This is a genomic window from Xenorhabdus anantnagensis (assembly GCF_028598555.1).
Classification (GTDB): Bacteria; Pseudomonadota; Gammaproteobacteria; order Enterobacterales; family Enterobacteriaceae; genus Xenorhabdus; species Xenorhabdus anantnagensis.
Genome location: NZ_JAQRFN010000018.1, coordinates 1 through 57,671, shown reverse-complemented (window position 1 = coordinate 57,671; position 57,671 = coordinate 1). Strand labels below are relative to the sequence as shown.

The following is a 57,671-nucleotide window of genomic DNA, read 5'->3' as shown; positions in this document are numbered from 1 at the left end:
AATTTATCTTCAAGCCATTTTCCCAGGCATTGATCCTTGGATCTTTGTGGCTGGTTTGGCAGTATTGATGACAGTGTTCAACCTGAGTGGTATTAACGTTGTAGCAAACCTTAATGGCCTGATTGTGGTTGTGCAAGTTGCTGTCATAGTGGCATTTGTCGGTTTCTTAATGTATGGCGTACATAGCGGGGAAGGTGCTGGCACTTTGTTCAGTATGCGACCGTTTACGTCGGAAGAAGCAAAATTGATTCCAATGATAACCGGAGCGACGATACTTTGTTTCTCTTTCCTCGGGTTTGATGGTATTAGTTCTTTATCTGAAGAAACACCTAATGCAGAAAAGGTTATTCCGAAAGCGATTTTCCTGACTGCATTAATTGGTGGTGTTATCTTCATTGCTGTATCTTATTTCTTACAGCTCTATTTCCCTGATATTTCTCGGTTTAAAAACCCTGATGAATCTCAGCCAGAAATTATGCTGTATGTTGCAGGAGCACTATTTCAATCGATTATTTTGGTGTTTTCCTGTGTAACTGTGATGGCTTCTGGTATGGCTGCACATGCAGGTGTATCTCGTCTGCTCTATGTAATGGGGCGTGATGGTGTATTACCTGAAAAAGTATTTGCTTATATTCACCCTAAATGGCGTACTCCATCAATTAACGTGATATTGGTTGGCATTATTGCTTTATCCGCAGGTTGGTTGAATCTGGTGACTGCAACGGCACTGATTAATTTTGGTGCATTGGTTGCATTTACGTTTGTGAACTTATCGGTGATTTCTCAATTCTATATTCGTGAACGTCGCAATAATACATTGAAAGACACCTTGAACTTCTTGATATTACCACTTCTTGGTGCTGCGACAGTGGGTGTTTTGTGGATGAATTTGGAAGTAAACTCTATGGAATTAGGTTTGATTTGGGGAAGTATTGGTCTTCTTTACATGTTTTTCCTGACTCGTAGCTTCCGTCAACCACTGCCACAGTTTACTGAATCATAGTCAGAAAGCGGTTCAGATTATTGCTAAAAATCAGCAAATCAAAATTGAAAGTTTGGTTTTAAAACAGCACCTTCGGGTGCTATTTTATTTTATGTTTTACCTGAGTTGAAATACATCTCAGGGTTTTTAGTTTTTTACGCGTCCGTTTGGGGCACAATCAATATGGCTTTCTATGAAGGTGGATTTTTACTTGAAATGAAAAAAGAGTATAAATCATACAGATATTACCAAAAGACATCATATAATAAACGGTAAATTAGCCATGCCTGATTTCATTAAGAGCTGGTCTGTCTGGCTCTAGTAAGGTAAGAGAATTATTATGAATGATGCTAAAAATCCTCAGAATCAGCGATTAATCGCCACTCTCATGAATATTGTTGAACCCTCTCATATCCTGATTGAACCTAGAAAAACGGAACGTTACCGAAAAGGTTTTCGTTCCGGACAAGGAAATGCCCTTGCGGTTGTATTTCCGGGTTCATTATTGGAGCTGTGGAAAGTCTTCAAAGCCTGTGTTGAGGCTGACAAAATCATTTTGATGCAGGCAGCCAATACTGGGTTAACGGAAGGATCGACACCGAGTGGCAATGATTATGACCGTGATATCATTATTATCAGTACCTTACGAATGGATAAAATTCAGATTCTTCAATCAACGAATCAAGTTATTGCATTCCCTGGCAGTACATTGTGGCATTTAGAGAAGGTATTGAAACCATTGGGACGTGAACCACATTCAGTTATTGGTTCATCCTGTATTGGCGCATCCGTTATTGGTGGGATTTGCAACAATTCAGGGGGTTCTTTGGTTCAGCGGGGACCCGCTTATACTGAAATGGCGCTCTATGGCCGAGTCAATGAAAAAGGAGAAGCTGAACTGATTAACCACTTGGGAATATCGTTGGGTGATCAGCCTGAAGATATTTTAGCTTGTCTGGAAGAACAACGTTACCGAACCGAAGATATTCAGCATGATGATAGAGTCGCTTCTGATCATGAGTATTCACAGCGCATCCGAAATGTAGATGCAGATACGCCATCAAGGTTTAATGCTGATGAGCGCAGGCTATTTGAAGCCTCGGGTTGTGCGGGGAAATTGGTTGTTTTTGCGGTCCGTCTTGATACTTTTCCGGCAGAGACATCTTCTCAGGTTTTTTATATCGGCACTAACCAATCGAAAGTATTGACAGAATTGCGACGTCATATTCTATCAAATTTCCAGCACTTGCCAGTCGCTGGGGAATACATGCATCGGGATATATTTGATATCGCAGAAATATATGGGAAAGACACCTTCATTATGATTGATAAACTGGGCACAGATAAAATGCCAATGTTTTTCAACCTGAAAGGACGAGTCGATGCCACATTAGGCAAAGTGCCATTTTTGCCATCACATCTGACAGATCGTATCATTCAAGGGCTGAGCCGTTTGTTACCTTCCCATTTACCCACTCGCCTGAAAGAATATCGAAACCGCTTTGAACATCATTTGATGCTGAAAATGTCAGGTGAAGGCATAAAAGAGGCGAGTGAGTGGCTGGAAAGTTATTTTAAGCAAGCTGATGGAGAGTATTTTGTTTGCTCCTCTGAAGAGGGAGCGAAAGCATTCTTACATCGTTTTGCCGCCGCCGGGGCAGCCATTCGTTATCAAGCTGTTCACAGTAATGAAGTTGAAGATATTTTGGCATTGGATATCGCTTTGCGCCGTAATGATCGTGAGTGGTTTGAAACTTTGCCTGCCGAAATCAATGAAGCGTTAGTTCACCGGCTATATTATGGACATTTTATGTGTTATGTCTTCCATCAGGATTATATCGTTAAAAAAGGTACAGATGTCCATGCGTTGAAAACAAAAATGCTGGAGATTTTGGATCAGCGAGGCGCGGAATATCCTGCCGAACATAATGTTGGTCACTTGTATAAAGCTAAACCACAGCTTAAGCGCTTCTATCAACTGACTGATCCAACTAATACTTTAAATCCGGGGATTGGTAAAACTTCCAAGCTGAAAAATTGGGGGGGAGGATGTAATTGCCAACTTACTGAAAATAAAAATGATTAGCTTGCGTTCATGATGGAGCAAAAAAAGAAAAAGACATAACATCAATGTTGGTCTTTTTCTTTTTTAAACAAATATTCTCTTTATCGTTCAGGTTGCAACTTGAAATTTATTGGATATAGAACTTATATAGGGTTTTATCCAGCTATTTGAATGGCATAATCAACCAGTGTTTTTAACTGGCGGCATTTTTCTTCATCAGACTGATATTCAACAAAAAGCCCTTCAATAGCTGCAAGATATTGGCTGATATTTTCCTGTGTTAACATATCTTGGCGATGTCGCAGCCAGCGTTGTTGTTCGTCATGATCCAGTGTTGCTGGATAATTTCTTGCACGATAGCGGAATAATAGTGGCTTAATACGTGCATCTTGGAACGTTAGATCCAAGGCTGGCAAGTTTTGGGGGGAGGTTTCTCTGATAATTTCCATAGCAGTTTTGTCAGCATCACTGAAAAAGCCGCTGTATAATTTGGTATCGATATTATCAGATTCCGGAAATTCTTCTGGATGAGAAAACAGTTCAACGACCTTTTCTCTAATTTGTGAGTGATTGCGCAAAATAGCCAAATTTTGCTCACACTGGTTGCGATCTAGTCCAACTCGCTCTGCATCTTTTGGACGCAAGGTATTTTCAGGCGCAATGATTGGACATTTATTAATATGTACTAGTTTAATTGGCACCGGACTTTGGTCTGGCTGTAATTTATCCCGTCGAGTATACAGGCGTTCACGTAATTCATCTGCGCTGAGTTCCAGAAGTGGAGAAACATCACCAGCCAGATCGTACATGATGATTGCATTACGGTTACTTGGATGCCATGCCAAAGGGGCAATCAGGCTAATATTGCTGCGCAGAGTGCCGAACATGCCCGATACATGAACCAGAGGTTTCATTTGTGGGATATCAATTTGATTGCTGACTTTTTGTTTATTTCTCAACTGAAAAAAATAATCGAACAGTTTAGGTTGGGCTTTTTTCACCAATTTTGCCATTGCAATAGTGGCGTAAACATCGGACATGGCATCATGAGCATGAGTATGCTCAACTCCGTTGGCTTTTGTCAGATGTTCCAGTTTGAAGCTAGGCAATCCATCCTCATTTTCAGGCCAGACAATGCCTTCCGGACGCAGGGCATAGCAGGCGCGTAATACATCGAGCAAATCCCAGCGGGAGTTGCCTTTTTGCCAGCTATAGGCATAAGGATCGTAAAAATTACGATAGAAGATATTACGGCTGACCTCGTCATCAAAACGAATATTATTATAGCCAAGAATACATGTATTGGATTTGCTGAATGCTTCATGAATTTGCCGGGAAAATTCAGCTTCGTTGACCCCTTTTTTCAATGCCAATTGAGGTGTAATGCCTGTGATCATGACAGCTTCAGGATCGGGAAGATAATCGTCAGCGGGAGCACAATACACCACTAAAGGCTCTTCAATGATATTGAAATCACTATCAGTGCGAACTCCCGCAAATTGTGCAGGACGATCTAGGGCCGGATGCTTACCAAACGTTTCATAGTCGTGAAAGTAGAAACTTTGGTTTTCTTTACTGGTATTCAAGATTGTGTACTCTCCATTATCGCTAACTTTTATTATTACTAATCAATGGATTATGTTTCCATTGGTGTTAAATTTATCCAATTCTATTGCTAGGCATATTTTTTGCTTAGTTAAATCCAGATCAAGGATGCCTATCAAGTTTATATACGAAGTGCGCATCAAAAACGATGACTCTCAATGACACTAAATCACGTGTTATACATGGTAAACCATATTATGACGAATCTGAATTATTGGAAAAGTACTTCCGACACTACAAGAAACGCTCAAGGATGTATCATCGTTTCTAAATTTATGCGAAGCAATTCGCATGGCGGCCAAGATTCAAACTTACCATAGCAGTGATAGTTATTGGATTTCAGGTGTGGAGAAAAAGAAATTTGATTAAGAAATATTTCTGGAAAGTAGTTTGCATCAATAAATTGTTGAAACTGACTTGTCTATGCATTGCTTGAAATTGTATTGTGTAGTTAGCATAAGAAATTATCGGTCTGATTAAAAAGGTATGAAAAATGGATAACACAAATAAACCAACATTCCACAATGTACTGGAGTTTGTGCGTATATTTCGTCGCAAAAACAAATTACAGCGCGAAATTGTAGACAATGAGAAGAAGGTTCGAGATAACCAAAAACGTGTACTCCTGCTCGATAATCTGAGCGATTACATAAAGCCGGGAATGTCGGTTGAAGATATTCAAGGGATTATTGCTCACATGCGCAGTGATTATGAAGAGCGTGTTGATGAATATATCATCAAAAATGCTGAGCTATCTAAAGAACGTCGTGAGTTATCTAAAAAACTCAAAGCGATGGATGGTGGAGTCAAGTAAGTTTTAGTTATTGAAAATGTCACTGTTCAAAAAGGTGATTATTTAAAAAAGAGTAATTCCAATTTGAACTGGTACTTAACCACGCCATTAGGCGTGGTTGCCTTTTGGTGTCAGTAAAACTTAGCTCCCGTGAGGCTTGAGTTCTGGATCAACTAAGGCATAAATCTGGTTAAGATTGTTCATCTTCAGACAGTTGCACCAATTACTTTGCTACATCCTCTCGGCTCACCATGCCATGAATTTCTTCTTGATAAAGTTTGTAATGCCCAGTCCCAGATTGATTCGTAAGGCCACCGGGGTGGATGATTGTAAAATCCAGTGTGTTGGTTTGCAGATAACTTTCGGCCAATGATTTGTGTCTGACCGATTGTCCGAATAATGATTTGGCGCGTGCGGATAATGTCTTCCAACTTTTACCATATCCAATGGATGTCACTATAACATGCGTGAAATTTGCGCTTGTTCCAATGCGTCTATTATTGCAATGTTTCCATAGTGATCAGCATCTCCTCCACCAATAGTTGAGAAAACAACAGGATTTTCTCCCGCCTGGGCAATCGTTTTCTCTATGCTGGTTCTGTCACAAGCATCACCGTGTATTACGTTAACGCCTATTGCACTTAATTCCACAGCTTGTTGTGCATTGCGAATTAAAGCGGTAACAGGACGGTTTTGTTTTAATGCAATAGTGACCAAATGGCGTCCAACGCCTTTCCCTGCACCCAAAATTAGCCAAGGTTTCATAGACGGGAAGTTCTCCATAAAATTAACTATTTTAAATGATAATGATAACTATCCAAGTTTATTGGAATCGATGATTGAAAGAAATGAAACTAATTAGTTTTTTGTAATGGGTAGGGTAAAAAAATGGCTCCCGATGTTGGGAGCCATTTGGATTTACAATCAATCAAAATATCTAATTATTCGGATGACTGCGGTTTGGACATGGCAGAGGTTGCAATATTTGTTGCAGAATGTCCGCCTGCACCGCCTTTGCCTGAGAATGGATAAGCCGGGCGTTGCCATTCAGTGATGATAACAGGTTTGGTCACCATATCTGGGGCCGGTGCCTTCGTCATTGGGGAATAAGCGTGATGATTTTTTTCCACGATAATCGAAGACTCAACAACTTTTGTCTTTTCCGTTTTAACTTCCTCTGCCTTAGAGCATATTTCCGTTGCGACAGCTGGTTGTTCTTCATGATGTTCCTGTTCGACTATAGACGTCACAATAACGGAATCTGCCGTGTGACGTATTTCTTCAGAATCATGTGATACGAGGATATTTGGTGCTGCATCGCCTAAAAATTCTGACTGATGTTTTTCATCATGGTTGATGGCTGGTTCCACGTTTTCTGGTTCCGAAACTTTAGGCCTTTCTAATTCCGGTTCTACTGATGTTACGATGGAAGTGTCATTAATAGTAGATTTAGCATTGTCATGATCAGTGCCTTCTTGTTGCATTGCAACTTTCTGCTCTGTTACTTCAATCTGTGGTATTACTGTAGTTGACGCTGCTTCTATGATTGAAGGTATCAGAATAACTTTCTCCTGCTGTACAGGGACAGTTTTTTCTTCAACCGTTTCGATAATTACGTCAACAGAAGCCGGAATTCCAGATTCAGCAATGGTCACAGGTGTAACAGGATAGCGAACCCACACTTTGCCTGATGCCAATTCTGGAGATACTACAGCCATTTTCAATGGTACTGGTGATTGAGTTAGATTACGCTCATCACGATAGCGGCGACGACGCTGACCACTGACACGTAAGTGGCGTGGGGAACGACGGGAACGACGCGGCATTGTATTATCTTGCTGATCATTGTTTTGTGGTGCAACGGCTTGTGATGCTGAATTTTGTGAATCTGCATCTTGTGCAACCGTATTTTGTGACATTTCAGGTTGGTTAGCAGCTTCAGCACTTGAGTCAATAACGGTTGACACAGACGCTTTTGTCTCTTTGTTGCTGTTTGCTGATACAGGTTCCGGAATTACTGCTGGTAAGGCAGCAACATTAATTTCTTGTTTCACTTCGTCAGTGATGCGTACTTTTTGCTCAAGTTGGCGACGTTGACGGCGAGGCATAACTGGTTGGCGCTCTTCAACTTCTTCTTCGACGATGTCGGATTGATTTGTTGTCTGTTGAGCTTTTTCTTCCAATTGTTGCTGACGTTTTTCTTCTTGACGACGACGCTGACGTTCAGCTCGTTGTTCACGGCGTTGCTGCTGCTGTGCTTCACGGGCTTCATTATCTATCACCGTACTATCTTGAACATTATTTTTCTGCTGGGCATTATTACGGCCCTTGCGTTGCTCATCACGCTCACGGTTATTGCGCACATCATTTTCGTTACGTTCGCGACGTTGATTCTGACGGCGTGGGTTGCGACGTTCTGATGGACGGCGATTATCATTACCAGAAGATTTTTTGCTATTTTCTTGGGTCTGTTTTTCTTCTTCACCACTGAACATTTTTTTCAGGGCACTTAAGAATCGACTGAGCAAGCCTGGTTTTTCAGTTTGTTTCTGATTATTGACTACTGCTTTTTTCTCTTTTGTTTTTGGTTTTTCTGCTACCGATGATGCAGTTGTCTCTGCGGGCAGATCAAAAGTTGAAATGGCAGGTTGCTCTGGACGTTTGCGTTCATGCTGACCATCATCCTGAACATTTATCATTTCAGCTTCATGCAGTTGTGGAAGCAAATAGCTCAAAGTTGAAATTTCTTCGCCTTTACGTACACGTAAAACAGAGAAATGCGGGGTTTGCATTTGATCGTTTGGAACAATGATGACTCCCACACCGCCTTGACGATGCTCAATGGCACTGACTGCTTTACGTTTTTCATTCAGTAAATAGGAAGCAATTTGCACAGGAACAATTGCATGGACCTGATGCGTATTTTCTTTCAGCGCTTCTTCTTCGATTAAGCGAAGAATAGAGAGAGACAGTGATTCGTTATCTCGAATAGTTCCGGTACCGCTACAACGAGGACAAACATGGTGGCTGGATTCACCAAGAGATGGACTTAAACGTTGGCGTGACATCTCCAGTAATCCAAAGCGGGAAATTCGGCCGATTTGAATGCGGGCGCGATCTTGACGTACAGCATCACGCAGTCGGTTCTCAACTTCACGTTGATGACGCACTGGGGTCATGTCAATGAAATCGATAACAATAAGGCCACCGAGGTCACGCAGACGCAATTGACGTGCAATTTCATCAGCGGCTTCCAAGTTGGTATTAAATGCTGTTTCTTCGATATCACCACCGCGGGTTGAACGAGATGAGTTGATATCGATGGATATCAAGGCTTCAGTAGTATCGATAACTACTGAACCGCCGGAAGGCAGCCGAACTTCACGCTGGAAGGCCGATTCGATTTGCGATTCGATTTGATAATGGCTGAACAGCGGGACTTCACCACTGTACAGTTTGATTTTACTGGCAAAATCAGGACGTCCCAATGCTGTGATGTGTTGGCGCGCTAAGTCAAGAATTTTAGGGTTATCAATCAAGATTTCCCCAATGTCTGGACGCAGATAATCACGGAATGCGCGCACGATAACATTACTTTCCTGATGGATCAGGAATGGAGCGGGATGGTTGTCTGCGGCTTTTTTGATTGCTTCCCAATGTTTCAGACGGAAGTTCAAGTCCCCCTGCAAAGCTTCGGCCGATTTGCCTACACCTGCGGTACGAACAATAAGTCCCATGCCTTCTGGAACTTCAAGAGAAGAAAGTGCTTCTTTTAATTCGATGCGATCATCTCCCTCAATGCGGCGAGAAATTCCGCCCGCTCTTGGGTTATTCGGCATCAGAACTAGATAGCTACCAGCCAAACTGATAAAGGTTGTTAAAGCGGCGCCTTTATTACCTCGTTCTTCTTTATCAACTTGGACGATGACTTCCTGGCCCTCTTTGAGGAGATCCTTAATGTTAGGGCGACCGTGGGAGTGATAATTACTTGGAAAATATTCGCGAGCAATTTCTTTAATGGGCAGGAAACCATGACGTTCCGCACCGTAATCAACAAAAGCGGCTTCCAGGCTAGGTTCAATTCGAGTAATTTTACCTTTATATATATTTGCCTTTTTCTGCTCGTGTCCTGGACTTTCAATATCTAAATCATAAAGACGTTGCCCATCAACAAGGGCAACGCGCAACTCTTCCTGCTGGGTTGCGTTGATTAACATTCTTTTCATTCTAACTTACTCATTATTTTACATTAATATAGAGCTGCGAGTAAAAGAGGGAGAACTACTGGCTACCGATGGCCTCGTGTCTTTTACAAAACCGCCAGCCTCACGGCTATCGTTTGTATAGAGGCGCCTATTTGTCGATGAGTCTGAATTTCATTTAAATACAGTACTCTATTGGGATGCTGCAATAGCATAGGTATCGATTTTTCCCAATCCAGTAAGCTGCCACCCACAGCCAATAAATTGCTTAATCAAACATTACGTCTTATGCATTTGCTGCGTTTTTGTTCGATCAAGCAGATAACAAACAATTTTAATCCTGCCATTCATAGTTTAGTAAACTGTGGCCAGAAAGCATTATTCCATTGCTATTGGGGTGATAGCAAGGTGACTTTGTCGCTTTGCGGGTTTTTTATTAGGAAATAGTGATAACTTGTTAATCTTTAGTCTTTATCCTAAGACACTTGAAATAATGAAGTAGAAAAAATGGATGTTATTTAAACATATTTAAAAATGAGTGGCGCTCTGTTTGTTGGATTATTAGAATCTTGTCCATGAAAACAAATAATCAAATTGTACAATTTGTCACGATTGATGACGATGAGGCTGGTCAGCGGGTTGATAACTTTTTGCTGGCCCGTTTAAAAGGTGTACCTAAGAGCATGATCTATCGGATCTTGCGTAAAGGTGAAGTTCGAGTCAACAAAGGAAGAATTAAGCCTGAATATAAATTGACAGCAGGTGATGTCATCAGGATCCCACCGGTTAGAGTAGCAGAAAGGCAAGAAACCCCTGTATCTGCCAAGCTGGATAAGGTTGCAGTTCTGGCAGAGTGTATCTTGTATGAAGATGACCATATTTTAGTCATAAACAAACCATCGGGGACAGCAGTGCATGGGGGGAGCGGCTTAAGTTTTGGCGTGATAGAAGGGTTAAGGGCTTTGCGTCCTGAAGCGCGCTTCCTTGAACTGGTACATCGGTTAGATCGCGATACATCGGGTGTTCTGTTGATTGCGAAAAAGCGTTCTGCATTGCGGGCATTGCATGAGCAATTACGCTTGAAGCAGATGCAGAAAGACTATCTGGCACTAGTATGTGGGCAATGGCAATCCCATTGTAAATTAGTAGAAGCGCCTTTGTTGAAAAATATCCTGCAAAGCGGGGAAAGGGTGGTTAAAGTTAGTAAAGAAGGCAAGCCATCTGAAACATGTTTCAAAGTTGAAGAACGATATGCGTTTGCGACATTGGTACGAGCGAGTCCAGTAACGGGACGAACCCACCAGATCCGCGTGCACACTTTACATGCCGGTCATCCCATTGCGTTTGATGATCGTTATGGTGATAGAGCATTTGATGCACAGCTTACAGATACCGGACTTAACCGATTGTTCTTGCATGCCAGCTCATTAAAATTCACCCATCCATCCACGGGGGAAACGCTGCGTTTCGAAGCCCCAATGGATGATAGGTTGCGGAAGTGTTTAAGAATACTGCGACACAATAATCACTGAGAACATGCCGTCAGTGGGTTTATCCCCTGACGGATAAGCATTTCTGTTAAAGTTATTAGTGGTAAACCGATAAGTGTATTCGGATCTTTACCATCAAGTTTTTCAAATAACGTAATTCCTAAACCTTCACTTTTGAAACTACCAGCACAATCGAAGGGCTTTTCTTTGTTTAGATAATGGATAATTTCTGTTTCTGTCAGCTCTCTGAAATAGACATGGAATAGCTCACAACGGGTATCAACACTCCCTGTTTTGCTATTGAATAATGTTATTCCGGTATAAAAAGTGACACATTTTCCACTGGCTTTTTTCAATTGTAAGAAAGCATTCTCAAAATTATGCGGTTTGCCTGTAATTTTATCACCTAAAACACAAACTTGATCTGACGCTATAATCAGATGGCTAGAATATTCCCACTGCAATGCACAGGCTTTTGCATGTGACAGCCGCATTACCAATTGTTTTGGGCTTTCATTTTCCAGCGGGCTTTCATCAATATTGGGGGAAGCACAAGTAAAAGGTAACCCCAATTTTTCCAATAATAGGCGTCGATATACAGAAGTTGACGATAAAACAATCGGAAGCATCATTTTTCCATAAAATACGTAGAGAAATATTCGTAGGCATTTTAAACTATACGCCGCTTAATAAGCGAATATTTAACGGAAAGGTGCAGATGTGTGGCCTTTTTCTTTGACTATGTCTCATTACAAAGATAATATGCGCGCCTTATGCAAAAGGTAAAATTACCCCTGACCATCGATGCGCTTCGAACAGCCCAGAAGAGATTGGACTACCATGGTAGTTATTCTGCTGGGCAAGTATCTCGTATTGCGGGATCCGTGGTCAGTGTGGATAGTGATGTAGATAACTCATTATCATTTGAAATTGATAATCAGCGTCTGGCAGTTGTAAAAGGGCATTCCGATGTGGATGTTACGCTTGCCTGCCAGCGTTGTGGCAGTAATTTCAGTCATCATGTTCACACAACGTATTGTTTTAGCCCGATCGTCAATGATGAGCAGGCTGAGGCATTACCGGAAGAATATGAGCCAATATACGTTAACGAATTTGGCGAAATAGATTTGCTGGCAATGATTGAAGATGAAATAATTCTATCTCTGCCGGTGGTTCCGGTACATGATTCTGAACACTGTGAAGTGTCCGACGCGGATATGGTGTTTGGTGAACTTCCTCCTGAAGCGGAAAAGCCAAACCCATTTGCCGTATTAGCCAGTTTAAAGAAAAGTACTTAAGGAGTAAGGTCAATGGCCGTACAACAGAATAAACCAACTCGTTCTAAACGTGGTATGCGTCGTTCTCATGACGCACTGACTGCAACACATGTCTCTGTAGACAAAACTTCTGGTGAAACTCACCTGCGTCATCACGTGACTGCTGATGGCTATTACCGTGGCCGCAAGGTAATCAACAAGTAATTTCAGCTAATTATTAGCAAGTTGATATCTTGGCTAATCTAACCTTAGCGTTAGATGCTATGGGCGGGGACTTTGGTCCTCGTGTTACGGTGCCTGCTGCATTGCAGGCACTGGCATCTAATCCACAACTGAAGCTATTGTTGGTCGGTAATCCCGAAACCATCTCCCCTTTGCTTGCAAATCAAAATGCTGAGCTGCTCAGCCGCTTGCAAATTGTCCCTGCGGAACATGTCGTTTCCAACGATGCAAGGCCATCTCAGGCTATTCGTTCCAGTCACGGTACTTCAATGCGTATAGCATTAAATTTAGTCAAGTCGGGAGAAGCACAGGCTTGTGTCAGTGCAGGGAATACAGGTGCTTTGATGGGATTGGCCAAATTGATGCTGAAATCCATTGAAGGAATTGAGCGGCCTGCATTGATGACAGTGATACCTAACCTAAAACAGCAGAAGACTGTTGTATTAGATTTAGGCGCTAATATTAATTGTAATAGTAGCATGTTAGTTCAGTTTGCGATTATGGGTGTCGTAATGGCGGAGTATGTTGCTGGTGTGGATAATCCACGCGTTGCATTACTCAATATCGGGGAAGAGGAATCCAAAGGGCTGGATAATATCCGCGAAGCCGCTATAACCTTGCGCAATGCCCCTGCAATTAATTACATTGGGTATGTGGAAGGAAATGAGTTATTGACGGGAAAAACGGATGTGCTCGTATGTGACGGCTTCGCAGGTAATGTTACGCTGAAGACGATGGAAGGTGCGATCAGAATGATTCTATCTCTGATAAAGTCACCGGATGGTCAGCAGGAAAAATCATCTTGGTTGATGAAACTATTCAAGATGAAGATATTTAAAAAATGGTTGCTAAGACAGGTAACTAAACGGTTTGGCCATCTAAACCCTGACCAGTATAACGGAGCAACGTTATTAGGCTTGCGTGGCATCGTCATCAAAAGTCACGGTGCTGCCAATGAACGTGCTTTTAAGGCTGCTATTGATCAAGCTATTCAAGCTATAGAGAAGCAGGTTCCTGACAGAATCGCAGCCCGGCTGGATGCAGTATTACCCAAGAGTGAATAAGCATAAATGTATACAAAGATCTTAGGTACGGGCAGTTATTTGCCTGCTCAGGTGCGTACTAACGCAGATTTAGAAAAAATGGTAGATACGTCTGACGAGTGGATTGTGACTCGGACAGGCATTCGTGAACGCCGTATTGCAGCTGAAGATGAAAATGTTGCAACTTTGGGATTCAAAGCCGCTGAAAAGGCCATTGAAATGGCTGGCATCGATAAGACACAAATTGACTTAATCGTTGTCGCAACAACAAGCTCAACGCATGCCTTCCCAAGTGCGGCTTGCCAAATTCAGCAGTTGCTGGGAATTCAGGGAATTGCAGCTTTTGATGTTGCAGCGGCATGTGCTGGCTTTACTTACGCGCTGAGCGTCGTAGATAAATTTATTAAAACCGGTGCTGCTAAACATGCATTGGTAATCGGTTCTGACATTATTTCAAGACTTGTAGATCCTGAAGATCGCAGCACAGTTATTCTTTTCGGAGATGCGGCTGGAGCAATGGTAGTCGGAGCTTCAGAGGAACCAGGCATCTTATCCACTCATCTTCATGCTGATGGTCGTTATGGTGATTTATTGTCATTGCCTCATCAAAGTCGAGTAGAGCGTGATACACCAAAATACGTGACTATGGCTGGTAATGAAGTCTTTAAAGTTGCCGTTCGCGAATTAGCTAATATTGTTGATGAAACTTTAGAAGCCAACAATTTGGCTCACTCTCAGCTTGATTGGCTGGTACCTCATCAAGCAAATTTGCGTATCATTTCGGCAACGGCCAAGAAATTAGATATGACAATGGATAAAGTGGTCGTGACTCTGGATCGTTATGGCAATACCTCGGCAGCATCTGTTCCGACAGCATTTGATGAAGCGGTGCGTGATGGAAGAATCCAACGCGGCCAACTTGTTTTACTTGAAGCATTCGGCGGTGGCTTTACCTGGGGCTCAGCGCTAGTACGTTTTTAATTCATCAGGAAAATAAACATGTCTGATTTTGCAATGGTGTTTCCCGGTCAAGGTTCTCAATCTCTGGGTATGTTGGCAGGTTTAGCCTCAGAATTTCCACTGGTTGAGCAGACGTTCGCAGAGGCTTCTGCGGTTTTGGGATATGATTTATGGACATTAGTTCAGCAAGGGCCAGCAGAAGAACTGAACAAAACTTGGAAAACTCAACCTGCGTTGCTGGCAGCTTCAGTGGCGATTTGGCGAGTATGGCAAGAGAAAGGTGGTAAGGCGCCTTCCATGATGGCAGGTCATAGCCTTGGTGAATATTCTGCACTGGTCTGTGCTGGCGTGATTGAGTTCCAGCAAGCAATTAAACTCGTTGAATTACGTGGGAAACTGATGCAGGAAGCCGTGCCAGAAGGGCAAGGAGCAATGTATGCCATTATCGGTTTAGATAATGAGTCTATTGCAAAGGCATGTGAAGAATCAGCGCAAGGTCAGGTTGTTTCACCTGTTAATTTCAATTCACCTGGGCAGGTTGTTATCGCAGGTGAAAAAGATGCTGTAGAACGTGCGGGAGCAGCATGTAAAGCTGCGGGTGCAAAACGCGCGTTGCCGTTATCTGTTAGTGTGCCTTCGCATTGTGCACTGATGAAATCCGCAGCCGAGCAACTGGCAGCTGCACTGCAAAAAGTTGTGTTTAACCAGCCACAATTCCCTATCGTGAATAACGTCGATGTAAAAGTAGAAAAAACTGCCGATGCTATTCAAGACGCCTTGGTTCGTCAGTTGTATAATCCTGTACGTTGGGCAGAATCAGTTGAATATATTGCTGAGCAAGGCGTTGAACAATTGTTGGAAATCGGGCCAGGTAAGGTACTTACTGGGTTAACGAAACGTATTGTTGATACTTTAAGTGCTGTAGCAGTAAATGATGTATCATCACTCACAGTTGCTCTGAACAAATGACTGAGGAAAACATGAGCTTTGATGGAAAAATTGCACTGGTTACTGGCGCTAGCCGTGGTATAGGTCGCGCGATTGCAGAATTATTGGTTGAACGTGGTGCATGCGTTGTTGGCACTGCAACCAGTGAGAAGGGAGCAGAAGCAATCAGTGCCTTCCTTGGTGATAAAGGCAAAGGTTTTGTACTGAATGTCACAGATTCTGAATCCATTGAGAATGCACTATCGAATATTCGTGCTGAATTTGGTGAAATAGACATTTTAATTAATAATGCTGGCATCACTCGTGATAACTTGTTGATGCGCATGAAAGATGATGAGTGGCAAGATATTATTGACACTAATCTTTCTTCGATTTTTCGTCTGTCAAAAGCAGTGATGCGCTCTATGATGAAAAAACGTTATGGACGTATTATTTCCATTGGCTCTGTTGTTGGTACAATGGGAAATGCAGGGCAGGCGAATTACACGGCAGCGAAAGCAGGAGTTATTGGTTTTAGCAAATCACTGGCTCGTGAAGTCGCTTCTCGTGGCATCACTGTAAACGTTGTTGCACCTGGTTTTATTGAAACTGATATGACCAGAGCGTTGACAGACGAGCAACGTGCAGGTATTTCTGCTGGAATTCCTGCTAATCGTCTCGGTGATGCAAAGGAAATTGCCAGTGCTGTAGCGTTTCTTGCTTCTGACGAGGCCGCTTACATCACAGGTGAGACATTACATGTCAATGGTGGCATGTACATGATCTAAAAAATGAGCGAACCCTCTGTTTTTGATGTATTTTTTGTACAGAAAACACAGATTGTGGTTCGACCAGCCGGGATTTGGTTGCATCTTTTCCTGTATTTTATAAACTACGAAAACCATCGCAGAAGCGAGTTTTGATAGGAAATTTAATAGTATGAGCACTATCGACGAACGCGTTAAGAAAATCATCGTTGAACAACTGGGTGTTAAAGAGGAAGAAGTTGTGAATACAGCTTCATTTGTTGATGACTTGGGCGCTGATTCTCTTGACACAGTTGAACTGGTAATGGCTCTGGAAGAAGAGTTCGATATCGAGATCCCAGACGAAGAAGCTGAAAAAATCACTACAGTTCAGGCTGCTATTGACTACGTTGAAAACGCAGGTTAACAAGCACACATACCTAGGCGGTCGCTCGACCGCCTATGTTTTTCGTCCTAAATTTTTTCCCTCCCTGGAGGATAACCGTGTCTAAGCGTCGAGTAGTCGTGACCGGACTAGGCATGTTATCTCCTGTCGGCAATACAGTAGAGTCTTCTTGGAACGCTGTTTGTGCAGGACAGAGTGGTATCGGCCTTATCGAACATTTTGACACCTCTAACCATGCAACTAAGTTTGCAGGTGTGGTGAAGAATTTTAATCATGAAGATTTCAATATTTCGCGCAAAGAAGCACGGAAAATGGATCTCTTCATTCAGTATGGTATTGCTGCGGGCAAACAAGCTATTGAAGATGCAGGAATCGAAGTAACAGAAGCCAATGCTAGCCGCTTTGGTGCTGCTATTGGTTCTGGTATTGGTGGTTTGGGTCTGATTGAAGAAAATCACGGTACATTGTTATCGGCAGGGCCTCGCAAGGTCAGCCCATTCTTTGTACCTTCGACCATCATCAATATGGTGGCAGGCCATTTGAGTATCCTGTATGGTCTTCGTGGTCCGAGCATTTCCATTGCAACTGCTTGCACTTCTGGCGTACATAATATTGGCCATGCGGCTCGCATCATTGCTTACAATGATGCTGACATGATGCTGGCAGGTGGTGCAGAAAAAGCCAGCACAGAATTTGGTGTTGCCGGATTTGGTGCTGCACGTGCATTATCAACCCGTAATGATGATCCTCAAGGTGCAAGCCGTCCTTGGGATAAAGATCGTGATGGTTTTGTTCTGGGCGATGGCGCAGGTGTTGTCGTTCTTGAAGAATATGAACATGCGAAAAAACGTGGTGCAAAAATCTATGCTGAAGTTGTTGGCTTTGGCATGAGCAGCGATGCTTACCACATGACATCACCTCCTGAAGATGGAGCGGGTGCTGCTTTAGCAATGCAAAACGCTTTGAAAGATGCGGGAGTTTCACCAGAGCAAGTGGGTTACATCAATGCTCATGGTACTTCAACATCAGTTGGTGATATTGCAGAAGCGCGTGCCGTGGAGTCTGTTTTTGGTGAAGGCACTAAAGTATTGGTGAGTTCAACCAAATCAATGACAGGTCACTTATTGGGTGCTGCAGGCGCTGTTGAATCTATTTTTACTATTCTTGCTCTGCGTGATCAGATTGTTCCTCCAACCATTAACTTGGAGAATCAGGATGAGAACTGTCACTTGGACTTAGTTCCAGGTGAAGCGCGTAAAGTTGAAGGAATGGAATACGCATTGTGTAACTCTTTTGGTTTCGGTGGCACTAATGGGTCACTGATTTTCCGCAAGATCTAAAATCACTTTGTGTCTATAAAAAGCCTCAACGTTTGTTGAGGTTTTTTTATACCTGTTTTTTATGGTTGTTTTTTTATGATGATTTTTGTGAATTATTTTTATGAACTGCTTTTATGAAATGTCTTTGTATGGGTTTTTTGCACTGTAGAGACTCCTATACTATTATAACGCCCCTTATAAGCTGAGGTTGTCACGCTTTTTATCAAAAATAAGAAATTAAAATGACGTATTGGATTAATGGTAATCAGTGCGATCACTTACCTGTTAATGATCGTGCGGTACAATTTGGTGATGGCTGTTTTACCACAATAAGAGTTGAACAAGGATTACCGGCCTTGTTACCTTTGCACATAAAACGGTTGCAGAAAGGCGTTGAAAAACTATTTATGCCAGCACTGGATTGGTTTCAGCTTGAGACCCATATTAAACAGGTTGTAAAAGGGTGTGAATCAGGTGTTTTGAAAGTCATTCTTTCCAGAGGCACAGGAGGTCGTGGCTACAGTTTTGATGACACGATTAAGCCCACACAGATCCTGTCTTTGAGTTCATATCCTGAACGATATATTGCTCAGCGCCAAAAAGGTGCTTCATTAGTTCTTAGTCCTATTCCAATGGGAATTAATCCTTATCTGGCTGGCATTAAACACTTAAATCGTTTGGAACAGGTTTTAATCAAGCAGTTCATTGAACAATCCAAAGCAGATGAAGCTCTGGTACTTGATAGTGATGGCCTATTGATTGAATGCTGTACTGCCAATATTTTCTGGCGAAAAGGAAAAAGTGTTTATACTCCTGATATTAGCCAGTGTGGTGTGGAGGGTGTCATGAGGCAAAAGATAATCGAATTGTTGGCAGAAAGTGATTATAACTTATTATGTGTCATGCGTTATCCTGAAGCTTTGGCTCATGCAGATGAGGTGCTTATCTGTAATTCCTTAATGCCAGTGGTTCCAGTAGACCAAATTCAAGCGCATGAAAATCAACCTGCGTGGAAATATCAATCAAGAGAGTTGCATGAGTATTTATTACCTGAGTGCTTAAGACCTTAGCTATTTAGTACTCATCATTTTCGTACTCATCATTGAAGCACAGATAAAAGTGATTACCGAATGAAACTAAAAAAGCGCATTTTCATTCTGCCCGGATTGATTATTGCGATCGCTGTGATCGTATTCTTTTCTTTCATGAAGAAAATACAAAACTTTGCTGCTCAGGATATTAATCTCAGTCAAGAGATGATATTTACTGTGCCGGTGGGAACTGGGCGCACAGGTATGGAAGCTTTACTGTCCCAGCATAAACTTATTGAAGATAATCAGTTACTGCCATGGTTATTTCGATTTAAGCCAGAGCTGGCGAAATTTAAGGCCGGAACTTACCGCTTGCAAAAAGGTATGTCCTTAAGAGACATTTTGCAACTGTTTGCCAGTGGTAAAGAAACGCAATTTCCCATTCGTTTTGTTGAAGGCAGTCGTCTTTCTGACTGGTCAAAAATATTGCAGAATGCGCCATACTTAAAGCATGAAATAGAAAGTAAAACACCGCAAGAACTGCTTGATACTTTGGGCATAAATGATACTTTGGGCATAAAAGAGAGCAATTCACTGGAAGGTTGGCTTTATCCTGATACTTATATGTATACCGCTGGCACGAGTGATGTGGAATTACTCAAACGAGCCTATAACAAAATGAAAACAACAGTAGGGCAGGAATGGGAAAACAGAGAAAAGAATCTGCCATATAAAAGCGCTTATGAAATGTTGATCATGGCCTCTATCATTGAAAAAGAGACTGCAATTGAGTCTGAACGCACTAAAGTTGCTTCTGTATTCGTGAATCGTCTACGGTTAAAGATGAGATTACAAACTGATCCGACGGTGATTTATGGATTGGGAGATAAATATACGGGTACAATTTTTCGCAGCAATCTCAATACCTTGACACCCTACAATACTTATATGATTGATGGATTACCACCAACCCCCATCGCCATGCCAGGTTTGGCTTCAATTAAGGCAGCGGCACATCCTGCTGTCACGGAATATTTATATTTTGTTGCGAATGGCGATGGTGGTCACACATTCACCACTAATCTAATAGAACATAATAAGGCAGTAGGTCTTTATCGCCAAAGGTTAAAGCAGGATAAATGAACAGTAAATTTATTGTAATTGAAGGACTCGAGGGCGCGGGAAAAACAACCGCAATCCAAACAGTGGTTGAAACTTTGAAACAGCATGGTATTTCTGATTTGACTCTGACCCGTGAACCGGGTGGGACACCATTGGCAGAGAAATTGCGCGAGCTGATTAAACAAGGTGTTGAGGGAGAATCACTGACAGATAAGGCAGAAGTTTTGATGTTATATGCTGCCAGAGTTCAATTGGTGGAAAATATTATCAAACCCGCTTTATTACAGGGTACTTGGGTTGTTGGTGATCGCCATGATCTTTCTTCTCAGGCTTACCAAGGAGGAGGCCGGGGTATTGATCAACATTTGATGGAGTCATTACGCGAAGCTGCATTGGGTGATTTTCGTCCAGATTTAACCCTCTATCTTGATTTACCCCCGGAAGTCGGCTTACAACGTGCTTGTGCGCGTGGTGAATTGGATCGCATTGAAAAAGAATCTTTAGGCTTTTTCCACCGTACCCGTACAAGGTATCTCGAACTTGTGGCAAAAGATGACAGTATCAAAACGATTGATGCAGCTCAACCACTGGAAAAAGTGCAGGATAATATTCGTAGTACCTTACTTAATTGGTTAGAAGAACAGGAAACACAGGCATGAATTGGTATCCGTGGCTCAATCATGCATACCGGCAGTTAGTTGAATTTCATCAACAGGGGCGTGGGCATCATGCTATTTTGCTTCATGCCCATGCTGGAACGGGTGCTGATGCATTGTTGTATGGCTTGAGTCGCTGGTTAATGTGTCAGAATAAACAGGGTATAAAAAGCTGTGGCAAATGCCACGGCTGCCATTTAATGTTGGCGGAAACTCATTCTGATTGGCATGTTCTTGCTCCTGAAAAAGGAAAAAATATTGTTGGAGTAGATGCTGTGCGCCAGCTCAGCGAGAGGCTTTATGAATATTCTCAGCAAGGAGGGGCTAAAATTGCCTGGCTCCCATCCGCAGAATTCCTGACTGATGCTGCTTCTAACGCCTTGTTGAAAACTTTGGAAGAACCGCCTCAAGACACGTATTTTCTATTACAGTGTCAGAATCCTATAAATTTGATGGCAACACTACGTAGCCGCTGCTTTTACTATTTTATTCCAGTACCTGAACCTTCGACAGGGCTTTATTGGCTACAAAATCAGCTTCCGGCTATATCCTTTCTGGATGCACAAACAGCGTTAAAGCTTTCTCAGGGAGCGCCATTGGCAGCGCAGCAATTGCTCCAGACTGAAAAATGGCAACAAAGAAATACGCTTTGTCAGGCGATTGAACAGGCGCTGTATAAATGTGATACCCTGTCACTTTTACCATTGCTGAATCGTGATGATGTGCAGCAATCTTTGCATTGGTTGATCAGCTTATTATCCGATGCGGTGAAATGGCGGCAACAGGCACAGAATTACTGTGTAAACCAAGATCAGCAAGCTTTGATTCGTTATCTTGCTTCTTCTCAAAGTGTGGAAACACTATTAAATACAGTTGATGATTGGGTACATTGCCGTCATCAATTATTATCTGTAGTGGGAGTCAATCGGGAATTGTTGCTAACGGAACAATTACTCAATTGGGAAAGACAGTTTTGTCCTGCACAGTAACTTATTTAGATATGAGCATATTATGTTTTTAGTTGATTCGCATTGTCATCTCGATTGCCTTGATTATGAAACACTGCACAAAAGTGTCGATGATGTTGTGGCGAAAGCCGCAGAGCGGGATGTGAAATATATGTTGGCCGTGGCAACGACGTTGTCTGGTTTCCAGCAAATGAAGGGTTTGATTGGTAAACGAGAAAACGTAGCATATTCCTGTGGTATTCATCCATTGAATTTGGATGAAGGTTACAATTTCGAAGAACTTGCCCGGTTGGCTGCGGATGAAGATGTTGTCGCAATGGGGGAAACAGGTCTGGATTATTTTTATCAGAAAGAAAATGTTGAACTCCAGAGAACTTCATTTCGTGAACATATCCGTATTGGCCGCAAATTAAATAAGCCGGTGATTGTACATACCCGTGAAGCAAGGGACGATACATTGATGGTGCTGCGGGAAGAAAAAGTACAAGAATGTGGTGGTGTACTGCACTGTTTCACGGAAGATAAAGAAACGGCAAGGGCTTTGCTGGATTTGGGTTTTTATATCTCTTTTTCTGGCATTGTCACTTTCCGTAATGCTGAGCAGATCCGTGAAGCGGCAAGATTCGTGCCACTTGATCGCATTCTGGTAGAAACTGACTCACCTTATTTGGCGCCTGTTCCTCATCGTGGCAAACAGAATCAGCCAGCTTATGTACGTGATGTTGCTGAATATATGGCAGTATTGAAAGGGGTCAGTATTGATGAATTGGCTGCGGTAACGACAAGAAATTTTTGTGAACTGTTTCATATTGATATTAAAGAAAGCTAAGCTAGCCATGACACTTTGTGTTTTTAAGTATCAGTATTTGGGTTTAGGGTTTAACATTTAGATTCAGTACCCGCTTTTAATAATTGGTTCATCTTTCATGATAATAAAGGAGAAGTAAGATGGCAGAAGAAACTATTTTTAGTAGAATCATTCGTCGAGAAATTCCTGCAGATATTATTTATCAGGATGATTTGGTAACAGCATTCCGTGATATTTCCCCTCAGGCACCAACACATATTCTGATCATACCTAATATACTGATCCCAACGGTTAATGATGTTACCGCTGAACATGAACTTGCTTTGGGACGTCTATTTACCGTAGCGGCGAAAATAGCAAAAGAGGAAGGTATTGCAGAAGATGGCTACCGCTTGATCATGAACTGTAATCGTCATTCAGGACAGGAAGTTTTCCATATTCATATGCATTTGGTTGGTGGCCGTCTATTAGGGCCGCTATTAGCAGAATAATAAGCTGGCAGAATAATCTAATTGACGAGTATCGGTACAAGATAGCGATGTAACTAGGGTAGATTAATGAAAAGAATTCTCTTTGTCATGTTATCAGTAATGTTGCTGGCGAGTTGTGTATTGCCAGTAACACAGCAGCCTGCTCCTATTACACCGACGGAGCCAGAGAAAAAACCGGAGCCACCGGTAGAGCCATCAGAAAAGGTTCCCCAACCTCCTAAGATTCAGTCTATTAATTGGAATAATATTGTTCAGCCATTGGTGGATCAAATGGTTCATGCTAATGGTTTGGAAGTGGGGAAATTACTGCTTGTTGATTCTGTCAAGAACAACACTAATGGCTCATTACGAATTCTGAAAGCCACAGATGCGATTACAGATGCAATCAGCAACAAACAGGTTTTTCAGATTGTACCGAAATCTCGAGTCCATGTGGCTAGATTGGCACTGGGATTATCATCGGAAGATAGTTTGGGGTTGCGCAGTAAGTCTATTGGGTTGGCTCGTTATTTAAATGCCGATTATGTTCTCTATTCCTTTGTCTCTAACAATCATGGCCAGCGTAACCTGGAAATGCAGTTAATGCTGGTTAAAACTGGCGAGATACTCTGGTCAGGTCGTGGCGACGTTAATTAATGGTCACTCTTGGTTATGGTCATTCTTTGTTAAAAGTGTTATGGCAGTTATGGCCTGATATTCCGGTAGCGTCGTGGGAAATTAGGCCATTAACGGGTCTGACGCAGGCAAGTTACTATATTACGAATGGTGTGCGTCAGATGGTTGGACGCACTCAAACACCGCATAGTGGGACACTTGGTGTCGATCGTCAACGAGAAAACCAGATTTTACGTCGGTTATCTTCTACAGGTATTGTGCCTAAAGTAGTGGCTATGCACGAAACCTGGTTATTGCTTGAGTGGCTCACTGGAACACAAATAGAGTCTGATACATTGGGGCAGCCAATTTTTCAGCAATCATTGGCTCAAACACTTGCTATTCTTCATAGTCATTCTCCATTGGGCTATCCGCTTCAATTAAAAAAACAAATTGCATTCCAGTGGCAGCAGATTGACAGAAAACGCTTATCTCCTCATTGGTTGCGCTTACATAAATTTTTTATGACAACCAAAATGCCTGCCACTTTAAAGATAGCGCCAGCTCATATGGATGTTCACTCTGATAATCTATTAATGACCGAAGAAGGGTTAAAATTGATTGATTGGGAGTATGCTGCGGATGTCGATATCGGTTTTTCATTGGCTGCGCTGTTCAAGGGAAATCAATGGGATGAGATGCAGCAACAAACTTTTTTGGATTATTACTGCACCCAAGCATCAGGATATTCAAATCCGCAATTATTGCAGCAACAAATTAAGCAATGGGAGCCGTGGGTCAGCTATATGATGCTGATGTGGTATGAAGTGCGCTGGCAGCAGACAAAAGAACAACAATTTTTATTGCTGGCGCGTCCTTTGCGTCAAGCTTTTAAACTGTCGTAATGAATTTAAACTAGCACTGTGCGCTGGTGGAACAAATTTTCAATTAACGATAATTAATCATAGATGGCGACCAATAAAGAGAAGTGAGGAATGCTATGGGGCCAGTAATGTTAGATGTTGTTGGCTATGAATTGGATAGCGAAGAACGCGAAATTCTACAGAATCCATTAGTGGGCGGTTTAATTTTATTTACCCGCAACTTCCACGATACAAAGCAATTACGTGAATTAGTTCGTCAAATTCGTGCAGCTTCCCACCATCGTCTGGTAGTTGCAGTTGATCAGGAAGGAGGGCGTGTTCAGCGTTTTCATGAGGGCTTTACGCGTCTACCTGCGGCACAATCTTTTGCTTGTGTACAAGATATGCAAATGGGAGCACATCTGGCAGAAGAATCTGGCTGGTTGATGGCATCAGAAATGATCGCAATGGATATTGATATCAGTTTTGCACCAGTATTGGATTTGGGACATAAGTGTACAGCAATTGGTGAACGCTCATTTCACGAAGAGCCTGAACCAGCAATGATAATGGCAGAAAAATTTATTAAAGGTATGCATTCTGCGGGAATGAAGTCGACGGGGAAACATTTTCCGGGACATGGTGCAGTGACAGCGGACTCCCATAAAGAAACGCCAAGGGATAATCGTTCAATGGATGCTATTAACTGCCATGATATGGTGATTTTCCGTGATTTCATTCAACGTAAATTGCTGGATGCCATTATGCCTGCTCACGTTATTTACCCTCAGATAGATCACCGTCCTGCAAGTGGCTCACCATATTGGTTAAAATCCATACTCCGCGAGCAATTGGGATTTGAAGGCGTCATTTTTTCCGACGATTTGTCCATGGAAGGTGCAGCGGTGATGGGCAGTTATGCCGAACGGGCTAAGGCATCATTGGATGCGGGTTGTGACATGATTTTGGTGTGTAACAATCGAGAAGGAGCCGTCAGTGTGTTGGATAACCTTCCGATGATTGACTCGCCTAAAATTAAACGGTTATATCATCAAGGCAAGCAATTTAGCTTGGAAGAATTACAGAAATCTGAACGTTGGCAAAAGGCTAATCAAGCATTACATGGTTTGTGTGAAAAATGGTTAAGATGTGAATAATTATTCGATTATGTAAATTTTTCTCAATAAAACAAGAATAGGATCACCGTTGGTGCTTCTATTCTTATTTCGCATTTCGCATTTCGCATTTCGCATTTCGCATTTCGCAATTTTCCCCAGCTTTATTCCAATACTTTCCCCCTTCAATATTTTCTTAACAATATGGTTGGATATACTCCAAAAGTCGTATTCACATAACATTAACATTTACAATGTTAATTATTCATAAACCTGATTTATATCTAATTAATTGAAAACCAGTGTGTAATTTTTGTGATTGACGTCTAATTAATCAAAAGAATTTGATTGGCGCTATTTTTGGTATGACCAACTGACCTGCCATGATATTCTGGAGATATTTGCAGTATGAAATTTGTTTAGCCTGATGTTATTTAAGGACGTTATTCAAGATTTTTTACTCAAAGAAACGGGTTTAGCACCTTACATAACATTAGTTGTATTTTCAGTGGGGTAGTCATGACAACGCCAAAGACAAGAATTGTCATCATTGGTGGGGGCGCTGGTGGTTTAGAGCTAGCAACGCGTTTGGGACATAAATTAGGGCGTAAGGAAAAAGCCGAAATTACTTTGGTAGATCGCAACAACAGCCATCTATGGAAACCATTATTACATGAAGTAGCAACAGGTTCTCTTGATGATGGTGTTGATGCATTGAGTTATTTGGCTCATGCAAGTAATCATTATTTCAATTTCCAGCTAGGTACACTCACGAATATCAATCGTGAGGAGAGGAAAATTACTCTGGCTGAAATTCGGGATGAAGGCAGTGATTTGTTAGTACCAGAGCGTGAGCTGGCTTACGATATTCTTGTCATGGCACTGGGCAGCCAGTCTAATGATTTTGGTACGGCTGGTGTGAAGGAAAACTGTATTTTCCTTGATAACCCACAACAGGCACATCGTTTCCACAATGAGATGTTAAACTTGTTCCTGAAATATTCTGCAAATCAATGTGCAGAAGAAAAAGTGAATATCGCGATTGTTGGTGGTGGTGCGACTGGCGTAGAGCTTTCCGCGGAACTATATAATGCGGTTAAGCAATTTAACAGCTATGGCTTTGAAAGTCTGAATTCAGATGCCTTGAATGTGACTTTGGTTGAAGCGGGAGAGCGAATTTTGCCTGCATTGCCAACACGTATTTCCAGTGCGGCCCATCAAGAATTGACTAAACTGGGTGTTAAGGTATTAACCAAGACCATGGTGACCAGTGCTGATGAGCATGGGTTGAACACAAAAGATAGTGAGCAGATTAAAGCTTCTCTGATGGTTTGGGCTGCGGGAATTAAAGCGCCTGACTTTATGAAAGATATTGGCGGATTGGAAACAAACCGCATCAATCAATTAGTTGTGAAGCCGACTTTGCAAACCACACTGGATGATCGTGTTTTCGCTATTGGGGATTGTGCATCATGCCCGAAAAAAGAGGGTGGCTTTGTTCCTCCTCGTGCCCAGTCTGCTCACCAGATGGCAAGCCGTTGCTATGACAATATCTTGGCATTGTTGAATGAAAAACCATTAAAAGAGTATGTTTACAAAGATCATGGCTCATTGGTTTCATTATCTAAGTTCAGTACTGTTGGTAGCCTGATGGGGAACTTGATGCGTGGTTCAATGATGGTTGAAGGCCGTATTGCTCGTATTGTTTATATCTCTTTGTATCGTATGCATCAGGTAGCTTTACATGGATATATTAAAACAGGCTTGATGATGCTGGTTGGAGGAATTAACCGCGTGATTCGTCCACGACTGAAATTGCACTAATCAGCTAGAAAATGGCTCGTCTTAAAGTAATTAATTGAGATGAGCCATTTATCTCTCTATTATATTAATTGTTATACATACCATAATTATTCTTCCCTAAATTTATCTCAGTCATTTATTATGATGAGTGAGGCTTCATTTAAATTAAATACAGATTTCGTTTTAGTTAACTCATTATTGTTATATGTGATAAATTATTAAATAATGATCTGTAATTATATTGATCTAGTATCCAAGATACACTTAATTGACTTAGCTATGCATGACTAATTAATCGATAACTTAATAATTTATCAGTGGATTTAGTTAATCGTTGCAATAAGGTGGGTTTTAGTTAGATTACTGTAGTATCAGAATTTTTCCCAGTCTGTAGTATTAGAAATATTAAAAATGGTATGTATCTTTTATTTTTTGTATTTTTGCTATGTTGGCTGTATTTGTTCAATTTTTATTTGCTATTTTGCTCTGGATTATATGTAAATAGAAGCGATGTGGGGCTTGAGTGTACATTTTTATGTGGCAACTTGCATGTGGACAAATGACTAATAATTTTATTATATTAATGGAATGGGATTTTTCTCAAATAATGAATTTGGCGCATTTTTAGCTCCCTTCAAATATTTGGAAAATATTTTTCCAATCAAATTGTGTGGAAAATTATTAATATATCAAGGTGCTATGTGGTTAAACGAAATAAAATACTGTACATAATGGGTGCTATAATTGCTATTGTTGCCATCATTGGGGCGATCGCAACGTTTTGTTTTGAATCTCCACGCCCTAGCGTTGCGCAAGTATTATCTTCGAATCCTATCAAATCAACGGTTGTTGTTCGTCAATCCTATTGTCATATTGCGGTGTTTCCCATCCCTGCCACAGTAAAAGATATTTTAGGGAATAGTTCGATTGAATATGAATATCGTATTTTAACCCTTCTTGATCATTTGAAAGTAAAGAGGGAATATCCTGCTTTAACCCATTCAGTGTTAAAAAACTGCACAGAATTTAGTTTTAAGAAACCACGTGTTGTCGCGTATGACGTAAATTATGTCATTGGCGAGGTGCCAGGAAAAGTTAGGATCGAGTACAAGCCTGATGATACTATCCCTTTAAATGAGAAAGGTCAGTTAATTCTGAAATCATATTCACAACAATGATCTTCTTTTGCCTCTTAGAGGGGTGCCCATTCCCTAGAAAAGTCCACTTACTTTTAATCATTGCATTATCATAGATGTCTGAAATTTCAGCATCCGGGAGAAGCTGAATACGTTTTATAGAGTGTGTGCACCAGAATCCCAGATTTTTCAGTTCCCAGTGTGGTCATAATGAAAGCATGGGGATTCGATTATTTTCAGAAACCCCATTGAGAATGGTTGTCAGCTAAAAAGGCTAAAAACAGCAATACCAAAACTACCAAGACCGACTAATAGAACCATCAAATTAGAAAAAGAACGATAGGGTCGTAGTGGTTCAACCAAGTACGTTGATAGAGACGGTAAAATAAACAAAATAAGCGCAATCATAGGTCCAGTGATGCCTGCGATAACGTTCAGAGTATTCGGATTCCAGATAGTAACCATTAAAGTAAGGAAAAAAATGATAGTTATGCCGATCAACTTATCACGCACTTTATTTTCTTTATGATGGAGAATTTTACTCTCCAATGCTCCGACTAATCCTCTGACTCCCTCCAATGCCCCAAAGTAAGTTCCTAAGAATGATTTTGTCATAGCAATGATAGCAACAGGGGTTGCCGTTATTGCTATCCAATACAAGCCTTCTTTCTGCGCGATCGCGCTGAGAATGGTAATATTGTTGTCTTTGGTTGCCTGTATTTCCTGAGGTGATAACGTTAAAACACAAGTAAATACAAAGAACAAAATGACTATGCAGATTAGCGCATAAGTGGGTTTCACAATCTGTTTAATGTGGTATTCCGCATCTGTTGTATAGGCGCGTTTACAGTAGTTAGAAAAAGTAGACATGATTGGAGTATGGCTGAAAGAGAATACCATAACTGGCATTAGTAACCAAAGTGCTCTCATTGAATCCAGGTCAATGTGAATATTGCTGATAAGATGTTTAATGTTCGCGCTATCCCATTGAAATACAAGCGTCACAGATAATGTCAGCAGGTAAAGAATGAGTGGAAGAACTAACACGCCCATGAATTTCAGTGTGATTTTTTTACCCAATAAGAAAATTAGGTGTAACCCTAGAACGACCATCAATGCTGTCAGTGTTCGTGGAAACTGAATCTGCCAAAATTGCTGTAACAAAATGTTAACAGAATTGGTGATAGATATTGCATAAACAAAAATAATAAGCAGGAAAGTTAGTGCGTAAAAAAAGTTAATGATACGAGCTATTCTGATCCCGTAATATTGTTTGGTTGCACTGAGTAATGTGGGAGAATGGGAATTGCTGGTAATGATATAACGTGCAAGACCTAGGTGAGGGTAATAGGTAAATGGGAATGCTATTAATAGCATAACCAACATAGCAAGTGGTCCGGATAGTCCTAATTGTATAGGGAGAAACAGGGTTCCTGCGCCTACTGCCGTTCCGAATAGTGCATAAAACCAAATATTGTATTCATGAATCCATTTTTGTTCCGTCTTCAAGTACGTCTCCTACTAAGTTTATAGTTTTTCATGTTTTCCTAAACCAGGATAAAGATAAATCTTTTCAGGAAAAACAGTGTGCTAACCACCGCCACTACACACTGCAAGCCATGCAATAAACCGATATTGCAGTCGGCTATTAACGTTTTCTAGTCTGTCACAAGCTGCCTTGAGTCTTTTATCCAGTGCATGAAGGTGTTGCGTTGCCGCGTTATTCAGTCATTGAGTGCTTTCTCTGAGTCGCCGTAGCCCTTCATCGCGAGTCTGACTGTTGGCGACGATCAGTGCCTTTGTCGCTTTCTGGATTTCTTCCGCGATGCATTTCGGGCGCTGTATACATTCAAGATGCTGGTTGCAGGTATTCTGCCAGTTCTCATGAAGCTGTATCAGACGTGCTTTACGGGTTTCAATGGTCAGTCGGAATAGGCTTTCTGACAGCCCCCGTATTCGGGCTTTTTGGGGTTATAACGTCGGAAATACTGTTCAGAGTCACTGCGAATAGCATCATTGATGCGGACAGAAAACATCAGGTGGACAGTGTGGCTGCTCCCCTCCGTCTGCGGAGGTGGAAACGTGAATAGATTAAGGCTTCAAACCCCATTAAGCGCGCCCTCTGCATTATTGCACTTTTCGGAAGGATAACCCATTATCGACAATACTGGAAGTTCTGTTAAATTATCAGACCCATAGTGGGAAAAATAGCTGTTCATGTCTTAGTTGATCTTGACGGTCGATTAGTGCAGTTTTTATGACTTAAATTATGACATGTGCTCAGTGCTTACCAAGCGCAGTAATTACAACGGGTTTAAGTTACTTCCATAATATATGTCATAATTATCACCAAAGTTAAGTTGTAGATTCAATAAAAAAGGTTGCACTATTTTGCGTGCTGTTCGCATGAGCATGACATTGTATACTGGCGAACTGTATTGGCAAAAATTGTACTGGCAAAAACGGTATTGGCAAAAAACGGTATTGGCAAAAAACGGTATTGGCAAAATAGTGCAACCGTGACATCACTTTTTAAACCCTATCAGGCATCGCTCTTATGTTGATCGAAGTTTTCTAATAATTGCTGAATAAATGCTAAACGGGTAGCTCTCTTAGTTAAGTCCGTAATAAATTTCAATTTAGTTGGCCCATCCAATCGGTAAACATTGGGCTGCGTTTGTAACAAGCTGATCAGATAATTCGGATCGACTTTATTGTTACTGCTAAATTCAATGAAACCACCTTTTTCATGTGCTTCAATGCGCTTGATACCGAGTTGTTGAGCGATCAGGCGAATGGACGCTGACTGCAAAAGTTGGCGTCCTGGATCGGGCAGAAGACCGAATCGATCAATAAGTTCGACTTTCAGGTCATCCAATTCAGCATTATCTTGTGCGCTAGCGATACGCTTATAGAAAGACAAGCGTATGTTGACATCCGGAATATAATCATCAGGTAAGAGCACAGGCATACGCAATTCGATCTCAGTCTGGTTATTAGTGAGATCTTCCAGTGAAGGCTCCCGCCCATTCTTGAGGGCATCAACGGCTTTTTCCAATAATTCCATATAGAGAGTGAACCCGATGCTGGTCATCTGTCCACTTTGGTCTTCCCCCAGTAATTCGCCGGCTCCCCTTATTTCCAAATCGTGAGTAGCCAGTGCAAAACCAGCCCCCAAATCTTCGAGAGATGCAATGGCTTCCAGACGTTTTTGTGCATCGCTGGTCATGGCTTTTGGATGTGGCGTCAACAAATAAGCATAAGCCTGATGATGGGAACGTCCTACACGCCCACGTAATTGGTGTAACTGAGCTAAACCAAAATGATCCGCACGTTCAATGATGATGGTATTGGCACTGGGAATATCAATCCCTGTTTCAATAATAGTGGTACATACCAGCACATTAAAACGTTGGTGATGGAAATCTGTCATAACGCGTTCCAAATCACGCTCACGCATTTGCCCATGCCCTACAACGATTCTGGCTTCAGGAACCAATTCTTCCAGTCGAGCTTTTGCCTTTTCAATGTTTTCAACATCGTTATACAGATAGTAAACTTGCCCACCACGCAAAATTTCGCGCAGGATAGATTCACGTACCACGAGGCTATCATATTCGCGCACAAAAGTTTTTACTGCCAAGCGGCGGGCTGGGGGAGTGGCAATAATGGATAGATCGCGCATACCACTCATTGCCATATTGAGTGTACGAGGAATTGGCGTGGCGGTAAGTGTCAGCACGTCGACATCTGCCCGAATAGCTTTAATGCGCTCTTTATGGCGAACCCCGAAGCGGTGTTCTTCATCAACGATTAACAAACCGAGATCTTTCCAGCACAGGTCACTTTGTAGAAGTTTATGAGTGCCAATAATGATATCCACTTTTCCTTCCGCAGCCATATCAATGACCTGCTGTTGTTCTTTTGCACTACGAAAGCGTGACATAACTTCAATGTGTACAGGCCAATTCGCAAAGCGATCGCGGAAATTATCATGATGCTGCTGTGCCAATAAGGTTGTTGGCACAAGAACTGCGACTTGTTTATTGTTGATGATGGACAGGAATGCAGCGCGCATCGCTACTTCTGTTTTCCCAAAACCGACATCGCCACATACCAGCCTATCCATGGCAATGGGCTGACACATATCATCAAACACCGAGTTGATAGTCTGTTCTTGATCGGGCGTTGTATCAAACGGAAAACTTTGGCAGAACAGTTGGTATTGTTCACTATCTTGCTTGAAGGCAAAACCCGGTTTAACGGCACGCTGTGCGTAAACATCCAATAATTCGGCGGCAACATCACGTACTTTTTCGGCTGCTTTCTGGCGAGCCTTGTTCCATGCTTCTCCACTCAGCTTATGCAGCGGAGCACTTTCTTCTGCACCACCAGCATAACGGCTTATGAGATGAAGAGAGGAGACCGGCACATACAGTTTGTCTTCCCCTGCATAGATAAGGATAAGATATTCTGCCTTGATACCACCTGCTTCCAGCGTTGTTAGCCCCTGATAACGCCCAACACCATGTTCAAGGTGCACGACAGGTTGACCGTGTCGTAACTCCGCGAGATTGCGGATTAGCGTATCGGTATTAATAGTACGCCGATTATCCTGGCGACGACGGCTGACCCGCACTCCAAGCATGTCACTTTCACAAATAAGCGCGAGTTTATTGTCCTCATCAATAAAACCGTGCTCTGCTGCCCCAATCATTAAAAAATGACCGAGTTTATCAGCATCTGTTAATTGGCTTATTTTTATTGGGTTGATTTTGATGCGTGATAACAATTCTTGCACAGATTCACGACGTCCCTCACTTTCCACCGAAAATACAATCTTACCGTTAAATTGTTCCATAAAACGGCGTAATTTATCCAAAGGGGCTTTTTGCTGTGCTGAAACCGAGAGATCAGGCAAATCTTGGTAAGCAAAATTGGTATTTCCTGCTTTTTGGGGGAGTGCTTCGTTATTAACTTGAACACGAGGCCAGTTTTTTAATTCTGAGAATAGATTATTGACTGGCAACCAGATCCGCTCAGGAGAAAGTAGCGGGCGCATGGGATCAACTCTACGGCTTTCAAATCGCAGTTTTGTATCCTGCCAAAAACGTTCCGCAGCACTGATGAAATCTTGGGTGATTAGCAGCGTATTTTCGGGCAGATAATCAAAGAGAGTAGGCAAGGGCTGTTTAAAGAATAACGGTTGCCAATATTCTATGCCGGCTGGTAACACTTTTTTACTGACTTGCTGATAAATATGTTCAGCATCACGACGAACTTCAAACTGTTCACGCCATTGGCTGCGAAATAGTTCAATCGCATCTTGGTCCGTGGGGAATTCATGGGCAGGCAATAAACTGATTTTTTCCACTTCTGCCAGCGTTCGTTGGGTATCTACATCAAAGGTACGCAGGCTATCGATCTCATCATCAAAAAAATCAATTCGATAAGGATATTCACTGCCCATAGGAAATAGATCAAATAAAGCTCCACGCGTTGCAAACTCACCATGTTCAAGCACCTGTTCAACGCTGCGATAACCGGCGTGTTCTAATTCTGCACGCAATTTACCACGGGAAAGGTGTTGTCCTTTGTGCATGACCAAAGCGTGCTTCTTGAGATACTCATGTGGGCAGACTCGTTGCATCAATGTATTGACGGGGAGGATTAACGCCCCTTTCGTCATAAATGGTAAGTGATACAGCGTGGATAGGCGGTTGGAGATGATTTCTTGATGGGGGGAGAAACTATCATAGGGTAAGGTTTCCCAATCTGACATCATATTTATCGGTACGTGAGTGAATTGTTGGATTTCATCACGCAATCGAAGGGCATTCTGCATGTCTTTTGTCACCAGCAGTATTGGCCCTGAGTGACGTTCAATAATTGCGGCGCATTCAATAGCACAGGCAGCACCGGTCAAATGGCCTAATTGGCGGATATCACCGCGACGTTCAGGAAGTTGATAACGATATTTTGCTGACATAAGTGTTTGACGTGTTCTCTAAGATTCAGTTCATTCCCAACGCACTTTTGACCCAGTAGCCTTGTAAAAAATAAGCTGGCAGGTTGAGGGAAAGTAAAAAAACAGAACCGGGATGTGCATGGCTCCATAAAGTACAACTATCCTTTATTATCCTCTTACACTTTGCTTTGGCAACAGGAGAGTAGCAAATTTCATATGATATGTTAGGTTGATAATTGTTCGCTTTCTATGATGAAGATTTAAGAAACGGTAAACAACCTCCTTTTTCGGTATCTGTTAAGTGTATTATTTCCGTTTTTCTACTTGGGTTAGTGTGGTAGTTAAGGATAAAAATGATCACTTTTTTGCATCTTTTGGTGATATTTATATATTTCCCATTAAATTCAATGGCTATTTGTTCGTTTTTTTTTGATTTGAGGAAAACATTTTATAAAATAAATGATGCTAAATACACTTGCTAGCATATTACCTAACATCATAAATTTTATGATGTTAGCTATCGGATTTTCATCAATGGTAAAGAAAAATGACATTGGAATTCCGATGAATATCAATGATAATCTGAATAGTGGAGGAAGTTGTGACATGCCATATACTAGCAATGTTGAAATGAATGTTTGAGCTATGCCATCAAACGCAACTACACCTATCGATAAGACAAAAAATTGAGTCAGCATTTTATTTTCATTACCTAAATAGACATAAGGCAATAGTGGTGTAATCAGGTAGAATAACAACGAGAATGATGTAATATACAACATGGATTTTTTAATATTAATAATGGTAATGCTTTCAATATTTCCATTGTTTTTTGATAATGAAATGGTTAGTGATATTGTCATTCCAACAAAAATAACAGAAATAGTATTCATAAAGTTTAAAGCCAAACCAAAAAATGCTGAATATTCAGATTTCATATTATTTGTAATATACATAACTAAAATAGATAATCCCCCGGTAAAACAGAGGCTAGTTATTGCAGCGCTTCGTCCTAAAATGAATATTTCTTTGTTTAATCCAGGTATTTTTTTGGGAGATAATTTTATTTTTTGTTTTAATAGTAAATTAACTACAGGGAATAATATCAATATCCTGATAAAACAGGTTGATAATGAAACGGCTATCGCGCTATTACTCATCCAGTTAATAAGAGCATAGTTCAAGATCACGTTTGCAACTGAACTATATAGAGTAATAATAAGGATTTTCCTTTCTAACTTAATGGTTTCTAGTATGTTGGCAAAGCCAATGTAAATGCATAAAGGGAAAATGCTAATACTAAAAATAAGGTAAATCTTAAGCATTTCAATATGATTATAAAAAACAGGTGTTATTATCAAGCTGATAATAACAAGACAGATGGCGAGATATATTGAGTACCTAAAGACACCTTGAATATATTTTTTCTTTTCCTGGTGTGATTTTCCAACCACTATATTTATCCCAATGCTTAACATTATTGATAAGATGACGAATACTTGACTAAGTTGTGCCGCAACAGAGAAGTTTTTTACGTATTCATTTCCTTGATGCCCTAACATAATCATATCACACAGAGGCAATGATAACGCGATAAAACGGGTTGATGATATGATTAGCGCTCTTGAAATAAAGCCATTTTTCATTTTTCATTCCCTAGTTGTTTTTGAATTTCATCTTCTTCGTCATGGTAATGTTGAGAGTTAGACAGTAAGGGAAGTCAATTTTCTTTTAATTCATTGCCATTTTTTTCTGCAACTACAGCTCTCGTTCATAATTGATTTCCAGCATCTGTGGCGTAGCTTTATCTTCTATGAAGAAGATGCTAATATGATTATAATAAATAGAGAGTAAATCCTCTCTATTTATTATACTTACCACAAGTATATTCTTTATATTTTGTCTTTAATAACAATTTTGATTTTGTTTTTCATAGCCAACCTCTCCTGAGCTGATTGAGAATAATTTTAAACGCATAGTTTGTGATATGAATATAACTATAAACTCATCAACAAAAACACAACAGATTATAAATTATCAATTTTAATGCTTTTCAAAAAAATCACAAAAATTCATTTGTTATTAAAAATTAATCAAGTATATCTGATGTGATGTTCATAAGAATTTTTTTCGCTGTGGTTATCGGATCACGGCTCTTTTCCCATGATCCGATTTCAGGTGGATAATGCTCAGCGAAAATGACTCGTGAATATGGGGTCGTTTCAGAAAACAAATCGCAAAGTACTATAAGAGCTTCCCCAATTTGTTTTTTCTGAGCGGTTCATCATTGAAATCAAGGGATAAGACTGCGGTACTATAAACGGTTATGATGAATCATCTATTGATTCGGGCTATGATGAAGACGCGCATGAGGTTCTCGTTCGCTAAACGGAAGCCAGTATTCAGTACGACTTATAGATATTCCTCATGGGGTCTAACCCTTTAACATCAACGTTTGCAGTCAGAAAAGATAGTTTTTATCCAGTGCGCCGTAAAACCTCGGCCTTCAGTCCGGGGATATAAGGCGCGGTTTTCCCGCTAACTTTTGGGTTTTTCCTGTTGCTCAATGTATTGGCGAATAATGGAAATAGGTGTACCGCCGCAACTGGCCGCAAAATAACTGGGACTCCACAACACGTTTTTGTAATAAAAATGCTGGGCAATGTCGGGACGGTCACGACGAAGTCATCGACTGGACACGCCTTTGAGACTGTTCACCAAATTTGAGATTGATAATTTTGGCGGGTAATGGATCAATCAGTGAACATGATCGCGTTCACCTTCCATCTCAACCCATTCAACAGCAAAATCAGTGCATACACTGGCGAAGTCACTTCGCCGCTTTTCAATGGCATCCTGATCAAAGATTCTTTTTCGGTATTTTGTGACAAATACCAAATGAACATGCAGCAGGAAAACACAGTGTCTTCCAGGACGAATATCGGTTTCTTTTTTCATAGACCAAAGTATCATTCTTCACATGAAACGATTACAAGCCTTCAAATTCCAGTTAAAACTCAAGGATCAGCAGAAGCGGGCTATGAAACGCTTTGCGGGTGCGTGTCGTTTTGTTTTTAATCAGGCCCTTGCCCGCCAGAACACGAATCATGAAACCGGTAATAAATATATTCCGTACACAAAAATGGCATCATGGTTGGTTGAATGGAAAACCACGACTAAAGCTCCAACGCCTGCATGCCCGTATTGGTAATATCCGCCGCGATTACCTTCATAAAGTCAGCACGACAATCAGCAAAAACCACGCCATGATCGTCCTTGAGGATTTGAAGGTAGGTAACATGTCCAAGTCCGCCGCGGGTACGGTAAGCCAACCGGGACGAAACGTGCGGTCGAAATCAGGATTAAACTGTTCGATATTAGATCAGGGCTGGTATGAGTTCCGTCGACAACTCGACTATAAGCAACAATGGCGAGGGGGTCAGGTACTGGCAGTTAATGCCGCCTATACCAGTCAGAAGTGTGCATACTGTGGTCATACAGAGAAAGCCAACCGTCCATCACAAAGTCGGTTCGCATGTCTGGCCTGTGACTATACAGAAAACGCCGATATCAATGGCGCTCGTAATATTTTAGCGGCAGGACATGCCGTGTTAGCCTGTGGAGGAACGGTGCAGTCAGGCCGCCCGATGAAGCAGGAACCCACCGAAGTGAGTCAGGCTCACGCCTGAACACCGTAGGAATCCTCGGCCTTTAGGCCGGGGAGGATGTCAAATGAATCCTCTAATAGTTGTGATGGGCATAATGATTCCCCTGTCATATTTTGGTTACTTCCCATGATGGCACGGAAAATCAATACAGTAACCAAATCGAGGGAAAGTCTCTTTCATTCGCTAAGGCCATTAATCCCGCTCTAGCAGCGTATACGCATCTTTGTGCACTGTTTTTTCTACTCTTGCAATCTCTGATTCGTAAATCAAAAATCTGGATTGCAGATCCTTCAGCTCTGCCGATTTCTCCTCTGAGGTTAGGAAAGAGTATCGAATGCTATTAAATACGGCTTTTTTGATATCTGCATATGATGGCTTGTAGTTCGTGGCAAAAGTTACAAATTCGTGCGTTAAATCAATACGAGAAACGCCCGGATCATCGCTTGATATCACGAAAGGTACTCCATAACGTTGATACAGTTTTATCGGATGTTCGTTCCCTTTGACGCCAAGAATGAAGTCATTACTAGTCAGATTTATTTCGACAGGAATTTCCTTTTCTTTCAGTAACTGGAGTAATGCCAGTGCGTTCACCTCCTTGGGAATGTCAACGCCGTGGCCTATCCGATTTGCCCCTGCAATCTCTACAGCATATCGAATGTGATTTTCCAGCCCCTCTGGCGGAACCATTCCGTTAGCTAACTCACCCGCATGCAGAGATAAATGAACATTGGGGAAAAGTTCTTTTAGATATTTGAACATCAGCATGTGTAACTTATAGTCACGAATTGAGATGTAACTGTTTTCTGGTCCAACAATATTTACACCGACAATCTTTTTGCTGGCATGCGCTGCTGAGAATGCTGAATATAAACTTGAGAATACAGTGGCGCGTGGCGCACCACGAAAGGCATAAGATTGGAGCCGAATACGAAATTCATCGTCGTCCATCCCTGAGATTGCTGCTTCTTCAGTTTGGATATAATCAGATATTCCTTTGGTAACAAGTGGATCATTAGCCATGAAGTCCGCATAGGGTATTAGCGCTGAGAAAACGATATTTTCATCGGCATCTGGATCTAATTCATCAAGTGCTTTAGCAAGATCTGGATATTCAAAAGAAGGCGCCTTTTTTAACATTATTTCCAGATACTGAACATTTTCATGTTTAGCCCGAATTTTTAATTTATCAAGCCCCGCCGCTAAATTCTGATTTGATAACTGGCTGAAATAACTAAAGGTGTCAAAAAATTGCTGGTCCGGAGCTTCCTCGGTGTGATAATAATTATGGAAATCTCTGTCTGACCATGCCCCCAATAATTTTCGGTAGAAAACATTGTTTGCGATGACTTCATTCTTATCGAGACAAAATTGCTGATTTTCCCCCGGAAGCTGATTCTTTGGACGCATTTCTATTCGATAAGCTTCGATTTTAAGTTTCGGGTCAGACCGATCATAAATGCAATACCCTTTATCACCAACCCAATCAAGATAGGTCTCTGCGTATATTGCGCCGGAATAGTGAATATGGATATCTGCGCCTTTAGGCATCATTTTCATTGCCATAGTTAACTCTGCAATATCCGGGTCATTGGTTTCAAGCAGATTACTGAAGAAGCGTGCAGTTGCGGTTTCATTTTCCTTGGCTAAATCGCCAGCATTGGCCAGACAAGGAAATAACATCAATAAAATGATTATAATGGTTGAGGCATTCATAACTTTTTTCCTAGTTTCGATGTTTGCGAATGATTTATAGATGCCGGTTACCGGAATAATGCGTGCTTGCAGTGAAGTGTTCGTTAATTTTTTGTAACGTTTTTTATGGTTATTTTGAATTTCTCCTCATATTACGTTTTAAATTGTTTATTATTGATGCCGATGTCATACATCATGCCTTTACCAAGGACCTATTCAATATCAAAATACGTAACCAATAATTAATAATTAAATTACTAATTAGTGAATGATGAATAAACAACAATACGATAGGATTTGAAAGGGGGAGTAAGTAAAACTCGGTAAAACGGTGATAGTATGTAGCCAGCAGTGAAGTCAACTAAGAGAGATTTTAGTTTATACATAACGTACGTTCATAATACGTTCGTAAATAGAGATAGAAGATGGAATTTTTCATTAATCTATTGTTTCTAAATAAACTTCTTTGATACGGCGGATTTCATGTTCCAATCTGTCTCATTATTTATAGGATTGCGCTACATGCGCGGACGAGCGGTCGATAAATTTGGCCGTTTTGTTTCATGGCTGTCAGCTATTGGTATTATGCTGGGAGTGGCAGCATTGATTACGGTATTGTCAGTGATGAACGGCTTCGAACGTTCATTGGAAAGTAGCATCTTAGGTTTTATGCCACAGGCTATTATTACGTCGGAAAAAGGCTCTATCAATCCGGTTGAACATCCGAGTAGTCAGCTTGCGGGTCTAAAAGATGTTAATCGCATGACCTCTATCGTGCAAGGGGATGTGGTACTACAGAGTCCTCACAATGTTGGTGTTGGCGTCATGTTGGGTATTAATCAGGATGAATATGCGCCATTGGCGGAACATCTTGTCAATGTTGATCAAAGCCAGCTACAACCTGGACATTATCTTGTCATTCTGGGAGAAAAACTGGCGGTAAAATTGGGGGTAAAACGTGGTGATCAGATTCGCATCATTGTGCCAAGTGCCAGCCAGTTAACGCCGATGGGCAGAATTCCCAGCCAGCGTTTATTCACCGTAGCGGGCACATTTTTTGCCAACAGTGAAGTTGATGGTACGGAAATGCTAGTTAATCAACAGGATGCAGCCAGATTGTTACGCTATCCTGTTGGCAATATTACAGGTTGGCGTTTATACCTCAATCAGCCGCTATCAGTTGATAAATTAAGCCAGCAGTCTCTCCCTGAAGGGCTGGTATGGAAAGATTGGCGCGAACGCAAAGGAGAATTCTTTCAGGCAGTTCGCATGGAAAAAAATATGATGGGGTTATTATTGAGCCTGATTATTGCCGTAGCTGCTTTCAACATTATTACTTCCCTCTCTTTGCTGGTAATGGAAAAACAGGGCGAAATCGCTATCTTGCAGACGCAAGGGCTGACTCGACGTCAGGTAATGACAATCTTTATGATCCAAGGTGCGGGAGCAGGCATCATCGGTGCTTTACTGGGGACAGGATTGGGCGTGCTGCTTTCCAGCCAGCTAAATAGTTTCATGCCGATTATCGGCCTGCTGGCCGAGGGCATTCAATTACCTGTTGCGATTGATATTATGCAAGTGATGATGATCGCCATCAGTGCCATGCTGATCTCTTTAATTTCGACTTTATACCCTTCTTGGCGCGCGGCTGCCATCCAACCTGCTGAGGCTTTACGTTATGAGTAACCACCCTTTATTGCTGTGTCATCACTTATGTAAAAAATATCAGGAAGGAAAAGTTTCTACAGAAGTGTTGAAGAATGTCACCTTTTCTATGCAACAAAGAGAAATAATGGCAATTGTCGGCAGTTCAGGTTCGGGTAAAAGTACGCTTTTGCACTTGCTTGGTGGTTTGGATTCACCGACGACAGGTGAAGTCTTTTTCAAGGGACAGTCGCTTAACCAAATGTCTTCGTCTGCGCGAGCAGAACTACGTAACAGAGAAATTGGTTTTATTTATCAGTTTCATCATTTATTGCCTGATTTTACTGCGTTGGAAAATGTTGCGATGCCACTTCTGATTGGGGGGCAAAAACGCCACGCGCAACAAAAAGCGCTGGATATGCTGGCAGCGGTTGGGTTGGAAAATCGGGCGCATCACCGGCCATCTGAATTGTCGGGGGGAGAGCGTCAACGTGTCGCGATTGCTCGGGCACTGGTAAACGAACCTTCATTGGTATTGGCGGATGAACCAACCGGTAACCTTGACCAACGGAATGCAGACAGTGTGTTTCAACTTTTGCAAGAATTGAATCGACAGCAAGGTACCGCATTTCTAGTGGTAACCCATGATCTGAAATTAGCCAGACAACTGGCACGTCAGGTAGAAATGCGCGATGGATATTTACAGGATGAATCCACCCTGACGGGGGCGATGTAATGGTAAATCTGCCTCTTGCATTATTTACCGCGCTACGATTTAGCCGGGGCCGACGTCGTTCAGGCATGGTTTCCCTGATCTCTGTTATTTCGATGCTGGGCATCATGCTGGGTGTTGCGGTGCTGATTATTGGCCTAAGCGCCATGAACGGTTTTGAACGAGAACTGAAAAACCGGGTGCTTTCCGTTGTTCCTCATGGGCAAATTTACGCTGTGGAGCAGCCTTTTCAGGATTGGCAAACCGCACTTAAACGGATAAAACAGACACCGGGTATTGTAGGGGCTTCCCCCTATATTGAGTTTACTGGCCTGATGGAGCGTGGAGAAAAACTCAAAGCGGTACAGGTACGTGGTGTAGATCTGGATACTGAGACGAATGTTAGTACTTTACCTCAGTTTGTGCGTAATGAGGCATGGAAAACGTTTAGGGCAGATAAAAATCAGGTGATTTTGGGGCAGGGTTTGGCTAATTCATTGCACGTGAAACAAGGTGATTGGCTGACTGTCATGATTCCCAATAATGACCCTAGCCTGAAACTCTTGCAGCCTAAACGCATCCGTTTACAAGTTGCGGGTATTTTCCAGCTTAGTGGGATGTTAGATCACAGTTTGGCCCTTGTTCCTTTGCCCGATGCCCAGAACTATCTGGATTACGGTGATGCAATCACAGGTATTGCTATCAAGGCGGATAATGTTTTTGCAGCAGAGAAACGTGTATGGGCCGCAGGCAATGCCACGGGGAAATATGTGTATATCAGCACATGGATAAAAGATTACGGCTATATGTACAACGATATCCAGATGATACGTGGCATTATGTATCTAGCTATGGTTCTGGTTATTGGTGTTGCTTGCTTTAATATTATTTCAACGCTGATTATGGCAGTGAAGGATAAAAGCAGCGACATCGCTATCTTACGCACGCTGGGTGCCAAAGATAACCATATCAGGAGGATTTTTTTATGGTATGGATTACTGACAGGCATGGTAGGCAGCATAATTGGTATGGTGGTCGGAGTTTTCATCTCATTAAATCTGACGACTATCATTAAAGGGTTAGAAGGGTTGCTTGGACACCAACTTCTCTCGGGAGATATCTATTTTATTGATTTTCTGCCATCAGAATTACATTTTATTGATGTTGTTTATGTTCTGTTTACAGCATTGATATTAAGCTTATTGGCTAGTTGGTATCCTGCTCGTCGGGCCAGTAAACTTGATCCAGCACGAATTCTGAGTGGTCAATGATTTTGAGTGATCAATGATTTTGAGTGATCAATAGTTTTGAGTGATCAATGGTTTTGAGTGATCAATAGTTTTGAATGATCAATAGTATGTCAAAGTATCAAAGCGAGTTTAAGCGCGCTATGGTATAGCGGGTTCTTTACTGGCATAGTAAGTTTTATCCGTTCAGGCTTTCAGGCTATTACCGTGTCAGAGATTGCAGCGATTACATAGACAAAACTTTTACAGGAATATCCGATTGGCAAATAAAATAGAAAAACCTTATGTGGTGGTGCTAACGGGAGCAGGAATTTCTGCTGAGTCAGGCATTCGAACATTTCGCTCTTCCGATGGCCTATGGGAAGAGCATCGTGTCGAAGATGTTGCGACTCCGGAAGGTTTCCAGCGTGATCCTGAAATTGTTCAGACATTTTACAATGCACGTCGAGAACAGCTCCAACAACAGGAAATCCAACCCAATGCTGCACATGATGCTCTGGTGGAACTCGAGCATCAGCTTGGTGACCGTTTTCTGTTGGTGACACAGAATATTGATGATCTGCATGAACGTGCGGGCAGTCATCGTGTTCTGCACATGCACGGTGAATTGCTGAAAGTTCGGTGTTGTCAGTCTGGACAGGTAATTGAGTGGACAACAGAGCTAACCATAGAAGATCGTTGCCATTGTTGCCAATTCCCTTCGCCCCTGCGTCCTCATGTAGTGTGGTTTGGGGAAATGCCATTGGGCATGGAGCAGATTTATTCTGCTTTAGCCGATGCCGATATTTTTATCGCTATCGGAACATCGGGCCACGTTTATCCCGCTGCTGGTTTTGTGCATGAAGCTAAATTGTCTGGAGCACATACTGTTGAATTGAATCTTGAACCCAGCCAAGTCGAAAATTTATTCGATGAAAAGCATTATGGTCATGCCAGTAAAATTGTCCCTCAATATGTTGAATCCTTAATTCAGCAGATGAAGGCAGATAAAAGCTGATTTGACGCAATAATTACTCTATCCATCTTCTTCATAATGAATCTACATGATTTAGGGGGAGAAAATGGATAGATTATTAGAGCGTTTTTTAAAATATATTGCATTTAATACTCAATCAAAACCATCCGCTAAAACTATTCCCAGTAGTGACGGTCAATTGGATCTTGCTAAGGCATTATATGAAGAACTGATCCAACTTGGCTTTGCTGATATTACGCTCAATGAACGGGGATGTGTTATGGCAACATTGCCATCAAATATTGTAAGACCAATTCCAATCATTGGTTTTATTGCACACCTCGATACCTCACCGGATTTTCCTGGTAAGCATGTTAATCCTCAAATTGTGGAAAACTACCGTGGTGGTGATATTGCATTAGGGGTGGGAGATGAAGTGTTGTCGCCAGTTATGTTTCCTGTATTACATAGTTTGTTGGGAAAAACATTAATTACAACTGATGGAAAAACACTGTTAGGTGCTGACGGTAAAGCGGGGATCGCTGAAATCATTACCGCCATGGTACGTTTAAAACAGAAAAATATTCCACATGGTGATATTCGGATTGCATTTACGCCGGATGAAGAAATTGGCAGGGAAGCGCATTATTTTGACATAGAGGCTTTCGGTGCAGAATGGGCCTATACCATTGATGGAGGTGGTGTAGGAGAATTGGAATTTGAAAATTTCAATGCTGCATCAGTGACAATCAAGATTGTGGGCAACATGGTTCATCCGGGAAGTGCCAAGGGAGTAATGGTTAATGCGTTGGTACTTGCAATGAGAATTCATCACTCTTTGCCTCCCGAAGAAACGCCTGAAAAGACGGAAGGCTATGAAGGTTTTTATCATTTGCAGAGCATGAAAGGCACCGTTGAGCGCACAGAGATGCACTACATCATCCGAGATTTTGACAGTGCTAATTTTGAAAAGCGCAAAAAAAATATCCTTGCTATTGCGGAAAATGTAGGAAAAGGATTGTATCCAGACTGCTATATTGAATTGGCGATTGATGACAATTATTACAACATGTGTAGCGAAGTGCGGAAATATCCACATGTTATTGCCATTGCTAAGCAAGCGATGCGGGATTGTAATATTGAGCCTATAATCCAGCCGATTCGTGGTGGTACTGATGGCGCACAGTTATCTTATCGTGGTCTACCTTGTCCGAATATTTTTACAGGCGGATATAATTATCACAGTAAGCACGAATTTATATCACTGGAAGGTATGGAGCAGGCGGTTGACGTTATTATGCGGATTGCTGAACTGATGGCAAGTCACGAAAATAATGTGTTTCTTGAGTAAATTATGGTTTACGTTGCACCGTGTTTTTATTAAATATCGACACCATCAATATTAATCCTAATTTGATGTTAACTCCGATAAAGAAAAACAAAGGGACAATTTTGCCCCTTTGTTCAGAGATTAATCATTAAAATACCAATAACCACTATTGACCAAAGCAGTAAGCAGGCTGACAAATCGAACATCATCAATAGCATCACCCAGAAGCTCTGCATTGACTTTACCATATTGGCAAAGAGCATCAACGGCATGGATATGGGGAGTATCCATCAATTCTCCATTGACGAAACATTGATCGCCAACACGCAAGACACGCAGTCCACTCAATCGATTTAATTCTTCGCCTTGTTTCAGTAAATCATAAATTTCGTCGCTTTCATAAGGTGGTTCAGGTGGTGCCAGATCCAGCTCATGGCGTGATTGAGAGATGAATTCACCAAACCAGGTTTGGAAAGTTTCTGGTTGTTCCAACAGCTCACGCATCATTGAACGCAGTGTATCCAGCTCGTTTGTTTGGATCAGGGCCGGGTTATCACGGAATGTCAGTTCAGGATCACTGTAGCGATGACTTCCTAGTTCGTTTGCCAGAACATAATCAGCAAATCCACTGAATAATTCACGGGCATTGGGGGCACGGAATCCCACTGAATAGTTCAGTGAATCTTCAATAGCATAGCCTTCATGTGGGAAACCCGGTGGAATATAGAGTATATCGCCCGGCAACATCTCTTCATCAATAATTGCCTCAAAGGGATCAACCTGTAATAAATCAGGATGAGGGCAATGTTGTTTCATGGGAATTTTTTCACCAACACGCCAGCGTCTACGGCCTTGTCCTTGAATGATAAAAACATCATATTGGTCAAGATGGGGGCCAACACCGCCACCGGGGACCGAGAAAGAGATCATCAAGTCATCCATACGCCAATCAGACAGTATGCGGAATGGCCTCATGAGTGCAGAAGAGGGGAGATGCCAATGGTCAACCGCTTGTACAAGCAAAGACCAGTCTTTTTCGCCTAAATGGTCGTAAGTTTCAAATGGTCCATGGGAAACTTCCCAGCGCCCATTTTTCTGGCTAACCAAACGGCTATCGATTTCATTTTCCATCGCCAGTCCTGCCAGTTCATCGGCAGAAAGGGGATCAATAAACTGATGGAAACCCTGTTTAATCAGCAATGGTCGTTTTTGCCAATGGTTTTGCAAAAACGCCTGCCAGTCCAGATTCAGCTGATAATCCATGGTGACATCCTGAAGTGAGAAGTGAATTTCACGCTATTATAACGAATAGTCAATGACGATATCAGCTTTGGTTGAAATATTTCGAGATTGAGCTAGCAATCATCTAGTCATTATTGTTGTTGTTATTGTTTTGTAACCGAAATATTGCGCTCACACTCGTGCCACCAAGTGGACTGTCATCGATGTTGATTTCACCTTCATATTTCTCGATAGTTTCAGAGGCCATCGACAAACCGAGACCTTGGCCTGATCTTAATGTATCCGCTCGTAAACCACGTTGAAAAATCATTTCTCGCTTATCAGGAGGAACAGCCAATCCATCATTATCGACTACAATGGTGACTGAATTGTCTCCCATTATAGCGGTGATTTTGACAAGTCTTTCACAATACTTACAAGCATTATCCAGAATGTTTCCCATTATTTGCCAAAGATCGTCTTTTACTCCCAACCATGTCACTTCAGGGGAGACATCTAGCGTAATTAAGATGCCTTTATGTTTATATATCTTTTTTAGGCCACTGACTAGTTCATTCAAGAATGTTGGAATTGAAACAATTTTCTTCAGAAAAAAACTATTGTCATTGTGCAGATTTGCTCTGTGGAGATAGTAGCTAATTTGTCGAGATATCAGATCAATTTGTTCAAGCATAATGGGTTCGATTTGTTTAATATGCAGCTTTTGAGAAGAATGTAGAGAGAGTAAGCTAGTTTGCAGTACTGCTAACGATGTTTTCAGGCTATGTGCTAAATCTGAGAGTGTTGTTTTAATTTTTGTATAACGCTCACGTTCACTGGATAGTAAGGTGTTTAAATTTCTGACCAACGACTTTAATTCAATGGGAGGATTATCATCCAGTTTATCCCTTTTTCCTTCTTCTAGTAAATTGACCTGTCTAATTAAGTCCTTAATTGGTCTAAGGCTCCAGTCAGCAGCAAGCCAGATTAATGGAATGACCAAAAATAAGTTAGCTATTAAAACATATCCAAACCATTTCCATATTTTTTCTGATGCATGTATATCTTGCGGGAGGGCATCAATGATAACAATAGTTATTTTAGGCAGTTTGTTAGTGGCAGGATAAATACTTATGGCAACAAAGTAGGTTAACGACACGTGTTTATCATTTTTTGCCTTAGCCTTATATAAACAGTTCTCTTTTTCGTTATCGTTCGCTTTTAGTTCAAATGTATAAAACCCATTTTTTTGCAGCCAACCCGTTTTAATTTTATTTTCCAATTCAGGCACATGATTCTCGCGCCAAAGAAGATTTCCCTTATTATCATAGATTAGTGCTAACGAGTTGCAATTTATAGTATAATTTGGGAGGGCAATAATTTCTAATTTGTTGTTTTTCCACTTGGCCAATTTATGAAATAAATCACTTTGGCTACGAAGTATGGCATAGTTTGTTTTATCAAAATGCACTAAGTATCCAGCAATAGCAACAATTCCATATGATAGCGTCAGTGCTAGAATAATAACTGCCGTAGCCATGAGAAACCTAGTTCTTAAAGAAATATATTTTTTAGAGAATTTAAGCATCATGAGATTTCACATCAAAGATATATCCTTGACCACGAATAGTGAAAATTATTTCTTCGGGCCATTTACTCAATATCTTTTTCCTTAGACGTCCCATTAATACATCAATTGTATGACTTCCTCGTGGTTCATCTCCATCTTTTGTGTACAATTCACGCATTATCATCTCTTTGCTGACAACTCTGCCATTATTGCGCATTAAGGTTTCGACAATAGTAAATTCAAAGGAGGTCAACTTGATATTGGTATCATTGACAGAAAACTCTCTTCTAAAAAGGTTAAGTAAAAATGGTGGAATGTTAATTAATTGTGATGTCAAGCCACTCTTGCGTCGCATTAAGGCCTGTATGCGAGCATTCAGTTCTTCATGATGAATGGGTTTAATGACATAATCATCTGCCCCGGCATTTAGCACAGCGACTTTTTCTTGCAAGGTGTCACTAACAGTGACGATAAGAATAGGTAAATTAATTTGTTTATTGCGCCAGCGTTGTAACATGCTAAGCCCATCTTCTCCCGGGAGCCCTAAATCAACGATAGCAAGATCAGGGTGGAATTCTTTAAGATAATAATCTGCTTCTTCTGCATCCTTTGCACTATTAACGGCATATCCCAGATGTCGTAATCTTTCGGTATAATAATGGCGCAGAGGGTAATTATCTTCAACAATTAATATTCGCATAATGACTCCTTATGCCAGTCAGTAAGGCTTGTAAAATAAATTGAAAAGGTTTTATTAATGACTTTTTCTAATAAAGAAAAATATGAACATGTTTTATAGTAAGATAAGTGTATGATTGTTTATATATTTTATAACTTCGATGATGAATCTGTTTATTTGATAACAAATGATTTCACTTTAATATCCAAGTGAATTTATAATCTGTTTGTTATAGTAAACTAAGTATATGGCAATTTGTATTTTTGGCAAAATTAATGGTTGTTTGATTAAAAACAAATGGTTGCATTGCAACACCTAAATAAATTTATAATCTATCTGTTATCGTAAATCAAGCATATAGAAATTATATTTTTTGGTTGTGCTAATAATAGATCCCATTAAAAACAAACGGTTGCATTTAAGTATGTAAATAAATTTATAATCTATTTATAATTTATTTACATTTATATATATAATGGATTTTAGCATAATGGCGAGGTTGTTAATTTCTAAGAATATAACTAATTTACTGTTTATTACTATGATATTTATAACTATTATATTTATAACTATTAACTGTGATGTTTATAACTATGTGGCTGGATGGAATGAATGTAGTTGATAAATAAGCCAATTGAAAAACCAAAAGGGTATTTTGGTTCAAAAAACCGGAGTTAGTATTGGACTGCATATGGGCGGGATAAACTCCCGCCCATTTACATGAATAAATAGAAATTATTTTAATTGATCAACCAGTGAGGTCGCGTATCCAATATAGTTTGCTGGTGTCATGGATTTGAGGCGTTCTTTTTCCGCTTCTGGAAGTTCAAGACCATCAATGAATGCTTTCATACCTTCAGAATCAACACGTTTACCGCGAGTCAGCTCTTTCAGTTTTTCATACGGTTTTTCAATGCCATAACGGCGCATGACGGTCTGGATAGGTTCTGCTAATACTTCCCAATTGTTATCCAGTTCATCCAGTAAGTGCTGCTCATTGACTTCTAGCTTATTTAGCCCTTTCATAGTGGATTGATAAGCAATCAATGCATATCCCAGGCCAACACCCAAATTGCGCAGTACAGTTGAATCCGTCAGGTCACGTTGCCAACGAGAAACAGGAAGTTTACTGGCAAGATGCCCCATAACCGCATTTGCCAATCCCAAATTTCCTTCTGAGTTTTCAAAGTCAATCGGATTGACTTTATGTGGCATGGTAGAAGAACCAATTTCACCAGCAACGGTTTTTTGTTTGAAATGGCTTAAGGCAATATAGCCCCAGATATCGCGATCAAAGTCGATCAGGATAGTATTGAAACGTGCCACACAGTCAAACAGTTCTGCAATGTAATCATGAGGCTCAATCTGAGTAGTATACGGATTCCACTGAATACCCAACGAAGTTACAAATGATTCACTGAATTGATGCCAGTCAACTTGTGGGTAGGCTGACAAATGCGCATTGTAGTTACCAACAGCGCCATTGATTTTACCCAGAATTTCTACCTGCCCAAGCTGACAGAATTGGCGTTCCATGCGATAGGCTACGTTAGCAAATTCCTTGCCGACAGTAGAAGGTGTGGCTGGTTGACCATGTGTACGTGACAGCAGTGGCAGATCGCGATAGTCATGTGCCATACGTGTGATGGTATCGATTAATTGGCGCCACTGAGGCAGCAAAACTTCCTCACGGGCTGTTTTAAGCATCAGCGCATGTGACAGGTTGTTGATATCTTCTGATGTGCAGGCAAAGTGAATAAACTCTGCAACTTGATGCAGGGCAGGGATATGTGCAACTTTTTCTTTCAGAAAATATTCGACAGCTTTAACGTCATGATTGGTTGTGCGCTCAATTTCTTTGATGCGCAGTGCATCCTGTTCATTGAAATTTGCAATTACTTCATCAAGGTAAGCGTTTGCGTCTGCATCAAAAGCAGGAACTTCTTTGATTTCTGTTGTTGCGGCCAGTTTTTGCAGCCAACGTACTTCGACCTGCACTCGAAATTTTAGTAAGCCGAACTCACTAAAAATAGCGCGCAGTGTGCTGACTTTATCGCCGTAACGGCCATCAATTGGAGAAACAGCGGTCAGTGAGGATAATTCCATTGGTAGCAACTCCCGGATTTTATTTAACAATTTATTTAACAACTTATGTTTAACAGCTTTGGTTTAACAGTTTTTAGCTAACAGTTTGTATCTGGCCATTTGTGCCTAACAATTTGTATCTAACAACTTGTATCTAACAGTTAGCAAGAATATCTTTTGCCTGTCGGATCAGGCGTTGACGAGAAAACATGATTTGCAAGCGGCTACCGCCAACTTGTTGCCATAAGACAGCGCTGCGGATACCCGCCAGTAGTGCAGATCTGACTTTTGCCTGAATTAGCGTATTACGTAATACCTCAGGTGAACCCGTTACTTGAATGCGTGGCCCCAGTGGGCTGATAACATCAACATAAATTCCTGCCAAGGCGTTGAGTATTCCCTCTGACATAGATTCAAAATAAGCTTGCTGGCGTTCTAACTGCTCAATGCGATTTGCCAATTCATTGGCGGCAGATTGATTTTTATTCAGACGGCGTTCCAGCGCCACTAAACTCAGCATATAGCGGGTAAGATCGGCAGAAACGCCACTATGTGAACCATTGAACATACCCAACATGGCGTTAAGGCCAATACGCAGGTTGCAGGCATGATTGCCAAAGACATCCAGTGTGGATGTTGGATTCATGTTCAAGATACTGTTGATCATGACCTCAAAAGCATCAGTATCACACTGGCCTTCATGGGCAAGTTTTTGTACCAAGTGGCCTGACTGGCAGATACCTGCCAGAGCCAGTGTAATGTCGTAATAATTTTTAGCCACAATTACTCCTGTATACGTTGTTCGATCACACCACCACCGAGACAAATTTCACCTTGGTAAAACACGGCGGATTGACCTGGGGTGACAGCGGCAACAGGGTTATCAAAACGTACTTCAATTTTATCTTCGCTCACAGGAACGATAGTGCAGGGGATATCATGCTGACGGTAGCGTGTTTTTACTACACAACGTATTACTGCCTTCAATGGTTGACGATCAACCCAATGAAGTTGCTGTGCAATCAAACCGATAGACATCAGGCGAGGATGCTCATGGCCTTGTGCAACAATCAGTGTGTTGTTTTCGACATCTTTATCAACAACAAACCATGGTTCTTCATTGCCATTTTTCGTTCCCCCGATCCCCAGTCCTTTGCGCTGGCCGAGTGTATGGTACATCAAGCCCATATGTTGGCCGATAATTTGGTCATCCGCTGTCATAATTGGGCCTGGTTGGGCGGGTAAATAGCGTCCAAGGAAATCACGGAACTTACGCTCACCAATAAAGCAGATACCTGTCGAATCTTTTTTCTTTGCTGTGATTAGACCAATCTCTTCGGCAATGCGGCGTACTTCGGGCTTTTCCAATTCACCGACTGGAAACAGGCTTTTGGCAATTTGCTGATGGCTTAAGGTATATAAGAAATAGCTTTGATCTTTATTGCTATCAAGACCACGGAGCAATTGACTGATGCCGTCCACGTCCCGACGGCGGACATAATGCCCAGTTGCGATATAATCAGCCCCTAAATCCTCAGCGGCAAATTCTAGAAATGCTTTAAATTTGATTTCCTTATTGCAAAGAATGTCCGGATTTGGAGTCCTGCCTGCTTTGTATTCAGCAAGAAAATGTTCGAAGACATTGTCCCAATACTCGGCTGCAAAATTGATGGTATGCAGTTCTATGCCCAGTTTGTCACAAACTGCTTGGGCATCGGCAAGATCGGTGGCAGCCGAGCAATACTCTTCACTATCGTCTTCTTCCCAGTTTTTCATGAACAGGCCAGTTACCTGGTAGCCCTGCTGTTGCAGAAGGTAGGCGGAAACGGATGAATCAACACCGCCGGACATTCCGACAATGACTTTTTTCTGGCTGTTATCTGACATGGATATATCTCACTGCGGAAAAAAACAAACGCGATACTTTAGCACGTTGGCATTTAAGGTGCATCAAACGTCTCATGCTCTTTTTTATCCAACGATTGTTTATTACGATCATTTGATGAACGGTGAACCATAACAACCCAGTATCGACAGTGGATAAACTTTGTGTTCCAAGTAGCAGAGAATACTTTCGGCGACCAGAGGGGAACGTAGTTGTGGGCTATTAAGGATTTCTTCTGCACTTAACCAATGGCAGCAATGGATATCGTTATCTTGCGGATTTGTGTCCATGATTTTTTCCATTTCAACCAAGAATAAAAAACGGATAAATGGCGTTCTGTCAGGTGCAATCCATTGGTGCAACTTTAAAAAGGCTTGTGGTTGCGCACAAATTCCTGTTTCTTCCCATAATTCTCGTTCAGCGGCTTCTAATAATGTTTCATCAGCTTCAAGATGACCCGCTGGTTGATTCCAAAAAGGTTTATCGTTGATCAACTCTTCGACAACCAGAAATTTATTTTCTGCATGAACAATACAAGCAACAGTAACATATGGACTAAACAAAATTAATGTCTCTCCATTCTCCGGGGGATAATGAGTCTAATTGTATAGATCCCATACTGAAACGGATTAGGCGCAATGTAGGATAACCCACATGAGCGGTCATCCTACGTACTTGTCGGTTGCGGCCTTCATATAGCGTAATTTTAAGCCAACTTACGGGAATGCTTTTTCGTTCCCGTATCGGCGGTGTGCGCTCCCAAAGCCATTCAGGCTCTTCCACTAATTCAGCTCCGGCTGGCAAAGTTGGGCCATCTTTTAATGTGACACCATTGCGAAGTTTATTCAGAGCGGCGTCATCAGGAATGCCTTCGACTTGGACATAATAAATTTTAGCTGTTTTTTTATGAGGTTGAGTCAATTTGGCCTGCAATTTGCCATCATTGGTCAATACTAGCAAGCCTTCACTATCACGATCCAGACGGCCAGCGGCATAAACATCGGTAACCGGAATAAAATTTTTTAACGTTGCTCTTCCCATTTCATCGGTAAATTGGGGCAGCACGTCATAAGGTTTGTTAAAAATTAATATCCGACGAGGGCCTGTTAGTTTTTTTATGGTTTTGTTATTTTTTCTTTGGCTGAATCGGTTAAGTTGGCGTTTTTTAAAAGAGATATTTGTCATGATAAGTTATCGTGAAAAATTAGGGTGCGTATTATACCTCAAATCTGTGACCATTGGCGTTTGCAGAATATTCAAGTAGTATTGACACGTCCCTTACAAAAAATTAACAAGGCATTGCGCTTATTTGAAAGGAGAGGTTAATGGAAAGCAAAGTAGTTGTTCCGGCGGAAGGTAAAAAAATTACTATTGATGCCAAAGGTAAATTAAATGTTCCGAATAACCCTGTAATCCCTTACATTGAAGGGGATGGCATTGGTGTTGATGTTACGCCGGTCATGCTAAAAGTTGTTGATGCTGCGGTTCAGGAAGCTTATAGCGGAGAGCGCAAAATTTCTTGGATGGAAATCTACACAGGTGAAAAATCCACACATGTCTATGGCAAAGATGTTTGGTTGCCGGATGAAACACTGGACTTAATTCGTGAATACCGTGTTGCTATCAAAGGTCCTCTGACAACGCCAGTAGGTGGTGGTATTCGTTCTCTGAACGTAGCACTGCGCCAGCAATTAGATCTGTATGTCTGCCTGCGTCCAGTCCGTTACTATCAAGGTACGCCAAGCCCTGTTAAACAGCCTGAACTGACCGATATGGTTATTTTCCGCGAAAATGCAGAAGACATTTATGCTGGTATTGAGTGGAAAGCGGGTTCAGCGGAAGCGGACAAAGTTATTAAATTCCTACAGGATGAAATGGGTGTTAGTAAGATCCGTTTTCCTCAACAGTGTGGTATCGGTGTAAAACCTTGCTCTGAAGAAGGCACCAAACGTTTAGTACGCGCTGCGATTGAATATGCGATTGATAATGACCGTGAATCAGTAACTTTGGTTCATAAAGGCAATATCATGAAATTCACTGAAGGTGCTTTCAAAGATTGGGGTTATGAGCTGGCTCGAACTGAATTTGGCGGAGAACTGCTGGATGGCGGTCCATGGGTTAAGATCAAAAATCCTAAAAATGGCAAAGATATCATCATCAAGGATGTGATTGCAGATGCTTTCTTGCAACAGATCCTGCTGCGTCCAGCAGAATATGATGTTATCGCTTGTATGAACCTGAATGGTGACTACATCTCTGATGCTTTGGCTGCGCAGGTAGGCGGCATTGGTATTGCCCCTGGTGCAAACATTGGTGACGAATGTGCATTGTTCGAAGCAACACATGGTACTGCACCTAAATATGCAGGTCAGGACAAAGTAAACCCAGGTTCCGTGATCCTTTCTGCTGAAATGATGTTGCGCCACATGGGATGGTTTGAAGCCGCAGATCTAATCATTAAGGGAATGGAAGGTGCAATCGCAGCCAAGACTGTCACTTACGATTTCGAACGTCTGATGGATGATGCCAAGCTACTGAAATGTAGTGAGTTCGGTGATGCAATTATTTCTCATATGTAATAATTACTAAATGGAATATGTAACGGGGGCTTAATAGTTCCCGTTTGTTTTTTGTCACCTGAGAGGTGGTTATCAAAACGTTATCAAAATGATTTATCAAAACCAGACAAAATTTAATCAATTTAGAGTGTGATTTTTATCCAATCTTTACCACGGTCATCATGATATTTATCAGTTTGCTGTTGCGTTTTATGCCCTAATAAATCTTTCGTATTGATACCCTGTTCGCGATATAAACGCTCCGATAACGAACGTTGTTCATGGAACGTCGCCGGAGTTCCTTCTCTCCAATCAATATTTGTCTTATCACGCGCTTTTTTGAAGTTTGTTGTTAATGTATTAGCTGTTACTTTTCCTCCACGTTTAGATTGTGATGTGGTGTGAAAGTAGTGAATTAAATATGGACTAACAACACGGTCACGGCATCGTGCAACAACTTCTCTGAGAGAGATATTGAGGACATTACATCGTAATGCTAGGGGGATAGCTAATCTGGCTCCTGTTTTTTCTTGAGAAACATGTAGGTGATCGTCCCAGATATCACTAAATTTCATCTCAGAAATATCACCTAATCTTTGGCCTGTTACTATTGCTAATAGCATCGCGTTACCCATGTATTTATGGTGTGAGTCAGCAACTTCAAATATTTTTTGCCACTCACCCAGATTGAGACGCTGGCGTGTCACTCTCCTTTTCGGTTGTTTAGTTGCTAGAGCGGGGTTGTATCCTGGAGGAACCTCTCCGGCATGTTGAGCTTCTTTAAAAACATCAATTAAAACAGAGCGGATGACTTGAGCCATGCGCGGCTGGCCTGCGGTTTTATATTCATCTAAAATACCTGCAATATCACGAGCATCAACAGCGGGCAACGGTTTCATAGCAAGAGCCTGTCGCATTAAATCTACAGGCTTTCGCTTTTGTTTAAATGTGTTGGATTTGATATCACCAATTTCTAAACGCTCCTCCTGAATTTTCCAGTATTTATCCAGCCATGTATTAACAGTAATTTCTTTACCCTTAATTTTTGCTACACGATCACTAATCGCCATAACTTGACGGCTGCGTTGCTCAGCCAATCTATTATTAGCCTCAATAGCAATTTCTTTTGCTTCCTGCTCATTATCACCCAGAGCGTGATATTTACCTGTGACAGGGTGACGATAGCGCCAATAAACTTTATTAGTTTTGCGGCTAAATAATGGGTATAAATTAGGGATGTTGACATTATTTTTACGGGGTCTAGCAGCCATCACTTAAAATCCTCTGTAATTTTGGGTTGTCAGACTTGCTAATCGTTGGGGTAGCTAAGCTACCGATAAGTTCTGCATCCTCTCTAACTCGCCAGATTCCACCTTCTTTTTGTGCTGGCGGGTAGAAGTGACCATTTCTAGCATAACGTTGGAGGGTACTTAAGCTGGGAGGGCGGCTTCGGTATCTATCGTTAGCCCATTCATCCAGAGTTAGCATTTGCATGATATTATCCTCTGTAAAAATTCAACAATCTCCTGAAATACAATTTAAATCTCATACGAATTAATTTAATTCTACTGCTTTCATATCGCGTCAGTTCGAAATGGCGTTCACATTCGTTACATGAATCTTCGTAGTAATACATCTCCTCAAAACTTAATTCCTTGTGGCAATAGGTGCATCTCATTTCATCTCCTTCTGCAAATTAATGATGTATTGACGTAACCAATTCTTGGCTGTTGATTTCGCTCGTTGATGATCAGTCATGATTAATTGAAAGTCGCGGGCGTGTTTATCGAGAATTGCAGTCACTGCTTTGTCGTCATATTTGGGTAGATT

47 protein-coding genes and 3 pseudogenes (1 of these 50 running past the window's edge) are annotated in these 57,671 nt (G+C 41.4%); 31 read left to right on the top strand and 19 right to left on the bottom strand.

Annotation, left to right across the window (positions count from 1 at the left end; genetic code table 11):
* Both PSI14_RS13735 and dld read left to right on the top strand, forming a co-directional pair.
* Positions 1–1,003, top strand: the 3' portion of a protein-coding gene (locus tag PSI14_RS13735; RefSeq protein ID WP_273576418.1) for an APC family permease. 374 nt of this gene lie to the left of the window's left edge; 1,003 of the gene's 1,377 nt are visible here — the last part of the coding sequence; the start codon falls outside the window, past its left edge; its stop codon occupies positions 1,001–1,003.
* Between the two features lie 319 nt (positions 1,004–1,322).
* A complete protein-coding gene (dld, locus tag PSI14_RS13730) occupies positions 1,323–3,068 on the top strand; it encodes a D-lactate dehydrogenase (RefSeq protein WP_273576417.1) in 1,746 nt (581 codons plus the stop codon).
* Between the two features lie 134 nt (positions 3,069–3,202).
* On the opposite strand, the gene sbcB is transcribed toward dld, so the two are convergent.
* On the bottom strand, positions 3,203–4,633 hold the full coding sequence (gene sbcB, locus PSI14_RS13725; protein WP_273576416.1) for an exodeoxyribonuclease I: 1,431 nt from the start codon (positions 4,631–4,633) through the stop codon (positions 3,203–3,205).
* A gap of 512 nt (positions 4,634–5,145) precedes the next feature.
* Between sbcB and tmaR the strand changes: the two genes are divergently transcribed.
* Positions 5,146–5,466 carry a PTS system regulator TmaR gene (gene tmaR / locus PSI14_RS13720; protein WP_069316200.1) on the top strand — a complete coding sequence of 107 codons (321 nt, stop codon included), beginning with the start codon at positions 5,146–5,148 and terminating at the stop codon, positions 5,464–5,466.
* Positions 5,467–5,586: 120 nt separating this feature from the next.
* Here tmaR and PSI14_RS13715 read toward each other — a convergent pair.
* Positions 5,587–6,210, bottom strand: a pseudogene (locus PSI14_RS13715) (SDR family oxidoreductase).
* Positions 6,211–6,386: 176 nt separating this feature from the next.
* Positions 6,387–9,671 carry a ribonuclease E gene (rne, locus tag PSI14_RS13710; RefSeq protein WP_273576415.1) on the bottom strand — a complete coding sequence of 1,095 codons (3,285 nt, stop codon included), beginning with the start codon at positions 9,669–9,671 and terminating at the stop codon, positions 6,387–6,389.
* A gap of 551 nt (positions 9,672–10,222) precedes the next feature.
* Between rne and rluC the strand changes: the two genes are divergently transcribed.
* A complete protein-coding gene (gene rluC, locus PSI14_RS13705) occupies positions 10,223–11,179 on the top strand; it encodes a 23S rRNA pseudouridine(955/2504/2580) synthase RluC (RefSeq protein ID WP_273576414.1) in 957 nt (318 codons plus the stop codon).
* Here rluC and PSI14_RS13700 read toward each other — a convergent pair.
* Positions 11,173–11,766: a Maf family protein gene (locus PSI14_RS13700; protein ID WP_273576413.1), complete on the bottom strand. Its 594-nt coding sequence runs from the start codon at positions 11,764–11,766 to the stop codon at positions 11,173–11,175. The genes rluC and PSI14_RS13700 overlap by 7 nt on opposite strands.
* Before the next feature lie 144 nt (positions 11,767–11,910).
* Between PSI14_RS13700 and yceD the strand changes: the two genes are divergently transcribed.
* The 19 genes from yceD (at position 11,911) to umoD (ending at position 28,666) form a co-directional block, all read left to right on the top strand.
* Positions 11,911–12,435 (top strand): 23S rRNA accumulation protein YceD, encoded by a 525-nt coding sequence (yceD, locus tag PSI14_RS13695; RefSeq protein WP_273576412.1) that lies wholly within the window; start codon positions 11,911–11,913, stop codon positions 12,433–12,435.
* A gap of 12 nt (positions 12,436–12,447) precedes the next feature.
* Positions 12,448–12,618 (top strand): 50S ribosomal protein L32, encoded by a 171-nt coding sequence (gene rpmF, locus PSI14_RS13690; protein ID WP_004247080.1) that lies wholly within the window; start codon positions 12,448–12,450, stop codon positions 12,616–12,618.
* A 29-nt stretch (positions 12,619–12,647) separates the two neighbouring features.
* Entirely contained in the window at positions 12,648–13,700 is a 1,053-nt protein-coding gene (gene plsX / locus PSI14_RS13685) for a phosphate acyltransferase PlsX (RefSeq protein ID WP_273576411.1), read from the top strand.
* A 6-nt stretch (positions 13,701–13,706) separates the two neighbouring features.
* Complete coding sequence (locus PSI14_RS13680) at positions 13,707–14,660, top strand: beta-ketoacyl-ACP synthase III (protein ID WP_273576410.1); 954 nt, start codon at positions 13,707–13,709, stop codon at positions 14,658–14,660.
* Positions 14,661–14,678: 18 nt separating this feature from the next.
* Positions 14,679–15,608 (top strand): ACP S-malonyltransferase, encoded by a 930-nt coding sequence (gene fabD / locus PSI14_RS13675; RefSeq protein WP_273576409.1) that lies wholly within the window; start codon positions 14,679–14,681, stop codon positions 15,606–15,608.
* An 11-nt stretch (positions 15,609–15,619) separates the two neighbouring features.
* Positions 15,620–16,354: a 3-oxoacyl-ACP reductase FabG gene (gene fabG / locus PSI14_RS13670; protein ID WP_273554963.1), complete on the top strand. Its 735-nt coding sequence runs from the start codon at positions 15,620–15,622 to the stop codon at positions 16,352–16,354.
* A gap of 151 nt (positions 16,355–16,505) precedes the next feature.
* Positions 16,506–16,739: an acyl carrier protein gene (gene acpP / locus PSI14_RS13665; protein WP_092519643.1), complete on the top strand. Its 234-nt coding sequence runs from the start codon at positions 16,506–16,508 to the stop codon at positions 16,737–16,739.
* Between the two features lie 77 nt (positions 16,740–16,816).
* The gene (gene fabF, locus PSI14_RS13660; RefSeq protein ID WP_273576408.1) at positions 16,817–18,058 is read left to right on the top strand and encodes a beta-ketoacyl-ACP synthase II; all 1,242 of its coding nucleotides are present in this window, start codon (positions 16,817–16,819) and stop codon (positions 18,056–18,058) included.
* A gap of 221 nt (positions 18,059–18,279) precedes the next feature.
* Positions 18,280–19,107, top strand: coding sequence for an aminodeoxychorismate lyase (gene pabC, locus PSI14_RS13655; protein ID WP_273576407.1), 828 nt, complete (start codon positions 18,280–18,282; stop codon positions 19,105–19,107).
* Positions 19,108–19,167: 60 nt separating this feature from the next.
* On the top strand, positions 19,168–20,211 hold the full coding sequence (gene mltG, locus PSI14_RS13650; RefSeq protein WP_273576406.1) for an endolytic transglycosylase MltG: 1,044 nt from the start codon (positions 19,168–19,170) through the stop codon (positions 20,209–20,211).
* Positions 20,208–20,849: a dTMP kinase gene (gene tmk / locus PSI14_RS13645; RefSeq protein WP_273576405.1), complete on the top strand. Its 642-nt coding sequence runs from the start codon at positions 20,208–20,210 to the stop codon at positions 20,847–20,849. The genes mltG and tmk overlap by 4 nt, the downstream gene beginning before the upstream one ends.
* Positions 20,846–21,835, top strand: a complete 990-nt coding sequence (gene holB / locus PSI14_RS13640) for a DNA polymerase III subunit delta' (protein ID WP_273576404.1) — start codon at positions 20,846–20,848, stop codon at positions 21,833–21,835. The genes tmk and holB overlap by 4 nt, the downstream gene beginning before the upstream one ends.
* Before the next feature lie 22 nt (positions 21,836–21,857).
* Positions 21,858–22,643 (top strand): metal-dependent hydrolase, encoded by a 786-nt coding sequence (locus tag PSI14_RS13635; RefSeq protein ID WP_273576403.1) that lies wholly within the window; start codon positions 21,858–21,860, stop codon positions 22,641–22,643.
* A 119-nt stretch (positions 22,644–22,762) separates the two neighbouring features.
* On the top strand, positions 22,763–23,113 hold the full coding sequence (gene hinT / locus PSI14_RS13630) for a purine nucleoside phosphoramidase (RefSeq protein WP_273576402.1): 351 nt from the start codon (positions 22,763–22,765) through the stop codon (positions 23,111–23,113).
* Positions 23,114–23,179: 66 nt separating this feature from the next.
* Positions 23,180–23,749 (top strand): penicillin-binding protein activator LpoB, encoded by a 570-nt coding sequence (lpoB, locus tag PSI14_RS13625; RefSeq protein WP_273576401.1) that lies wholly within the window; start codon positions 23,180–23,182, stop codon positions 23,747–23,749.
* Positions 23,749–24,612, top strand: coding sequence for a phosphotransferase (locus PSI14_RS13620; RefSeq protein ID WP_273576400.1), 864 nt, complete (start codon positions 23,749–23,751; stop codon positions 24,610–24,612). Before lpoB ends, PSI14_RS13620 begins: the two co-directional genes overlap by 1 nt.
* Positions 24,613–24,707: 95 nt before the next feature.
* Positions 24,708–25,727, top strand: a complete 1,020-nt coding sequence (gene nagZ / locus PSI14_RS13615) for a beta-N-acetylhexosaminidase (RefSeq protein ID WP_273576399.1) — start codon at positions 24,708–24,710, stop codon at positions 25,725–25,727.
* Between the two features lie 477 nt (positions 25,728–26,204).
* Positions 26,205–27,509 (top strand): NAD(P)/FAD-dependent oxidoreductase, encoded by a 1,305-nt coding sequence (locus PSI14_RS13610; protein ID WP_273576398.1) that lies wholly within the window; start codon positions 26,205–26,207, stop codon positions 27,507–27,509.
* Between the two features lie 680 nt (positions 27,510–28,189).
* The gene (gene umoD / locus PSI14_RS13605) at positions 28,190–28,666 is read left to right on the top strand and encodes a UmoD family flagellar biogenesis regulator (protein ID WP_273576397.1); all 477 of its coding nucleotides are present in this window, start codon (positions 28,190–28,192) and stop codon (positions 28,664–28,666) included.
* 219 nt (positions 28,667–28,885) lie between these two features.
* Here umoD and PSI14_RS13600 read toward each other — a convergent pair whose 3' ends face one another.
* Positions 28,886–30,133, bottom strand: a complete 1,248-nt coding sequence (locus PSI14_RS13600) for an amino acid permease (RefSeq protein ID WP_273576396.1) — start codon at positions 30,131–30,133, stop codon at positions 28,886–28,888.
* Positions 30,134–31,062: 929 nt separating this feature from the next.
* Between PSI14_RS13600 and PSI14_RS13595 the strand changes: the two genes are divergently transcribed.
* The gene (locus PSI14_RS13595) at positions 31,063–31,188 is read left to right on the top strand and encodes a hypothetical protein (RefSeq protein WP_273576395.1); all 126 of its coding nucleotides are present in this window, start codon (positions 31,063–31,065) and stop codon (positions 31,186–31,188) included.
* Here the strand turns inward: PSI14_RS13595 and mfd are convergent.
* From mfd to tnpA, 3 genes and pseudogenes are all read right to left on the bottom strand, one after another.
* Positions 31,167–34,613, bottom strand: a complete 3,447-nt coding sequence (gene mfd, locus PSI14_RS13590) for a transcription-repair coupling factor (protein WP_273576394.1) — start codon at positions 34,611–34,613, stop codon at positions 31,167–31,169. The two genes, PSI14_RS13595 and mfd, sit on opposite strands and share 22 nt — an antisense overlap.
* 383 nt (positions 34,614–34,996) lie before the next feature.
* Entirely contained in the window at positions 34,997–36,238 is a 1,242-nt protein-coding gene (locus PSI14_RS13585) for an MATE family efflux transporter (protein ID WP_273576393.1), read from the bottom strand.
* A gap of 892 nt (positions 36,239–37,130) precedes the next feature.
* Positions 37,131–37,550: pseudogene (gene tnpA, locus PSI14_RS13580) on the bottom strand (IS200/IS605 family transposase).
* A 22-nt stretch (positions 37,551–37,572) separates the two neighbouring features.
* Between tnpA and PSI14_RS13575 the strand changes: the two are divergent.
* Positions 37,573–38,281: pseudogene (locus PSI14_RS13575) on the top strand (transposase).
* A gap of 171 nt (positions 38,282–38,452) precedes the next feature.
* On the opposite strand, the gene PSI14_RS13570 reads toward PSI14_RS13575, so the two are convergent.
* A complete protein-coding gene (locus PSI14_RS13570) occupies positions 38,453–39,976 on the bottom strand; it encodes an adenosine deaminase family protein (protein ID WP_273576392.1) in 1,524 nt (507 codons plus the stop codon).
* Positions 39,977–40,438: 462 nt separating this feature from the next.
* On the opposite strand from PSI14_RS13570, the gene lolC reads away from it, so the two are divergent.
* From lolC to pepT, 5 genes are all read left to right on the top strand, one after another.
* Positions 40,439–41,641: a lipoprotein-releasing ABC transporter permease subunit LolC gene (lolC, locus tag PSI14_RS13565; protein ID WP_273576391.1), complete on the top strand. Its 1,203-nt coding sequence runs from the start codon at positions 40,439–40,441 to the stop codon at positions 41,639–41,641.
* Complete coding sequence (lolD, locus tag PSI14_RS13560) at positions 41,634–42,335, top strand: lipoprotein-releasing ABC transporter ATP-binding protein LolD (RefSeq protein WP_273576390.1); 702 nt, start codon at positions 41,634–41,636, stop codon at positions 42,333–42,335. The genes lolC and lolD overlap by 8 nt, the downstream gene beginning before the upstream one ends.
* Positions 42,335–43,582: a lipoprotein-releasing ABC transporter permease subunit LolE gene (gene lolE, locus PSI14_RS13555; protein ID WP_273576389.1), complete on the top strand. Its 1,248-nt coding sequence runs from the start codon at positions 42,335–42,337 to the stop codon at positions 43,580–43,582. Before lolD ends, lolE begins: the two co-directional genes overlap by 1 nt.
* Positions 43,583–43,775: 193 nt before the next feature.
* Positions 43,776–44,555, top strand: coding sequence for a Sir2 family NAD+-dependent deacetylase (gene cobB / locus PSI14_RS13550; RefSeq protein WP_273576388.1), 780 nt, complete (start codon positions 43,776–43,778; stop codon positions 44,553–44,555).
* Between the two features lie 64 nt (positions 44,556–44,619).
* On the top strand, positions 44,620–45,864 hold the full coding sequence (gene pepT / locus PSI14_RS13545; RefSeq protein ID WP_273576387.1) for a peptidase T: 1,245 nt from the start codon (positions 44,620–44,622) through the stop codon (positions 45,862–45,864).
* A 120-nt stretch (positions 45,865–45,984) separates the two neighbouring features.
* On the opposite strand, the gene PSI14_RS13540 is transcribed toward pepT, so the two are convergent.
* The 8 genes from PSI14_RS13540 to rluE form a co-directional block, all read right to left on the bottom strand.
* Entirely contained in the window at positions 45,985–47,106 is a 1,122-nt protein-coding gene (locus PSI14_RS13540) for a ribosomal protein uL16 3-hydroxylase (RefSeq protein WP_273576386.1), read from the bottom strand.
* 103 nt (positions 47,107–47,209) lie between these two features.
* Positions 47,210–48,652, bottom strand: a complete 1,443-nt coding sequence (phoQ, locus tag PSI14_RS13535; protein ID WP_273576444.1) for a two-component system sensor histidine kinase PhoQ — start codon at positions 48,650–48,652, stop codon at positions 47,210–47,212.
* Positions 48,645–49,334 (bottom strand): two-component system response regulator PhoP, encoded by a 690-nt coding sequence (gene phoP / locus PSI14_RS13530; RefSeq protein WP_273576385.1) that lies wholly within the window; start codon positions 49,332–49,334, stop codon positions 48,645–48,647. Before phoP ends, phoQ begins: the two co-directional genes overlap by 8 nt.
* A 714-nt stretch (positions 49,335–50,048) precedes the next feature.
* Entirely contained in the window at positions 50,049–51,419 is a 1,371-nt protein-coding gene (purB, locus tag PSI14_RS13525) for an adenylosuccinate lyase (protein WP_273576384.1), read from the bottom strand.
* A 133-nt stretch (positions 51,420–51,552) separates the two neighbouring features.
* Positions 51,553–52,179: a high frequency lysogenization protein HflD gene (gene hflD, locus PSI14_RS13520; RefSeq protein ID WP_273576383.1), complete on the bottom strand. Its 627-nt coding sequence runs from the start codon at positions 52,177–52,179 to the stop codon at positions 51,553–51,555.
* 2 nt (positions 52,180–52,181) lie between these two features.
* On the bottom strand, positions 52,182–53,285 hold the full coding sequence (mnmA, locus tag PSI14_RS13515) for a tRNA 2-thiouridine(34) synthase MnmA (protein WP_273576382.1): 1,104 nt from the start codon (positions 53,283–53,285) through the stop codon (positions 52,182–52,184).
* A gap of 108 nt (positions 53,286–53,393) precedes the next feature.
* Complete coding sequence (locus tag PSI14_RS13510; protein WP_273576381.1) at positions 53,394–53,846, bottom strand: NUDIX domain-containing protein; 453 nt, start codon at positions 53,844–53,846, stop codon at positions 53,394–53,396.
* On the bottom strand, positions 53,839–54,468 hold the full coding sequence (gene rluE / locus PSI14_RS13505; protein WP_273576380.1) for a 23S rRNA pseudouridine(2457) synthase RluE: 630 nt from the start codon (positions 54,466–54,468) through the stop codon (positions 53,839–53,841). Before rluE ends, PSI14_RS13510 begins: the two co-directional genes overlap by 8 nt.
* Before the next feature lie 140 nt (positions 54,469–54,608).
* Here rluE and icd point away from each other — a divergent pair, with 140 nt between their 5' ends.
* Positions 54,609–55,862 carry an NADP-dependent isocitrate dehydrogenase gene (gene icd / locus PSI14_RS13500; protein WP_273576379.1) on the top strand — a complete coding sequence of 418 codons (1,254 nt, stop codon included), beginning with the start codon at positions 54,609–54,611 and terminating at the stop codon, positions 55,860–55,862.
* Positions 55,863–55,984: 122 nt separating this feature from the next.
* Here icd and PSI14_RS13495 read toward each other — a convergent pair whose 3' ends face one another.
* Together PSI14_RS13495 and PSI14_RS13490 are read right to left on the bottom strand one after the other, a co-directional pair.
* Positions 55,985–57,112, bottom strand: a complete 1,128-nt coding sequence (locus PSI14_RS13495) for a site-specific integrase (protein WP_273576378.1) — start codon at positions 57,110–57,112, stop codon at positions 55,985–55,987.
* Positions 57,102–57,338, bottom strand: coding sequence for an excisionase (locus PSI14_RS13490; protein ID WP_273576443.1), 237 nt, complete (start codon positions 57,336–57,338; stop codon positions 57,102–57,104). Before PSI14_RS13490 ends, PSI14_RS13495 begins: the two co-directional genes overlap by 11 nt.
* Positions 57,339–57,671: the final 333 nt, after the last annotated feature.

Excerpts from the sequence above, each read along its gene's own strand:
- dld (WP_273576417.1), top strand. The coding sequence starts at position 1,323 with ATGAATGATGCTAAAAATCCTCAGAATCAGCGATTAATCGCCACTCTC.
- tmaR (WP_069316200.1), top strand. The coding sequence starts at position 5,146 with ATGGATAACACAAATAAACCAACATTCCACAATGTACTGGAGTTTGTG.
- rne (WP_273576415.1), bottom strand. The coding sequence starts at position 9,671 with ATGAAAAGAATGTTAATCAACGCAACCCAGCAGGAAGAGTTGCGCGTT.
- rluC (WP_273576414.1), top strand. The coding sequence starts at position 10,223 with ATGAAAACAAATAATCAAATTGTACAATTTGTCACGATTGATGACGAT.
- PSI14_RS13700 (WP_273576413.1), bottom strand. The coding sequence starts at position 11,766 with ATGCTTCCGATTGTTTTATCGTCAACTTCTGTATATCGACGCCTATTA.
- yceD (WP_273576412.1), top strand. The coding sequence starts at position 11,911 with ATGCAAAAGGTAAAATTACCCCTGACCATCGATGCGCTTCGAACAGCC.
- rpmF (WP_004247080.1), top strand. The coding sequence starts at position 12,448 with ATGGCCGTACAACAGAATAAACCAACTCGTTCTAAACGTGGTATGCGT.
- PSI14_RS13680 (WP_273576410.1), top strand. The coding sequence starts at position 13,707 with ATGTATACAAAGATCTTAGGTACGGGCAGTTATTTGCCTGCTCAGGTG.
- fabD (WP_273576409.1), top strand. The coding sequence starts at position 14,679 with ATGTCTGATTTTGCAATGGTGTTTCCCGGTCAAGGTTCTCAATCTCTG.
- fabG (WP_273554963.1), top strand. The coding sequence starts at position 15,620 with ATGAGCTTTGATGGAAAAATTGCACTGGTTACTGGCGCTAGCCGTGGT.
- acpP (WP_092519643.1), top strand. The coding sequence starts at position 16,506 with ATGAGCACTATCGACGAACGCGTTAAGAAAATCATCGTTGAACAACTG.
- pabC (WP_273576407.1), top strand. The coding sequence starts at position 18,280 with ATGACGTATTGGATTAATGGTAATCAGTGCGATCACTTACCTGTTAAT.
- mltG (WP_273576406.1), top strand. The coding sequence starts at position 19,168 with ATGAAACTAAAAAAGCGCATTTTCATTCTGCCCGGATTGATTATTGCG.
- tmk (WP_273576405.1), top strand. The coding sequence starts at position 20,208 with ATGAACAGTAAATTTATTGTAATTGAAGGACTCGAGGGCGCGGGAAAA.
- holB (WP_273576404.1), top strand. The coding sequence starts at position 20,846 with ATGAATTGGTATCCGTGGCTCAATCATGCATACCGGCAGTTAGTTGAA.
- PSI14_RS13635 (WP_273576403.1), top strand. The coding sequence starts at position 21,858 with ATGTTTTTAGTTGATTCGCATTGTCATCTCGATTGCCTTGATTATGAA.
- hinT (WP_273576402.1), top strand. The coding sequence starts at position 22,763 with ATGGCAGAAGAAACTATTTTTAGTAGAATCATTCGTCGAGAAATTCCT.
- lpoB (WP_273576401.1), top strand. The coding sequence starts at position 23,180 with ATGAAAAGAATTCTCTTTGTCATGTTATCAGTAATGTTGCTGGCGAGT.
- PSI14_RS13620 (WP_273576400.1), top strand. The coding sequence starts at position 23,749 with ATGGTCACTCTTGGTTATGGTCATTCTTTGTTAAAAGTGTTATGGCAG.
- nagZ (WP_273576399.1), top strand. The coding sequence starts at position 24,708 with ATGGGGCCAGTAATGTTAGATGTTGTTGGCTATGAATTGGATAGCGAA.
- PSI14_RS13610 (WP_273576398.1), top strand. The coding sequence starts at position 26,205 with ATGACAACGCCAAAGACAAGAATTGTCATCATTGGTGGGGGCGCTGGT.
- mfd (WP_273576394.1), bottom strand. The coding sequence starts at position 34,613 with ATGTCAGCAAAATATCGTTATCAACTTCCTGAACGTCGCGGTGATATC.
- PSI14_RS13585 (WP_273576393.1), bottom strand. The coding sequence starts at position 36,238 with ATGAAAAATGGCTTTATTTCAAGAGCGCTAATCATATCATCAACCCGT.
- PSI14_RS13570 (WP_273576392.1), bottom strand. The coding sequence starts at position 39,976 with ATGAATGCCTCAACCATTATAATCATTTTATTGATGTTATTTCCTTGT.
- lolC (WP_273576391.1), top strand. The coding sequence starts at position 40,439 with ATGTTCCAATCTGTCTCATTATTTATAGGATTGCGCTACATGCGCGGA.
- lolD (WP_273576390.1), top strand. The coding sequence starts at position 41,634 with ATGAGTAACCACCCTTTATTGCTGTGTCATCACTTATGTAAAAAATAT.
- lolE (WP_273576389.1), top strand. The coding sequence starts at position 42,335 with ATGGTAAATCTGCCTCTTGCATTATTTACCGCGCTACGATTTAGCCGG.
- pepT (WP_273576387.1), top strand. The coding sequence starts at position 44,620 with ATGGATAGATTATTAGAGCGTTTTTTAAAATATATTGCATTTAATACT.
- PSI14_RS13540 (WP_273576386.1), bottom strand. The coding sequence starts at position 47,106 with ATGGATTATCAGCTGAATCTGGACTGGCAGGCGTTTTTGCAAAACCAT.
- phoQ (WP_273576444.1), bottom strand. The coding sequence starts at position 48,652 with ATGCTTAAATTCTCTAAAAAATATATTTCTTTAAGAACTAGGTTTCTC.
- phoP (WP_273576385.1), bottom strand. The coding sequence starts at position 49,334 with ATGCGAATATTAATTGTTGAAGATAATTACCCTCTGCGCCATTATTAT.
- purB (WP_273576384.1), bottom strand. The coding sequence starts at position 51,419 with ATGGAATTATCCTCACTGACCGCTGTTTCTCCAATTGATGGCCGTTAC.
- mnmA (WP_273576382.1), bottom strand. The coding sequence starts at position 53,285 with ATGTCAGATAACAGCCAGAAAAAAGTCATTGTCGGAATGTCCGGCGGT.
- rluE (WP_273576380.1), bottom strand. The coding sequence starts at position 54,468 with ATGACAAATATCTCTTTTAAAAAACGCCAACTTAACCGATTCAGCCAA.
- icd (WP_273576379.1), top strand. The coding sequence starts at position 54,609 with ATGGAAAGCAAAGTAGTTGTTCCGGCGGAAGGTAAAAAAATTACTATT.
- PSI14_RS13495 (WP_273576378.1), bottom strand. The coding sequence starts at position 57,112 with ATGGCTGCTAGACCCCGTAAAAATAATGTCAACATCCCTAATTTATAC.